Below are 57,452 nucleotides of genomic sequence, written 5' to 3' on the forward strand. Positions count from 1 at the left end.
TCTGAAATAATGCGGAGGAACATGGGGCAAAAACGCTGACAAACAGCAGGTTTGCACAGAGTCCTCCGCATTATGGCCACCTGATGATAAGTCAAATAATGGAGAGGTGGTCATTACTTCACGTAGGGTTTGACGTAGCTGGCTGGCATGAGCTTCACGTCATGGCCAAGCTTGCGCAACTGGCGCCCCCAATGGTGGGATGATCCACAAGTCTCCATGCCGACAACACAAGGTGGAAGCGTCTCAAAGAAGGCAAGCAGCTTCGCGCGTTTTATGGCCCTATTGAAGATGACCCGGCCGTTCTCCGAAATGCCGTGTACTTGAAATACATCCTTGGCCAGATCAAGGCCGACTGTTTTAACTGTCATTGGGTGGCTCCTTTCCTAGCAGTCATTGATAACTGCACTTTGGCACATTCGACGCCTGTGGAGCAGGAGCCACCCACCTCATCCGCTCAGGGCCGTTCGCGTAGACCGACATCAACGGCGGATTTCGGACATTCGCTGCGAGTGCAGTATCGAAAAGCAGCTACGCAATAAGCGGTCATTCAGAAAACGCTGATTCAGCCGAAAACGTCAAATTAACGGTTTGTATCATTGTTCCACCCAACTTGCTGCCAATCCGTCCCGTCCAACCAAACTGCCCCTTCAGATCGACGATAACTGGACACGTCATTCACGCCGCCAGGCCATGTGTTCCGTTCAGCGACCATTATCCATACTGGCTCCACCTCGTGCTCATCTACATACCGCAGTAGCACTGCCTCATCGATCACAACTGCTGTTTGATGCTCACAAGGACGCTGCGATTGAAGCACTGTGTTGCCATTCGCGTCTTCAAAATATTGTGGCCCTCTCCCAGACATGTTCACGCCAAGCTCATCCGCAAACCATTTCTGTGGCATATAATTGGAGAAACCGTCGGGTAGAGTTTTGTCGAGATTGCTTTCCCAGTGATAGTTAGAAATCGGTATGGCAAATTCACAACCCGCTGGGGCTTTCCAAATATGCTTATCAAACTTTTCGCCTTGCCAGGTATCACGCCAATACGCCTCGCCAAGGTAGGGACCATTTGTGAAGCCACGTGGTTGAAAGTCATGTACGTTCAAGTGACCTTCTCGTTCGAGATAAGCGGCAAACTCAGACGCATATCCCTTCTTTAGAAGCACACAGTAGAAGAACCTGAATTCATCATACCGTTTGCCATGACCACGATTGGTTGGTTTGCTATAGTATTCTTCCGCCTGGTGGAACTCGTATAGGACCAGCCAACGCTTTCCGTTTGCATCCACACGTACCAGTTTTTCAGACATAGATTGTGTTGGGTCTTCGGTGAAAGGCCATTGTTTTAGATCGGCTTCCTGCACCTTTGGGAGTGTGATCATAGGTTCAGACATCCAGCCAGCATCCAGACGCATCCCGGGGTGGTACCTAGTCTCCGTCGGCAGGACCGTCGGTTCAATATTTCTACGATATTCATTGTGGCTGTACTTGAATTGGTGAGGCCGCTCCGGCCAACCTTCAATAGTCCAATAATTGTCCGCCAAACGAGCCTGTAGCTCATCCAATGCGATACGTTGGTACTTTTTGCCAATGCGTTCTAGATCGTTTTCATGCCGAGAATAGCCACCACCATGACCATCTCTCGGAAACAACTCCTTGGTCCAGCCAAGTTCGTATGCTCGTTTGGTTATCCATAAGCGACACTGATCGACACTGGTTTTGCTGTAATCACCATGGCCAGCAGCGTCATTGAAATACTCGTCCGTCAGTCTCCGATTTTCATCATCACTCAACAGCGCCCGTAAGCCTGACAGGGCGTCTTCTTTTGTGATCGCGTCTTCGTCCTTCTCAGTATCTAGTTCTATGGCCTCTGTCCCTTCGACCACTCCAGCCGGGTCAATTATCTTGAGGTAAAACTTGATAGGAATGATGGATGCCTGATTGTATGCCTCTAACGCTTGGACCCGGTCTGGATAGGGGCTGATCACTTCGGCTTCAAAACGATCTTTGATTTCGGTTGCCGACAGCGGTGCTGGGTCTGACAGGCGGGTAGTCAGAAAATTGCTGACACGCCCTGGGATGCTGTACTTGCCATAGTCTCCCCATTCACTTGATGCTGATTGGAAAATCGATTTACCGCCCCTTTGATCAGCAATTGCTTCAACCTGCTCCTTGGTGAGATCAAATTCAGGTTCATCCGACCCGAACGGGGGATAGCAATCAGCAATCTGAATGCCTTCGCTCAGTGCGGTCTTGCTTTCGGCGAGTTCGATTAGCCCGAGTGCGTAGTCCCGAGTCAACAATGCGACAGGGGGCTTACCATAGGCAAAAACCTTCGCGAACACCTGTTGGGAGTAGTGCTTCAAACGCTCAGACGTTGGATCAATGCAGCAGGCACCAAAAGCAGCCGCATACAGGCGTTCGATGATATAGGGATCATCGCAATCATGCATCTTGCTAAGTACAAATTCGAAAGTATCTGGTTGCTTCAGAAATACCGTTATGAGCGCCTTGGTCGCCCTGTCACGCAGGGTCATGTGCGATGACGACAGAGACCAGGCCAAGACCAATGAAGCTAACTGCAAGTGGCGTTCGTCAGATTGGCGATCAAGTGACGATAGTGCCCAAGATACGATCCGGTCGATCTGACTAAATTCTTCCCTTGAGGACCAGTTTATCCACTGCGTCCAATAGCTGTCGCGTTCGGCTAACTTGAACCTACCGAGATGGTCATGAAGGCGTTCAGCGTTGAATGGATGTCCAATTGTCATCGAAACTTCAAGCAGTAGGCCAATTGGGTCAACGAAATACTCATCCAACCGGTTTAGAAGTTCTCGCGTGTCCTTAGTGAAAGCATCCAAACGTCTCCACTTGAAGCTTTCTCCAAACCCATCCTGAACTGAGTTTCCTTGCTCCCATTTTTGTTCCCAATTCGGCAGCGACATTGCAAACTCACAGCCAATTTTCTCTGGGTAAATCGTTGATAAAGCACCGACCAGTCCGGCATAATCATATCGAATGTTCCCCTCAGGATCGCCATCATAGAAAATAAAATTAAGCGGTCCAGAATGCAGAAACTCTTCTCCGGGCGAATTGCTTGCGTCCTCGTCGGCAGTTAAAGTCGATGCCTTCATATCAATGATTTTGGCAATCAACGTGTCTGCCATCAGGAAGTCTTGAAAGCGTTGAAAAGAGAACCTTATCAACTCCGACGGTGGGTCTAATGGATCAAAATCCTTCGAATAAGGAGGCGGATCACGTCGCAATAGGCTTGTTTCTGTGAATACATCTAGCCAAGTCTTACCTTCTGGTGGCTGACGGTTTCCAAAGTGTTCCTCAGCAATCTGATGTGCCTTTTCGACAGTAACGTAGTCATTGCCGTCATTCGCCATTTGCACTGCGATACCGCGGACATATTGCGTTAACGCCTTTGACATGTCGCCAGCATTGATTGTTCGCAAGCCGGTTCTGACACTCAGCCCCTCAAGATATAGCAACATCAATTCAGACAAACCGCGTAGACCACGCGGGAATTCGGTTTCACCCTTGCTTAGCAAAGCCTCACTGGTGCTCTTCAAGAACAATGGATTTGAAAACTCCGGTGATAGCCAAGGTGTGTTTGGGCGAGAAATCCCTTTCTTGTCCAAATACTGGATCGCCGCACGTTCACGTTCGTCAGGTGTGATGAACCCTTCGACACGATAAACCGGCAAAGTTTCCAGTAGTGCTTTGGGGATCGCATACTGAGTGTATACGTCACGGCAAGAGAAGACGGCAGCGATGTAAGGATAATTTCGGAGCGCCGCCACGACCTCCGGTAGCCAATGCATCCAATACGAAGCGCCTACGCCTTCATTAATGGCATCGAAAAGAAGAAGTATCCGTTGCCCCTTTCGTTCGCCCGACGCGTTCAAAACGCCCAGTATGTCCTCCGCCGTTTTGCCTGTGAGCCCTAGCACATCACCAAATTGCGGCCAGAACGGTGCTTCAGATAAGTCTTGCCCCAGCACGACCACCGTCGGCAAACCTTCCCTAACACGTTCAGAAGCAGTCTGGCCGAGCAGGTGAGACTTGCCCGAGCCAGCTTCACCAAAGACTAAAGCGCATCGCTTTGCCTCCGCCAGCCAATCTCGATCTCGCAAAACACTGCCTAGAGCACTGGTCGCTGATGAAAGGTCTCTGAACGATCTGGAAACAACCTCAAGCTTGTTCCGATCCTTTTCGTCTACGCTTTCACGATCCATTGAATTGTATGGGTGCTCAAGTTTCCACGTCGCATCGCGGAGTTGCCCGACAGCTTCCTGTGCTTGCGGCCAAACCCAGTCTTGATCAGGAGCAAAGTCGATTGATGGTCGCATCGCAACAAGGTTATCCCAGCCATCCGTCATAGCCTTCAGTGCCGCTTGGTCGGGAGCTAGGGATGTTGTCGTGAACTCGATGGTAGGAACACGATTATTGGCTAAGTCGTTGAACGCTTTATGTAGCCGGTTGACCGCTGCTGGGCCTCGCACAATCGCGTCAAACATCGACGCAGTTGACACCTCTACGTGGTCATCGGGGTTAAACCGATCGTCAAGCTTCAGCGTGGCTGACGCTACCTGCTTTTCAAACCACTGGTCATCTAAGACATCTCCACCAAACCAGAGCTTTACAAGCGGGCCGTTGCCCTCCTGCAAGAGCTTGTCAGTTAATGCGGTCTCGTCCCAAAGCTCAAACTCAATTGTGATTGAGTTCTTTGCAGCAAGGGCCTTCCACTTTGCAACACGCTCATCCCATTTCTCTTGCTGAGACTTGTCGCCGCTACGTCCTTGCTTGCGCTTAGGTGTGAGATCAAATGGCAATGCAAAGATGTAACTAGTCAGTTGTGGGTGGTTTTCTAATGCTGTGGCGACAGACTTGTCCATCTGCGTCCACTGGGCGTTGCCTAGCGTTTCAAAGTACTTGGCTTGATAACCGATCTTTGTACCGTCGCTATTAATCCAAATGGCTTCCACCCCACCATCACCACCACGGCCATCGTTAGGTTGGAATTCTATGCTATGCTCGGGTTGCTCTCGACGCGCCAAAACTTTCACTAGAGCTTCGAACGATCCGCTTTTACCCTTTCCGAATTCGTTAATTTTTGAAAATTCCATCACAACTCAACCTGATTACGTCTGCAGTGCATTTAGACTACCCACGACCAAACCATACTGACGTAGGCTCAAAGTGAAAGGTCGCTTTGCTGCAAACTGTGAACTTACTGATGCGGCGATTGCGGCCCTGCAGCGAATGTCTCCTTCGACGGGCCGCACCGCAGCAACACCAGCGCCGGCTGGATGCCTCCTTTGGGCCGCTCTAGGCCACTTGGGCCTGGTGCCTGCGATCCAGCAGGGACTGACAAGTTTTACGTTACCCCCACAAGCTCCCGCCGTGCCGCCGACGCCAGGAAGGATGACTTGGTCATCTTCCGCGCCTTGCATCTCGGGCGACTGACCTCGGTAAGCTCGCGACAGCCGCCATGCGCGACCTGGTCGACGGGCAGGATCTGACCTGCCGCCTCAATGGTGACCGGACCTACGACCGGGAAGTAGGCCGCTGCGCTCTGGACGATGGCCGCGACATCGGCGCCGTTCTGATCGGGCAAGGGCTCTGCGGTCGCTGCGCGCGGTTCGATTCGCAGGGCGGGTATGTCGAGGTGCAGCGCGCCGCCGGGCCGTTCCGAGGGGAGGTGCCGGGGTACGGTACGTCGCACTGAGCGCAAAGGCTGGCACTCTGATGCGTGGACCTAATCAACGTAGGGCGGCTTGTTGACTTTCTTTGCACCCGCGAACCCGACCGGCAGCCAGGTCGGAAGCCGACATTCAAATTCCTAGGATCCCACGGTCTTCTCTGCATTGCCGCATGCCTGCTGCGAGCCCCAAGCGTACGGCCTCCAATCTGGTAGCTGGCTTCCATAATTTTTATGCGATACTAATTCATCAGTGGGTATGTAGCATACTCGTTCATTGTTTATCGGTTTGAGTTTGGCGGTCCAAGTATGTCTTTCGAAGACGTAAGAAAAACGCGTATCAGCGACCAGAAGCGCTTCTATGATTTGCTTGATAGCCTCGAGAAGCGACTTGGCGGTGCCCGAGTTCTCTCCGATTGTCATGGTAGGATGGATTGGCCTCAGCGAGGAGTCTATTTCTTTCGTGAGCCGGGGGAAAACCGTAACAACACCGACTTGGGACCCCGTATTGTGCGCGTTGGCACACATGCGCTGAAGGCCGGCGCTAGAACCAAACTTTGGAACCGACTATCGCAACATCGAGGAAGCGCCCAATCCGGTGGAGGTAACCATCGGGGATCGATTTTTCGCCTTCTTGTTGGCAATGCTCTAATCGAACGCGATAAGCAGTGTCACTCAAACTGGGGAGAAGGCAGTTTCGCGACGCGCGAAATCCGGCAAAGCGAATTGCCTTTGGAACAAGCTGTCAGCAAAGTCATCGGCGCCATGCCTTTCCTTTGGTTGCCGATCAACGATGAGCCCGGCCCGGATAGTCTCAGAGGTTACATAGAGCGAAATTCGATAGCGCTTCTGAGTAACCACAACCGCATAAATGACCGACTTGATCCGGCTTCTGACAATTGGTTGGGGTGGCTGTGCGATAGGGACCGTGTCAAGGACTCAGGTCTATGGAACCAGAACCATGTAAACGAGAAATACGATGTCGTGTTTCTGGATACTCTGGAAACTCTGATTCATGAACTGTGGGGTACCAAATGATTTGTGTTATTCAATGTGCTGCATCCAAGAAAGAAGCTGCGGGTCATCTTCGGCGACGTGATGGTAGTAAGGTTCTGTTTGTCGCCGATCCAGTAAGTGGACCTGCCGAAGCCTCGTGTGGCTATGCCCGCCCTGACGATATAGCGGAGACAGGAAGAACTTGGCGGGAGGAGTTATGTATTTACAATGAGGCGCCGGGAAATAATCCGCTCGGATTGTTGCCTGCTATCCAGCTGTATCAGAACCAAACATACGCACTGCTCGCCGAACAGTTTGGAATAGATCGGCTCTACATTCTGTCAGCTGGATGGGGCTTGCTCTCTGGGAGTTTCCTGACACCAAAGTACGACATCACCTTCAGTGCTCAGGCGGATAGCTACAAACGGAGGCGAAAAAAAGACACTCACAAAGACCTGCGCATGTTGCCGCTGGACAATGATGAGCCGGTGGTCTTTTTTGTTAGCAAGGGATACGTCCCACTTGCATGCGCCCTAACGGAAGGCGTTAAGGCCCCTCGCTATTTATTCTACAACTCCGCAACGCCACCTGATGCACCAGGGTTCATGCTAAAGGCCTATGAAACGCGAACGCGCACAAATTGGCACTATGAATGTGCAAAATCCTTTTTGGCCGGGGACATTGAAATTTAGAACTTTGGGGACCACGCCCTTGCAAGAATGAGCAACCGACAGCTTTGTCCGCTCCGACGTCCTCCGCCCCACCAAAATCTGCATCTAGCCGGCAAAGTCTGGTTTGGGGAAGCTGCTACTGCGGCGCTATAAGATTCGGCCAACTGCGAAGCAGGGCCATTCGCTACGCTCTGCAATAAGGGCGGAAAGCGGAAGTTCGCTGCGTTTGGCGCGCAACTCCGGGTTGCTCACCAAAGCGGACCTTAGCTTTCTGTAATAGTGCGGCCAGCCGTCAAGTAGGCGTATTGTAAAGCAGATAATCGGAAGAAGCACTTCGCGGCACACATTTGCCTTTTCACCGTCATGCCCCAGTCTTATCAAGCGCTGCTTGGGCTTTGTCCTTTTGGTATCCGGCCGGAATCACGCCAATTCTGCCACGCGCGTAGCTTGCGAGATTTGTCAGCCAGTCGTTGATTAGACTTTTCTGCCCGTCTTCCAATTGGTGACCCAGCGCGTCAAAAGTTCGCGCGATCCCTTCGAGTGTCTCGAACGGGTAATGCTGCGGATCGTCCTGAAGCAGAATCTTGTAAGTGATATCGATTGCGTCCTTGAAATCCCTAAACAAGTTTGCCCCAGTTCGATTGGCCCTTTCGGCCCTCAACATCAGGAACTTAGCGCGCCGGTCGTAAAGTTGACGACGGTCGAATCTCTTTCCAGTGCGGCGTTCGTATTCGGTTGCTTCTGTATACCCCTGTTCGAGAAGCTTCTCGGCGACGGAGATATCTCCCTCAGAGCATTTGGCCATGTGCCACTGCAGCCAAAAAAGCGGCATCCGCCTGATTTGTAGTTTTTGCTTGTTGTGTTCGAAGAAGCGGTCGACTTCTTCACTGTCAGTGACAACGTCAGAAAGGATGGAAAACCGCATCATCTGATTGAACATGCGCTGTTCGAAAGGGTTGCGATGGATCGCAGCCAGGTTATGCAACAAGGGAACGATAGCATCTACGATATCGGAGTCACTGAACAGGTTTTGTAGGATGTTCTGTGCGCCGATTGAGGGGATGGTCTGGATGATCTCACCTGTCCGTCGCACAAGGCGGAAGCTGTCATTGGCGGCCTTTGCATCGAACTTGTCAATGATGGCACCATAATCTGTCTCCATCGCATTGCTGAGGAAGGAAACCGGTGCATTCTCACCAATATGGGCGACAAATAGTGCAGCGATGATCGCCGCGCGCTCGGTCGAACTGAGGGATAGCTTGTTGAATTCTTCGCGATATCGATTTGTAACGTATTCTGACCGGAGCAGTCGCATCAGGAAATGCGGTAGACTTGCCTCGCAGGTATTCTGGATGAAACGCAGCCTCGCATCGGAGCCAAGGTTGTGAAAATCACGCCAACCGGCGATCTGATCGGCGAGGTCGCTCAGGGCGTGCGCTTCGTTGTCATCAAGACGGGCGACGGGGATTCTCCGGAAACTGCTAAAGTCTTCCAGAGATGCAAGGCCAGCGGGGCTCGCATCGACCGCCACGGCCCGGCTGGTGAGGAGCAAGACGCCTTCCTGCCCATCAAACTGACGCGCGATGCTGGCAAGCCGTTCTGCCGGTAAATCAAAGCAGTTTTCGATGATAAGTGCCGCATTCGGCGCATGGTGAAGAATGTCTGCAACCTCGTTCAACACGCTCTCATAAATCTGGCGTATCTCGTAGACTGGTCTTGTACCTGACAGGCGATAGGCGAGATCGGTCGCGAGCAGGGTCTTGCCATCGCAGGGATATCCTTCGAGAAGCACGATCCGCGCATCATCTGCGATGGAAGACAGGATCTCCTCCATGGTGCCTCGAAGTATGTGATACTCGGAAACACCGTTGGACAGATCCCGTGCGAGCTGTGATGGCTCGACCTTGCCGAAGAGGAAAAGGTCTTCGATCTGGCTTTGCGTCGGCACTGTAGTGGCGGGAGGCGTCGGCGTGTATTTCGAAAAACTGGCAAGCCGAGGTTCTTTCGGTGCATCCGTCTCCAGTAGTTCTTTTACGGTGGCAGCAAGTCCAGCCCGGCCGATGAAGAACGGCGTACCAAGCCGCTTTTGGGCGGCAGTGACATCAGGGTCCGCCTTGGCAGTCGGGCGATTGATGAAGAAGGCTTTTTCACGCAATCCTGTAAGGTCGTTGATCGCTTTGTTTAGGTGAAAGTCACCGGCATTGAACCCCACGAAGGCCACGATCTGAGCCTGATCAATGTCGCTCCGAAAGCGGTCGAGCCACTTGTTCACTTGGGTAAGCTTCGAATAGCTTTCGGCGCCAAGTACGCAGCTTTCACCAAAGTTGTGGATGTCCCACTTGTGCACATAGCCGTGCAGATGGATGATCGGGAGATTTGGAGTTTTCGTGCCAGGATCATCGGTGTTGTTAAGGGCCTCTACCTCTTTGTTCGCTGCCCGTGCCGCGATCTCGAGAGAATCGTCATAATTCGTCGTATAGACTGCTTCCCAAGGGTAGCGCAGCAATTCCGTCATGTCTGAAGTTACTTCGGAAACCGAATACCGGCCTTTGAGTAGCGCCATCATGCCGTTGTCGGCAATTTTATCTTGGAGCGCGTCGGCGGCGTTCTGGAGGTCTTTGAATGGCGGCTCCTGACGGAGTTCGGTATTGAAGAGATTGAGCAGCTGTGCGCCGGTACCGAGCGTTTCATCCGGCTTGAAATTCAGACAATCCGCAGAAAACCCAGCGCCGCAGAACAGGATGCCACCGCCGTTTCGGGCCAGGTCCAGGCGCCTTTGGAACTCCTCATGTGCATCTGTGGGCATGGGTTAAGACTCCTAAATTATTGCTCATTTCCGAGGCGACGTAACCATTGCTTGGCTTCGTCCCCAAGGTTTTAGCATCGCCCATACTTTGTAAACTTCTTTGAGCCTCTTTCGACGCATCATTCAACTTTTTCGGTAGTTGAGAATGGCCGCTTCGGTGAAGCTGCAATGCGGCGTCAGTTCTTAATACGAAGGTCCGCTTAGGGCCGTCTCTGCTGGGCAGACCCGCTGACCTGGGCGTCCAGCACGCCGCGCCGCCGCAGGTCTGCTTGGAGCCCCAGACTTGCCTTCGCCGTGCCTCACCTTTTCTGCGCGCGCACGCGGCAGGTGCCAGCCCAAAACACACTTGAAAACCACTCAGCACATGCAGAAACTTCGAACATGAGATTCCTGCGAAAAGGGGATGGTTGTGACCAGGAAAAGCAATTTCGAGGTGGTTTTTACAGACGGTTGGACTGAAGAAGATCATAAAGCGTACTCGGCCGAATTGACCCAGCGCCACCTCGACGAAACCTTCTTTTTGAGAGCTTTCGCACCTTCACCCTTCCATTGGCACTTCCAGCAAGCCACTGATGCCTTGGCAGATGGTCTATTTCTTCCGGGGATGTCGGGCCTATTAAACGGTATAGAAGCAAGCCTTCGAACCGTTTGCTGTCGCGTCAAGGATCGTTCGTTGGCTGGCGACTTGGGTCGCGTGATGAGCAATCCGCTTCTGAAGGAAGCCATAGAAGTTGGTTTGAGAATTGAAAACTTAGCGTTTCCCGGAGAGGAAGGATTCTTGGAACAAATTAACCGACCTAAAGATCCGGTCCGCCTTGTGGATCTCAGGAACAACATTTGCCATGGGAATTTTCAAGCATATGCGCGCAACCTGCCTGAGATTGGTGAGTTCTTTACTCCTGAATGTTTGGGGCCAGTCTCGGCGGAACTTCTTGGTGTGAGTTATAAATGGGCTTTAGAAGTTTCGAGATTTATGGAGGAGCAAGGCTGGAGAACTGCCGAGGCCGGATTACAAATGCCAAAGAACCCTTTGAGCCAATGGTTAAGCTGAATTGAAGAGCATAGCTTGCGGATTTTTTTAGCGCACCTTGGGAGAGGCGGATCTGAGCTATGTCCGGACTGCCGACCTCGGGATCCTGGAACTTGCTGCGCAGTTGCATGAAGGTCCGATATGGGGAAGCTGCGCTGCGGCAACGGTGATCCTGGCCAAGGTCGGCTTTGGTGAAGGTTTTTTGATGCGGGACGCCGCGGAACGGAGCGGTTTTGCGCGACCACGACCCGCGTTGGGAAGCCTCCCAAGGTGGAAGCCGCGGGGGTCTTGGCCCCGTCTATGGGGAAAGTGTGCAGTCGGTTGGGGCGACCGTTGCATCAGTGCTGTGGCTGAAGTTGTGCATGGTGCCCGATGCGCTCGTGCGGTCGGCTGGGGATGCCGAAGAAGCTGTGTGTTTCGGTGTCATGGCCGCCTTTTGTGACGCTGGAGATGAACAACCACACGCCGTTCGGACCAAATCCGCGGAGTGCAGTTGGTCGTTTTCCGTGACGACTTACAAGCGATGTGTCATGCTGCCTGCTCCCTTGGTGGTGCGCGCGACATCGGTTTTTGCCCGCGTCGGAATATCTCGATGATACGCATGGCGCCGCCACAGCAGGGACATGGCTCGCGCAGGGTGGTCCCTGGTGCCGATCGCAGCATCGGCCAGGAACACCATCGCCTTCGGGACGGCGGCTTCCGGGGAAATGGCCCACGAATCTCGCGCCTGCAGCATAGCTGGAGCTGAGCTTCGCATGAACGTCGCGAAAGGGCTGGCTCCGGCCATATGCTGCGGTTGGCATGTAGCGCGGCTACGGGGCGTGCAGGCCGCTGGTAGGATGGTTTTGGTGTCAAAATTGGATCGGAAGTGGTATTAATTGTGGTATTGTTATAAGGATAATAAAAAATAGTAATATAAAACAGTAATTTACATTATAATACATGCGGACACCTCCTCCGCCACTTGCCATTGATATCATTCGCAAAAAGGCGATGCGCAGTCATCTGCCCCACATAATACCCCACAAAGAAAAAACGTTTGAAAATCGTTCAGAAACGCGCCTTCTAACGGCGTAACGTCAAACTCTCTGAAATGTGGATGCGCGCAACAGTCAGCCCACTCCGATCCCGTCGCGGTAGTCGTGAGCTTTGAGTTGCCCCCCCCCCGCAGCGTGGCAGTCCGTATTGCGCGACTAAAAATACGTTGTAGACCAGAAGCCCACATATAATTAACAATGATTAACGGGCGACCTTACAGCGGTGGCCCACATTAGGCTTGTTTTTGTTTTCAACTTTCATTTGAGGTTTGTTTTTCATGCGTTTTTTCATAACTTCTTGTGTAGCGATGCTCTTGACTGCTTCGGCCAGCGCTGCTGCCACGGTTGTAGCCGAATACGATACCTTCGCATCAATCTCCGTGAGTGTTGTCTCAGCCACCTATGAGCACTCAGGTACCGATGCGCCCGGGGCCCTGCGCGGCGATATTATTGATTACGATTTCGCTATTGACCGTTCCGGAACAGGAATAATTGACTTCAAGCGAGATGAATTTCCTTGGGAAGGGACTATCGATCCGCAGGGTTGGCCGCGCTACAGTGTGGCCTTGGCAGCCTCGGGCTATGCCAGTCCGACAGAGATTTCTGGCTCAAGCTATCTCGCCGGAGGGATCAATCCAGGTATCTTTTACAGAGCTAGTTCTATTTGCCACCAGCATCCAGTCGGTGATTGTCCCGCAGTCGAACGGCTCGTTCTAGAACTGTCCTACGACGTTGAGACCCGCGCCTCGCCCGAAGTTCACGACCCACTGACGGGTAGCGCCTCGGCGGCGGCGAGTGCGGATCTGAGGGTAGGCGGTGACGCATTGCAAATCGGCGCGCGCGGCAATTCGAATGTCAGCGGAACTCATAGGTTCGTTATGGAGCCGGACACATGGTTGCACCTTAGCCTATTCATTCCGGGCGTCGGCGGGAGCGCCACCTACCAGCCACCGCAAGTGGTCCCTCTACCTCCGGCGATTCCGCTCATGGGGTCGGGATTGCTGATGCTTGGTTTGGTGTCGCGCCGCCGCAGTCGACTGTCAGTGGCAACTGAAGATTAACACGCTCAGAAGTTGGCGTTATTCGGTCAAGGCAACAGTGGGCTTTTTGTCCGCCCATCGGATTGGGTTTCTGGCGTAATTCGGTGACAGCTGAGACTAGCAGAAAGGGCGCTACAATTTCAAAAGCGATTATACTGGACCAAATGAGCCGCTATTTATCAACATAGATCCTCATGTCATCATCGCTAAGAAGGTGGCGATACTTCCAAATGAATTCGCGGTCGGCCTCGCACTCGCACCATTCGATTTCAAAGCAGTGCTGGGCATAGGTCCGGTTCCACATGCCTTTGGGCTTGAAGGCTATAAGGTTTGCCGTGCCGGGCGCGCCGCCCAGCGCAACGCGCAGTTTGTTTGCGCGCCTCAACATGCGGTCGTAACGGGCCTCTGACTGGCTGGTATAGGCAACATCGTAGCAGTGGCGGCAAAGGAAGTAGCGACCCCCTGCAAACAGCTTCCCAACGCGACAGTTGCAGGATCGGCCAGAGACAACACCGGGGCAGAGAAAGTAGGGGCGTTGCCCGCCAAAGTGGCAATCTGCGCGGATGATGCGGATGGATTCGGTTATCGGTTCCCATGCGCCGCCGTGCTGGCTGATCCGGTAATCTAGGACCAACTGGCTTTGCTCTGCGCGATAGGCAATGCGGGCAACTTCTTCGCCGTCCTGTGACCAGATCCAATTGCCTCGCCTGCCGGGTTGCAAGCAGCCGTCGCGGTGCATCCTGTTCACATCCAGTGACCGGCAGGCCTCTGCCCTTCGCCGTCTGGCGGGGCGGCCTGATCCATATCCGCCCATCAGACAGCCACCTGATATTTTCCGAAATCATTAGCCAAGTTCAACTTTATCGGTGCCAGTCTGCGGCGCGCAGCCGGTTTTCTAACCGTGATCATGTCCGGCTTTCGCCATCTGTGATTTTGCGATGAAATAGCCCAGCGCTCCGAAAGACAGGTCGGCGATGCTATCAGCCATCACCGGCCAAGTGCCGCCGCCGTTCGGAATATCGCCCAGCAGTTCTTTGACGATCCAACAGCTAAACAGGAAGGCCACCAGCCGCGTGGGCGCATGGAACAGAGCAAGGCTCGCCCCTATCAGCATATGCGCCATCTGCACCGACAGCATTGCGTGCCAGTCGGGCGCAGGATCGGGGCCAAGGTCAGAGCGGGCAAACTCTGCCAAGGCTTCCCGCACGGCGTTTTTGAAATCTGCCATCATGTTTCGCCGTCCGATTTGTAGGTCTGAAATCGCGCGTCATAAGTAATCTTAGACCCTTCCCCCGCCTTCTTCCGCACCACTCTAGAGCGAAGTAGTGGGATATCAGCGTCGGCTAAGTTCGGGCGCATCCGGGTCAAGACGAAGGTTTGTGGCCGTGATCCTGCCCGATGCTTGCCCGCCAGCCGCAATAGTCCCGCGTCCTCCAAGCTGCGCCGTGCTGCCCGCAGGCGGGGCTTTGACAGGTTCAACAGGCCAGCCGCCCGCATGGCATCGAAATCCAGCGGAAAGTGTTTGCCGGGGCTATGGCCGTGCTGATCCACCAGCAGCGCCAGCAGGGCGATAGCATCCGCACCATTCGGCAGACCGCGCAAAGCATCCAAGGCCAGTCGCTGCATGGGAAAGGCGCTGTCACGGCCCCGATAGACGCGGTTCTCTAATCGGCATTTCCAAGCCCATCCGGCAATGTCGTGCAACTCGCTATCGGGCATTGTCGCAGGATCTTCGCACCAGTCGTCACGAATGCCCGTAAGGTTAGCTTGCAGTTCGTTGGCATCGTTCACAAATTCCACCATGCGCACGGCCTCCTTCACCATTTCAACATGCCTGTGCCCGGTCGGAATAGGGGCTGTCTTTGCAGTGACAGCGCCACGGATCAACGGCAGTGCATCTTTCCCCAGCAAACCCTTGACCGCGCCATACACCCCGCCATCAGGGCGTTGTGACAACGGCCCCACCACATAGCTGCACGCCCCTGTCTTGATATCGACGGGCAAGCCCTCTCCGCGCAGGTTCGGCATAGTCCCGGCGGCGCGGTAATAGAGATGCCGACCGCGCGGGGTCGTGACATGGACCGGGCTGCGGCCAAAGCGTGCTTCCATCTGCGCGACAAGGTCCGCGTCGTCATCGTCGCAGTCGATCACCGCCAGACCGTCCAGCCGCACACCGTAGACCTGCGAACCTGTCCGGTGCATCGGGGCCAGGATCTGCGACAGAGTCAGGCCGGGGCCAGCCCACGCCCGTAACAGTGGCACTTTGCCATCCGCGCCACCCAAGGGCAGCAAGGGGAAGCCCGCCCCTTTCAGGCGAGCAACCTCGTTGCGGATCACATCGGGCAAACTGCTTACCCGAAGGGCTGTCATTGCTTACCCTCCCCATAGGCGAGATTGGCAATGCACTGCGCCACGGCCCTAGATACCCCTAATTTACGGCGAATATGAGCGATGCGCAGGGCCATCATGTTCGGCCCTCCATCTGTTCAACGCATTCAACACGACCATTGAGAAAATAGACGCCAAATCTTGCACGGTCCGTCGCGGCGTCGTTTTCATACATTTCCTTGATGATCGGCACGCGGTATTCATGGCGCAGGATGCAGACACGGTCTGAAATCCGCACCGGGCTTGCACAAAATACGGGTTGCGCGATCAATGCATCAAGAATGATCCTGTTGCCTTTTGACAGCGTGATCAGGCGCGTGTCACCAACTTCGTCGGTGATCCTGTAATGCGCTGGCGTAGCGTCCCGCGGCAAGTCGCGCCACGCTTCAACCCGCAGGGCGTTAGCAGGGGGGGTAGCGCCAAAATTCGTGGTCTTATTCATCTTCTGATTTCCTTTGTTGAAATCAGAACGGGCCGGGGATATTCTTGCACTTGCTAAAGCTACACGAATAGAGCCGCTGCCCGTTCATAGGGTGGCGGTTTTTCGTTATTCGGCTTCGGCTTTGGCAGCTTCCCAAGCCTCGATATCTGACAGCCTCCAGCGTGAGCAGCCGGGTGTTAGGCGGATGGGCTTTGGAAAGGTCGGGTCGGTATTCGGCCAACGGCGCGGGGTCAGATAATGGACTCCATAACGTTCGCCAAGCTGGCGGTCTGATAGATAGGTTGCAGGCATATGCATCTCCATAGGGTTACTATGGAATGCATTGTCAGGTATCGGGTCACGATTGGCTTGACGGAGATGAGAGGTTTCACTCCGTCACAGAATTCCAAGGTGCCTGCGATTGCCAATAGGTGTGCATCTCGGGGTTTGCAGACCCCACCCGATTCATTATCTCCTGAAAACTGTGGGCCATCTGACGCATCGGCGCTGCTGACTTATGATAGCAAAGGTCTTTTATAGACCGATATGATTTGGCATGACCAAGTCTCTCCAAGGCCGCTGAAACTGCATCACACGCGGAACCGCTGGCAGTGTTGTCGCCTCTGGTAAGGTCTAGGCCAAAATCCTGCACGATGCGCTTGGCAGACCAGTAAAGCATAACATTATGAGTGAAGGTCGCTGCCTTCTTGGTTTTCTTGGGCGCATTGATAATGCCCGCCAAAAAAAGGCCTGCAAAAAGACGCCCGTCCTCAGGCATCGCTTCATTTCTGATAAGTCGTGACGCGATGATGCGCCGAGCCAAATCGAATGCACCACGTTCAATCTCTACGTGTTGAAGGAGCCAGATCAATGCGCCATCGGCGCAACGGTAATAGCCGCCTTTATCATCTGTTCCGTTAATGACAGGTAGACTCAATGTGAACAGAATCTCCATTGGCTCAATATCAGTTTCTTTCAACTGTTTGTTGGAGACTATCCCCCGCAATACCATTTCAGCAAAATCTATTGCTTTGGAATATTGATCCGTCATCCAATCTTCACCACATTGTCAGGACGCTCTCCTCCGTCCAAGTAGTAGGCCCAGTCGTCCATCATCCTTCGGCGCTTTTCGATCATATCGCCGCGCCGATATGACGCCTCGACCGCGTTGCTGATCCGGTGCGCCAGCGCGACTTCGGCCATGTCACCGGGATAGGTGGTGCGCTCTGCCACCCAATCGCGGAACGTGCTTCGCAGTCCATGCGGTACGGCAGGGCGTTTGCTTTGGCGGTCAACAAAGCCTGCGCCCCCTGCTTCGATATCCGCCTTGTGCATCCGCTTCATCGCTGCGGAAAGCGTCATGTCCGAAAGTTGACCACCTCGTGCCGCCGGGAAAACCAGCGGGTTGCCGTCCATCCGTGGCAGAGTTTGAAGCATTGCCACGGCCTCGACAGACAGCGGAACGCGGTGTTCGCGGTCCATCTTCATTCGCGCCGCCGGAATGATCCACAGCGCCTTTTCGAAGTCGATTTCATCCCAAAGCGCGCCCCTTACCTCTTGTGACCGGGTTGCCGTCAGCGCAAGAAACTCCAACGCCCGCGCGCCGAAGCCCTCACGTGCCCGCAAGGCAGAAAACCAGCGCGGCGCATCGTCGATCATCAGCGCAGGCTGATTGCTCTCCTTTGCGACCTTGGACGGCGCGGGCAATAGATCTTTCAGATTGCCCGCCCATCGCGCCGGATTGTCGCCCGTGCGATGCCCCGCCACCGTCGCCCATGACAGCACAGCCTCAATCCGGCCCCGAAGGCGTGACGCGGTTTCGGTCTTGTCCCGCCATATCGGTTCCAGCACCCGCAGCACGTCTTGGACGGCGATATCCTGTACCAGCATCTTGCCCAGTTCCGGTTTCGCATAGGTCGCCAAGGTATTCTGCCATTGCTGCCGATGCTTGGCGTTCTTGAAGGCGTCCAGCTTCGCGGCAAGGTATTTGTCGGTCGCATCCGCGAAGGTCAGGCCACGGCTTTGAGCTGCTGCCAACGCGGCCTTGGCGGCTTTGCGTTCTTCGATAGGGTCAATGCCTTGGCTGATCTTGTCGCGCGCCTCGCGGGCCTTTTCGCGGGCCTGTGCCAGCGTGACAGCCGGATAGCCGCCAAGACCAATGTCACGCCGGGCTTCGCCAACCTTGGCGCGTAGCACCCAAGAGCGGCCCCGCTTCGGTGTCAATTGCAGGTGAAGGCCGGGAACGCCACCGACAGACCGCAGCACGTTTCGATTCCCGCCGGGGTGGACAAGGCGCTTAACATCCAGCGCCGTTAACTCATCTGTGACCTTCGGCATATTTCTATCCCACATCCTACCCAACATAAATAATGTAACTGGATGCATGGGATTGCGCAAGATAGCATAGCGCGGCAGGGCGGGTGACTATGAATAGTGTTTATTTTCATAATGGTAAATGGTTCATTGCGTGCGATTGCAAAGCCGTCATGGCGGGCACCTCCTCCGCCACTTGCCCTTGCGAAAGCATTCTCCCGATCCGGTTCCGGCCGGATTTTTCCGTTGTATTCGAGGGTTATGTGGGAAGGGCTGAACACCTGCCCATGCGCCAGTAAGCGCGGAAGTGGTCTCTCAGGGCCGATATTCTCTGGACCTCATGACTGTGCGGATTTGGTGTTCAGGTTGTAAGTTTCTGATATCGATACTTTTTCACCAAGGTGATGCTAAGCACTTCGACGTCAGTGGCGTTCCCTAAAAAGGACTGAAATCGAACTTTCAACCTGCATGGCTCGGGTCCGTCAATCCGACGCTGGTAGTGGTGATAGCCCAAGTTCCTTCAGAAACGCGTTGTGTTTCGTTGTTGACTTCCGAATTCGCTTCTCGATTTCGACCAACTCCTCGTGCGTGGCCGACAGATCGATGGCCACCTCATCTTTGGCCGTGCTGACGTAGCGCGAGATGTTCAGGTTGAAGTCGTTGGCCTCAATTTCGTCCATTCCTACGCGTCTGGCGTACCGTTCGATGCTCTCCGGACGCTGTTGGTAGGTGTCGATGATCTTTTCGATATGCCCATCGGACAAATAGTTCTGTCGCTTGCCCCTTTCAAAGTGCTCTGACGCATTGATGAACAGGACGTCATCGGGTTTTTTGCACTTCTTCAGGACGAGGATGCAGACCGGAATGCCAGTTGAATAGAACAGGTTCGCCGGAAGGCCGATGACGGTGTCGATGTGCCCGTCTACGAGGAGCTTGCGGCGGATCTTCGCCTCCGCCCCACCTCGGAACAACACACCGTGCGGTAGGATGCCGCAGGTGAAATTGCCGAAGCGGCTGAACCTCGACCGGGATGCAGAGCGGGGGTTGGATAGCTTGCCGGGGCTGATCGTGGCGAAATGGGTCGAAGGACGGTGATATTTCGAACCACACAGTCTAGCTGGGGAGCGAACCGAAGCCACCTGGAGTTCCTTCAAGCAAGACTTGCATCATATGGTTAAGGCCGACGGCAATCTCGTGCCCGAGAGGATGGGGTTCGGCCACGCCCGCGAGCTTCAGCGTCTCGGGCAACAGCGTCAGTTGGACCGGATCGCCCGGCGACTGGGGTTTGCGCCGCATGGTGCTGCACTACGCCCATCTCTGCGCGGCGGCGGGCGGCGTCGACGCCTTCCTGATCGGCACGGAGATGCGCGGGCTGACCACGATCCGCTCGAGCGCCAGCAGCTATCCGGCGGTGCAGGCCTATCGGGACCTGCTCGCGGACGTGCGCTCGACCCTCGGGTCCGGGACGAAGATCGGCTATGCGGCCGACTGGTCGGAGTACTTTGGCCACCAGCCGGGTGACGGCTCGGGCGATGTGTTCTTCCATCTCGATCCGCTCTGGGCCGATCCGGAGATCGATTTCGTCGGGATCGACAACTACATGCCGCTCTCGGACTGGCGTGACGGGTTCGAGCACGCCGACGCGCAGGAGGGCTGGCCCGCGATCTACGACCGCGCCTATCTCCAGGCCAACATCGCGGGCGGCGAAGGTTTCGACTGGTTCTATGCCAGCGCAGCCGACCGCTTCGCGCAGGTCCGTACCCCGATCACCGATGGCGCCGCCAGCAAGCCGTGGGTGTTCCGCTACAAGGATCTGCGCGCCTGGTGGTCGAACGCGCATTACGACCGCCCGGGCGGGGTGGAGAGCGGCACGCCGACGGCATGGGTGCCGCAATCCAAGCCGATCTGGTTCACCGAGCTTGGGTGTCCGGGCGACGGCATTTGCAGCCGAGATGCCGCCTGCGCGCGAGGTTCTGGCCGACAGCCGCACCATGAAGGGCGGTGGCGCGGCCGGAGTGGCGACACTGGGTGCTGCCGGGGTGGAGGTTGCGCAGAGCGTCCTGGCCGAGACCCAGAACGCGATCCTGCCGCTCGTGCCGTACCTCGACACGCTTCGCTGGGTGTTCATTGCCGTGGCGCTTGGCGGCATCGCGGTCACGATCTACGCCCGGCTCGATGACTGGCACCGGGGGCAGAGATGATCGCCGGCATTTTCGGCGGGATCGCCGCCACCCCATGGATGCGGGCGGCGCTGCGGTTCGGAGCCATCGCCCTCACCATCGTCCTGTTCCTGCTGTCGATCCGCCGTTCCGGCGAACGCGTCGGGCGGATCGCTGAACGTCTCGAAATCACGGAGAAAGCCAATGAAATCCAACGCCGGATGCTGGAGGCGGCGGCTCGCCGTCTTCGTGATCGTGACGAGCTGGTTGACCGGCTGCGCGACGGAGGGTTTTGAGACCGGCGGCCTGGGAGCATGCCCGCCGATCGTGGAGTATAGTAACGCGTTTCAGGCGCGGGCGGCAGAGGAATTGGCGCTACTGCCGGATGGGTCGGCTGTCCTGGATATGCTGCGCGACTATGCAGTCATGCGGAATCAAGCCCGGGTTGCGTCCACGCGATAGGGCTATTCGGCCGCGATTGGCTGCTTCGACACCTCCTCGCCAAGCAAGTTGGCAAACATCCCCGGAGTCGCGGCCAGTTCCTCGTAGTGGCCGCTCTGGACGATCCGCCCCCTGTCAAGAACGACTATTCGATCGGCCCAAACTAGAGTGTCTAGCCGATGGGCGACCATGACCATGGCGCGGCCTTGTGCGTGACAACGTAGTTCATCCATGAGTTCGGCTTGGGTTTTTCCGTCGAGACCGGACGTCGCTTCGTCCAGAACTACAAGGCGGGCTGTCTTTTTTGCGAAAACACGCGCTAGAGACAGCCGCTGGACTTGACCTGGTGAGATGTTATCTCCGCGCTCCGTCAGTTCCTTTCCGAGCGGCAGGTCAAGGCGCGCAGTGGTCAGTGCCTGCTCAAGTACAGCGTTTTCGACATCGCCTTCGCGCACGACACATTCGACGATGTTGGCGCGCACAGTGGCCTTGCGGACGTATGGTTTCTGCGGGCCGTAGCTTACCAAGTCAGCGAGCGTCCCCTTGGCGACGTCACGCACCTCAGCGCCGAAGACCTCGAGCTTGCCATCATAGTCCGGCAGGAGGCCGAGGATCGCCTTCAGGAGCGTGGTTTTTCCACCGCCGGATGGACCTGCGATTCCAATCACTTCCCCGGCATGAATATCGAGGTCGATCTCGTCCAGGGTGATTTCCTTGGTGCCGTCGAGCGCGGTGCGTCTCAGTGACAAACCACGTGTGTGCACCACCGGGGTCCCAGCCACGAACGCTGGTGCGACAGCTCCACTAAGCCCTGGGTCGTCGGCCGCATCGATCACCTTGTTAGCCGCGTCGATGTGGAGGGCTGCTTCATGCATCTCATCGGCCACGCGGTGGAGCTGCTGCAGCGGAATCGCGGCGGATTTATAGAGCATCGCCAACGTAAGGATTGTGCCGGGCGTCATGTTGTCGCCCACCACGAAGAAGATCCCGATTCCTACCACAAGCGCCTGGCCGAGGTCTTCAATCAGGCCCTTGATAGCGTCGAAAGCCATCATCCACTTGTGGTGTAGGAACTCCGTCTCCTTAATGACACGGGTCTCGCCATCGAACCGGCTGCGCACGTTCTTGGCCATGTCCGAGGCACGGACGAAATCGAGGTGCGAGAGGAGTTCGGTGATTTGCCCTGCTAAACTGGCAGCCTTCTGGATCAACGTGATCCTGATACCCTTCTGGCTCCGGATCTGCAGCACGGTGACGATCGCGCTGAGCGCCAGTACGATGAGGATCACGCCACCCGCGTAGAAGTTTTCGCGAAAGGCGAAGATCACCGCGGGGATCGCGATTGCAAGCAGCGGGATCGCATCAAGGAAGATAAGCTTAAGCCAGCGGACCATTCCGTGGACACGTTTGTCAAGCAGGACGGCGACTTCACCCGAGCGCAGGCTCTGGATCGCGTCGACTCGCAGAGACAAGATTTTGCGAAGGTTGCCCATGGTGACATTGCGTTGCAGCCCAACGGCAGTGCGCTCGACGAGGAATTTCTGCATGACCACGAGGAGGATGCGTACGAGCAGGACGGCCACGATCATGAGAAAGATCGGCCAAACTTCGGACGCGGCGCCGTTTTCAACGATCATGTCGACGATGTCGCCGAGGTAGACGGCTGGCAAGTTGGCCAAGAAGCCCGCTGCGATGACGGCACCGGTCGCTGTTGCCATTGCGATTGTCCCGCCCCGGCCGAGGCGCTCAAACAGACTCTTAACAGGTTTGGGGCGGTGGTGTTCGGGTTGCTGTTTCATATCGTCGTCCTTTCCGGGTAGATATGTCGTCGGGAGGGGCTGAGGCGGGTGCCGCGGGCGAGGTAGCCCACGGCATAAGGCCAGATCATGCCGCCGAGCCGACCGACGTAATCGAGCGTTGACTCTTCTGGCGGTGCTGGCTCCAGATCATCACGCCGAGGACTATGAGCAGAGCCAGCGGCAAAAGGTTCAGCAGCCAGGCCTGCTCAAGGGTGGAAGCGAGGAGTATCCAGGTGATCGAAAGGCCGAGCTGAGCCATCGCAGTCACCAAGCCGAAGCCAAAGTAGCTCATCGCTCCCCAGGCAGCGCGACCCTCGTCATCGACGAAACCCGCCTTGACGACCTCACCCCGCAGCGTGGGACCGGCTGTTGCCGAGTGCATGAACATGCTGGAGCCCGCACAAATTGAAGCCGCGAAAGCCACTCCGATCAAATCACCGAGCGGCGACAGCGGACCCTCGCTTAGGCTGATGAAGATCGGCAGCACCGCAGCCGTCGCAGGCCCGGCGGAGAACATGCCTGCGGCGATGGTAACGAGGATCATAAGGGCGATCAGCAGCATCGCGCTGTCGGGAATCGCCGCGACCAGCGCATTGGCGATAAACCCAACCACCCCAAGGACCGATACCAGCGCGGCGACGGCAAGGATCGTCATCATAATAACTAGGGTCTTGAGGTCATACTGGCTGATCACCTCGGCAGATCGCTTAGGGCCTGTCAAAACAGCTGCCGTCGCGACGCCAACCACTGCCGTCATGAAGAAAGGCCAGTCCTCGGGTGAAACCAGCGCCCAGGCGAGCACCATAGTCACAAACACGCCGCTGAGCACAATCGCGCGTGGTAGATCGGGCCTGACGTGCCGGGTACGGGCATCCATCAGCGAAAGATTAATACGAGTGCGGGCCTCTTCCTGTGGGTTCGAGGTCTTTGCCTGCAGACGCTGAAGGGCAAAGGCGTATGCAATGATCGCCATCAGCGCGATGCTGAGCGCGAGCGGGAACGCTCCGAGGAGGTAGGGCGTGAACCCGACGAGGCCGCTTGACATCAGCAAAATGGCTGGGAAGTCGCCCATCGGTGTGGCCATGCCCCCAAGGTTGCACAGCACAAGCATCAACGCGAGGAACATGGAGGTCACGCTGGCCGGCGCCCGCATCGCGCGAAGCAAAGTGAGAAAGATCGGCGCTAGCACAAAAATGGCCGCGAGATTGTTTAGCATCGCTGAAGATCCGAACATGAGCAGGCCCATCAGCATTGCGGCGAGCGCAGAGCGCCCCTTGGTGGCTCGGGCGAGTTTGAACCCGATCGCGTCCAGCGCTCCGGTCTGTGCGACGAAACGGCTGAAAACGTCTAGCGCGACAAGGATGGCCAGCACATCGACAGGGAAGGCGGTGGCCAATTCACCGAACCGGACCTGACCGGTTGCGAAGAGCGTCACAAAGCCCACAATTGCTGCGAAGGCGAGCATGCTTAGCAGCGTCGCCCGCCCCACGAAGTGGTGGGTCTCGGGAACTTCTTCAGGTGGCACATGCCGGGGGTTGTCCACCTCAGACCCTGCGATCAGTCGCAGCGCCCGGTGTTCCTGCAGAAGCGGGTTGGTGTTTGCTTGTTCGCTCATGGGGTGTCCTTTCGATCAGACGTTGTTGACGACAGCTTCGAGCCCGTCGGGGTGGCAGCAGTCAGTGAACTGGTCGCGGCGAACCATCTGCCAGTTATCAAGGCGGCGGTCGTGGATAGTGGTTTCGCTGAGCGGCAGTATCGCGATCACGTCGCCGGTGAAGCGCTGTCCCCGTACGCTGCCCAAGGCGCGGGCAGCGGCGGCATCAACCATGACGTAGCCACTGCCAGCATCGAAGCCGATTGCGACGACGGTCGTTCGGGCTTCAAGTACTGGCACAAGCCCTTGCGCGAGGACCTGTACATCAAGACCCGCCGGAACGTTCTGGGCAACATTCCGGCATTCCCGTAGGGTGACCCGTGGCGGCAGGAGCAGATCTGTCCTGCCGCCGAAGTTGGTCGCGTGAAGTGCCTCGAGCAGACCCAAGTCATTGCCAAGCATAAGAACGCGGGTAACTTCGCGCGCCTGGATTAACGAGAGCACGCAGCTCTGCAGAGCCAGCCGCCAGTACTGCTCAGGCAACTTGACGACGGTTTCAGGGGCGACGAGCGATGCATCGCTCGTCGCCAGTTCGCGGTCCTCTTCTTCGCATTGCGCGAGCCCCCAGAGGAGGCCGCCAATGCCAACCGCGTCAAGCGTGGCTTGAAACTCAGACATCGTCGTCCACCTTGTCGATCATCGGCGTGGTCGAAGAGAGATCTGCCAAGCGCAGAGAAATCAGCGACACGAAGGCGACAGCCTGAACCTCGATTGGGCCCAACATTGCATCGTCAAGAACATGCCGCTGATGCGTTCCGGAAAGAGCTGACCCGATCGCTTCGATACTGGCTTGACCGGTGGCGAGGTCATAAGGATCAAACTGTGGTGTCGACACGCCGATCTGCGTTAGCGTGACCAATTGATGCTCGATTGTCGCAACATGCATCCGGAAAATCGCAAGCATCTCAGGAGGCGACATTGCCATTGCCCGGGTCAGCCAGGTGACAAAGTCATTCGGCAGAAGCTTCGCGAGTGTGACTTGAGCGCCCGACGACATCGCGTCGACGGCCAATCGTTCGGCATTATGCCCATGGGTGTCTGACCACCGCTCATCAACCCGGCTCGAACCGGCGCGATTGTGGCGAGGGAAATGATCGGGAGGATATTGGCCATGATGGCGCGGAGGGTGATGGTGGTGCTTTGGCATTGTCCTTGTGCTCCTTGGTCTGGTGTGGCACGGGTGTGTTGGCGGTCTCCAACTCACCTGCTGTCTTTATTAAGAAGCATGGGCAGAGCCTCCGATATCCCCTTGCTATTTTAGTGGTTTCCAGCCCTGAGGGCTGAAACGCGGCCCGTTTCCTCGATGGTTTTAGGAAACGCCGCAATGATCCATGGCGCTGACAGGAAACTTCTTGACACCCTGCAGGAAACTTACCAGTTTCCACTGGGAAGTCGGGCAAGCGCACGAAGTTTCATGATGCTTGAAGGTGGAGACCCTAGGCGATTGTCGCTGGTCACGCTGGCGAGGCGTGCACGGGGAGCGCAACTTGGATTACCTAGAAATACTGTCTTACGTTTGCGCCAATCACCGGGAATATCGCATCGCGCGGCGTCAATACTCTAATCAGGACATTTTCAATGATCTCGGGTACACTTTAAATAAGGCAGACGATGCTGAACTGCTCCCAATTTCGAAGGGATATGCTTCCAAAATCCTCAATGGAACAAGGCGCCACGACGGGGTGCTGGAAAAGCTTGCGGATGCCAGCGTCCGACAAGCGATCGAAGGCAGTTTAAATCTCGAAGGTTTGTTTGACTGTAAGAGTGGAGAGGAAATTGATCGGCTTGTAGCGCAGTTTGAAGCTCAAAATGAAGACAGCGATGGAGAGAATGAACCGCCAAGAGCACGATTGGGTATGCAACGCGTACCTAATGATTTCCAGTTGTTCAGCCTCGACGAGCTTTATGTCACCGAACCGCTCGCATCAGAGGGTGAGCGCGGATGTCAGCGGCTTTTGACGCAACTATTGCTTCGAAGTGGTCAGAAGCTTGTGCATTGGGGTGCACCACCTTGGGCGGGAGCTTCCTTCGTTGCGAGCAGCTTGATGGGAAAAGGTGATATTCGCAGCACCTACCGTTATTGCTGCATTCTCCGACCAACGAATTTCGATGACCCGTATCTCGAGCAGCTCGAGCGTCTCGTAAGCCATTTCGGTAAGAATCCAGATAGAAGCAACTTTGCTTCCTCAATTCTATCATTGCTAGAAGATGAGAAGGTACTCCTAATCCTTCTTGATGCATGCTACATTCCTGATCAAGGCTCGTTTGCAAGTGGTCGGGCGGTTCGGCGAATACTCGACCAATCCGTATCTCGGCAGTATTCCAACAGTCATGCAAGCATTCTAACGGTGGGAAGATCACAGTTTGTTCAAAACTTGGTCGGCGATACCGGCGCAAGCCGCCTGAATGATATTTTGCGTGTTCAGCCAAAGCTTAGATTTCCATTGTTTCATGATCTTTTTGAATTCTTTCGCGGCCTTCGTGGCAATACGCGGCCAGAAGAAGGTGGTTCGCGGATCAAGCGTGGGCGCTGGCACTACGAAGCCATAGCTGACGCTGAGGGGCGTGAATCATGGCCCGGAATGATACGGTTGCGCGCTTACTTTGCTTCGAATTTTCGAAATTTTGCTTATTTTGACCCCATGCGCGGTTTCGAAAAACTCTGTGATGCCGATGTTGAAATCCCGTTGAGTATTGAAATGGCTCAAGATGATGTCATCGCGTATCTTCGAAGAGCATCATCCAAAGCTCAATTGAGCGAGGTAAGGTCACTTCGGCTGTGCAGCACAGCGAAGCATTGGCTTACCGCTGATGCGCTCAATGTACTTCGGCAGCCATTTTTTCCGAAAGGCGAGGCAGGGGTTCGATTGCCCGAACTCACGCTTGAAGCGTTTCAGCGAATTGTTGACCAGAAGCATTGCCCCATTGGCGTAGTTAACCGCTTACGGGAAGGCACCTCCCAGTTTTCTGAGCAAGACGAAGTCTTCACACTAAGCCTTGGGGTCAAGGCAGTAGTACAAGCGGAATGGCTTGAGTCCGACCCATTCGATAGAGCTGTAGCGCACTGGCGGATTGCTGAAAGACTTTGGAAGTTACAAGACGATAAAGAGTTATTGCCTCGAGAATTTCCGTACATACCTCATTGGGGTCGCTCGAGAATATTTATACTTGGCGAGTGCATCAGGCACCTGATGGCTACAATCGACGCTGTATCAAGTGACCCAGGTCAAGTCTCAGCAATTTTTGATCAGAACTTTTTTCCTGCACCACCAACTTCTGTTCTTGGAGGCTGCGATCCGAATGAAGTTATTAATTTCTGTTATGCAAGGATATTCCAGCGAGAAATTAACGCAAATCGTGGATTCGCTCCCGGGCGTACAGCTTACCAAACTGGACGGGCACTGGCAAAACGCCATGGTGCGTTCGAGTACGCTGCAGAGTTGTTGCAACTAGTTGGAGATGGGAGGAACTTCGGCAAACCTAACAGGTATCTTCAGTCGGAATTCGTCGGTTCTTACCGCCGGGAGTGTGCTTTCGCTTGTTTGGATATTGGTGAGTTGCAGAGGGCTAACGACATTTTTGGCGAACTATGCGACCTGAATGAAAAGGATGGAACCCTTGGAATTAGATCAGTGGAAGACCAATTAAACCTCGCCCTCGTCGCGACAGAACTGGATGATATCGAAAGAGCGATAGAACTTGTGGATTTGGCAAAGAGCCGTTTCGACAGGCTTCGAAAAGAGAATAAATACAGTTCAAGTGACTTTAGTTCGCTTCGGCGTCGTATTGCCGCTCGACAAGCTCACATCGCCACGGTCACGCGGAAATCGCCAGACGCAATATCACTAAGCCGTGAAGCGCTATCTAATGATACTGATCCCAGCCGCTGGGATGCTGAGTTGGTACAAAACTATATTAGGGCCCTGGGGAATGTTGAGGAACATCGCCCCGAGGCTCTCAAAGAGTGTCTCGCTGCCGCTTTTCGGTCTAGTGGGGCTGGGTTTCAACACGAGGCATTGGGCTATCGTGTTCTTCTAGGTCGCATTTTTCGTCTGCGAAATGAGATTAGTATCGCTGAACAAGTCCTTGACGATGCGCAGCACAACATACTCGCCTACGGTTGTTCGGAACGGGCATACTTGGAGCTACTTTATGAAGCAGGGCGTACCCTTTGTTCGATGAGTGATGACTTCAAACTCGTTCGCGCTTATTCAAGCTACCTGAGGCCATGTTTGGTTAGGGCGAGGAGCCGTAGATATGGAAGGTTTGTCTATTTGGCAGAACGGTATTCTTCCTTTGCCTTGAAGGAGATGAAGGAGAAGATTGAGAACAGTACTCCGGAGGCTTGGTCAAAAGTTATTGAGATGGCACTTTCAGATGAGATTAAGCATGCGAGTAAAGAAAAATTGGGAGACGAGGGTTTTTTCGAGGTCGACCCACTCTTTGGATATTATGTTTCCGGATCGCAGAATATCATTAGGAAACTCTTATCAGTTGATGGGGTTGAGGACGAGTTGCGTTTTGTCGATGAACGAAGGGCGACGTAGTCGTCGTCTAAAATTGTTGGAGAAGGTTCGACTCCGGTCCTGTTCCCTCCGCCACTTGCCCTTGAGAAGCGTTTCTCCCGATCCGGCTGCGGCCGGATTTTTCCGTTATATTCAAAGGTTATGCGGGAGGGGCTGTTCACCGGCCCCGGTGCCAAGTTGCTCGAAAGCGTTCTCTCTGGGGCAGTATTCTCCCGACCTGTTAGCCGACTGTGAATAAAATGCTCATGCCTGTATCCTTTTCTTGAACCCTAGCATGCCCGAATCTTCTCGTGAATCCCCTGAATCGCTCTGTCTTGACCAACGCGCCCTCGATCCTAGCCAGTGTTGCAAGTGGTTGGTATGGATGGCCCATTCTGCAGGCAAAGGTTTCCGAAGTATCTCCAAGGTGAACTCGACCGGCTGACGACCATCGAGAATCGCCTCGACGATGTCTGGCGAGAGCTGTGTAAGCCGCATCGTTCTCGTAAGATATGATGCGGCGATTCTCTCATGCGAAGCCAGTTCAGCAATCGTCGTAAATTCACCCGCCTCGAGCATCCTTTGCCAGCGAAACGCAGGTGCCAGCGCCTTGACCAAAGTGTTGTCCATCTTGCGTTGGCTGGATGCCCCGTCCGGCAGCTGCATCTCCTTGCGCCCGCCTCGCTTCACGAGGCGAAACGGGACGTGCACTGTCACCGTTTCCGGCACTGGCTTCGCGCGGGTCATGCCGCCGTTCCGATATCAGCCATCATTTCGCGCGCCAGCCCGGTCAGACCGTCAATGCGTAGCCGAACATTGAGGCCATCAGTGCCGATGTCGATCCGCTCGACCAGCAGCGCCGCTATGCGTGCCTGCTCGGCAGGGAAGAGTTGGTCCCAGAGCGGATCGAGTCGGGTCAGTGCGGCTAGGGCATCGGCCTCGGTGATCTCCCCATCCTGCGCGAGTGCCGCCTTCCATGTGCCCGCCACAATTTCTGGCTGGCGGAACACGGCGCGAAGTTGGTCGATGACAGCAGCCTCGATTTCGCCCGCTGGAACCCGGCCAACCGGGCATGACCCGGCCCCGTGCTTCAGCACCGTCTGGCTGACATAGTATCGATATAGTTTGCCTTTCTTCCGGGTGTGGGTTGGCGAGAAGGCCGCCCCGTCGGGGCCGTAGAGCAGCCCTTTCAGCAGCGCAGGCGTGTCGGTTCGGGTGCGTGCGGCACGCTTACGGGGGCTTTCGGTAAGTATGGCATGGACTTTGTCCCAAATCGCGCGGTCGATGATGCCGTCGTGCTCACCGGGATAGCTGTCGCCCTTGTGGACCGCCTCGCCGATGTAGGCGCGGTTGTTCAGCAGGCGATACAGGTACTTCTTGTCGATCCGGTTGCCACGGCTGGTCTGAATGCCCCGTGCCGCCAGTTCACGAGCCAGTTCCGTGCCCGAGCCGATTTCGATGAACCGGGCGAAAATCCAGCGGATGTTGGCGGCATCGGCCTCCTTGATGATCAGCTTTCGGTCCTTCACCTCGTAGCCCAGTGGCGGCACGCCGCCCATCCACATTCCCTTCATCCGGCTGGCGCGGACCTTGTCGCGGATGCGCTCAGCCGTCACCTCACGCTCGAATTGGGCGAATGACAGCAGGATGTTCAGCGTCAACCGCCCCATGGACGTGGTGGTGTTGAATGACTGAGTGACAGAAACGAAGGTCACGCCGTTTCGGTCAAACACCTCGACCAGTTTGGAAAAATCCATTAGCGACCGCGACAAGCGGTCTATCTTGTACACGACGACCACGTCGACCAAGCCATCCTCGACGTCCGCGAGCAGCCTTTTCAGGCCGGGTCGTTCCAGCGTGCCGCCGGAAATCCCGCCATCATCATACTGATCGCGAACCAGCACCCAGCCTTCTGACCGCTGGCTGGCAATATAGGCTTCGCAGGCCTCCCGCTGGGCGTGCAGGCTGTTGAACTCCTGCTCCAGCCCTTCCTCGGAGGATTTCCGGGTGTAGACGGCACAGCGCAGCTTCCTGACGATGGGTTTGGTCATGCGCCCCTCCGATGGTTTTTCAGGCCGAAGAACACCCAACCGTTCCAGCGCGTGCCGGTGATCGCGCGGGCAATGGCCGACAGCGATTTGTAAGGGCGGCCCTGCCAGTCGAAACCGTCAGACGTGACGGTGACGAGATGTTCGACGCCCTGCCATTCACGGATCAGCCGTGTGCCGACGATGGGCTTCAGATCAGCGCGGATGCGGCTCTTCTTGCGGTCGCCACCGTCCAGCTGTTCGCCGAGGGTTTCCAGTCGCCGGATCGTGTCCGGCTTCAGGCCGCCATAAGCCAGTTCCTGGATGCGGTAGGCCAGTCGGCTCTCGAGGTAGCGACGATTGAACGGCGGCGGCTCGCTGTCAAACAGCTCGCGCCATTGTTGCTTCAGGTCTGGCGTCGACGTGGTCCTGAGCGCGGCCAGGCGGGCGGGAATGGGATCTTGTTTGGTCATGCGTCTCTCCGGTGAGTTGGAGTTGCATGACGCCATTCGTCGGCCGGGTAGTGTAGGCAACTTTCTCTGCTATCGTCAGATACTTCCGCCGGATCGCGCATCCGCAGGCGAACCAGCCCGAGAGCCAGCAGGCCACACAAATCGGCACGGCGTTCCGCCGGGGTCATCTGGTCTGCTGGGAGTGGATTGGGTCGTTTCATGTCTCGGGCAGCCGTGATTGGTGGTGTCGTTACCAATCAAAAGCCACCCCGAAGCCCCTTGTGGGACATGCCGCACCCTTTGCCGCAGCTGACCGATGACCAATCGGCCCATCGCCCGATGGTCGCAGCGCATGCGGTTCCCTGGCCGGGGGAGATGGCGGTGTTTCGTAGTCCATCCTTCGACGGGTTTGAGCTGCTGACTACGTTTGGCAGCCGTGCCCGGATCGGGGAGTTGGTTTCGGACTTTTATTCCGGGCCCACATCACGGTTTGATCTCGGCAATGACTTGGTCGTCGATCTGCTGACCGGCACGCTGGAAAGTGTCACCGACCTGACCCTGTTCGGTGGGGCCAATGCAATCGCTATCGAGAGCGCCCCTGGCACCTGGGAGGTCGTGCAGGCAGGCACGGCAGACCTGATCGCGCCGGGCCGCTATCGTCTGACGCGGCTGCTGCGCGGCCAGCGCGGCACGGAAGCGGCCATGGCCAATCCGGCATCTGCGGGCGCGCGGGTCGTGGTGCTGGACGCAAGCCTTGCCTCGCTGCCCATCGCCGAGGCCGATCTCGGGCTTCCCTGGAACTGGCGCATCGGCCCCGCAAGCCGCCCGGTCAGCGGCGAGACCTATGTCGCCATTCCCTTCACCCCCGAGGGCGCTGGGCTCCGGCCATTCTCCGTCGTTCATGTCGAGCAGACGTGGCGACGACCGCGCACACCGGGCGATCTGACCATTCGCTGGACGCGGCGGTCCCGCGCGCTCTCGGCCGACAGCTGGGGTGCCATGGAGGTGCCCCTCGTGGAGGAAGCCGAAGCGTACGAGGTTGAGATCCTCGATGGGGCGACCATCAAACGCACGCTGACCACCTCGACACCCAGCGTCATCTATACCGGCGCCGACCAAACGGCTGATTGGGGCGCGCTTCTGGGCCCGGGCGACACCTTGACCATCCGCATCTTTCAGCTCTCCGCCCTGATCGGGCGGGGCGCGGCCAAGACCGTCACACTGACATTCTGAAAGGACCACCATGTCCGACGCTACGACCAACCTGGCTCTGCCTTACATCCTGGCGGCGCAGGCCCAGAAGCACGTTACCCACAACGAGGCCTTGCGGCTGCTCGACGGGCTCGTCCAGCTTTCCGTTCTCGACCGGGATCTGACCGCGCCGCCCGGTTCTCCGGCCGATGGCGCCCGCTACATCATCGGTTCGGGTGCCACCGGCGACTGGGCGGGTTGGGATCAGAACGTCGCGCTGTTCACGGATGGGGCCTGGCTGCGCCTGCCGCCACGCGCTGGTTGGCGGGCGTGGGTCGAAGACGAAGTTATGCTGCTGGTCTACGATGGCGCGGGCTGGATCAGCACCACGCCTGCGTCCCTGCAAAATCTCGCGCAGCTCAGCGTCGGCACCACCGCTGACGCCGCCAACCCGTTCTCGGCAAAGCTGAACGCCGCGCTCTGGACCGCGAAGACCGTGGCCGAAGGCGGCACCGGTGATCTGTTCTACACCATGAACAAGGAGGCGGCGGGAGACGATCTCGGGCTGACCCTGCAGAGCGGCTTCGTGACAAAGGCGCTGCTGGGGCTGTTCGGCTCGAACAAGTTCCGCCTCGCGGTTTCACCCGATGGGAGCACGTTCTTCGACGGGCTTATCGTCGACAATACGAGTGGCATCGCTGACCAGCCGCGATTGCCGCGTTTCAAGGCCTATACCGACTACGACAACTATGTCGGCGTCGGGACTTGGACGAAGATTGCCCTCAACAATACCGATTATAACGATCAGGCCTGTTTTGATGCCGGGACCAACCGGTTCACGGCTCCCGTCGACGGCACTTATCTTTTGGGCGCAACGCTGCTCTTCAAGGTCAATTCCAGCACCTCGGCCCGGATGCGCGGGCGGCTGGTGCTGAACGGCAGCACGGAGATCCGGGGCGCCTTCGGCGAAAGCTCGGCCACCCATGTTTCGCTGGCGACCGCCATCTGGCTGCAGACCATCGTGCCGTTGAGCGCGGGCGATACCGTGGAGTTGCAGGGGTATTTCCGCGCGCAGGACGGTTACTTCGCGGCCGATCACACGTCCTTCTGGGGCGCGAAGATCGGCTGAACGGCAAGAGGATGATCCGATGACACCACCCCGATCCGATCAGGGTTTCGTGCGCATGCCCGACGCCGAGTTCGAGGCGATGCTGGCGCGCGCCGCTGAGAAAGGCGCGAAACGCGCGCTGTCCGATGTCGGCCTCGATGGCAATGAGGCGGCACTCGATATTCGCGACCTGCGATCCTTGCTCGATTGTATTCGGCTGGTGCGCCGCACGGCCATGCAGACGGCCGTTCGTATGATCACCACCGCCGTGATGCTCGCGCTGCTGGCAGGCATCGCGATCAAGCTCAAAATCTTCGGCGGCGGTCCTTAGCAGCGCTCCGCCTCAGTTAAACTGCCCAATCGAACCCGCCCAGTGGCGGGTTTCTTCGTTTCTGGAGGATAATACCATGACCACGACCTTCTGTGATCATTGGCGCGACGTGCCCGAGGGCATCTGGCGCTGGCCCAACTTCTCGCCCGCCGAGATTGCCTGCCGCGGCACCGGCAAGCTGCTGGTCAACACCCCCGCGCTCGACAAGCTCCAGTCGCTGCGCGACCGGCTCGGCAAACCACTGATCGTTCGCTCTGCCTATCGTAGTCCTGAGCACAATCGTGCCGTTGGCGGCGCGACGCGCTCAAAACACATGCTTGGGGCGGCCTTCGACATCGCCATGTAGAACCACGACCCGGTCGCGTTCGAGGCAGCGGCACGGGCCGTCGGCTTCCTCGGCTTCGGCTTTTACCCGCGCTCCGGCTTCATGCATATCGATCTCGGCCCCGCCCGCCAGTGGGGCGAACGGTTCCCCGTCCGGACGTCGGCCTTCGCGGCGGAAATCCCGCCAGCGCGTGAGGTTCTGGCCGACAGCCGCACCATGAAGGGTGGCGGGGCGGCTGGAGTCGCGACGCTGGGCGCGGCCGGGGTCGAAGTCGCCCAGAACATCTTGACCGAGACCCAGTCCGCGGTCCTGCCGCTGGCGCCATACCTCGACACGCTCCGTTGGGTTTTCATCGCCGTGGCGCTTGGGGGCATCGCCGTTACGATCTATGCGCGCCTCGATGATTGGAAACGGGGGCAGCGATGATCGCAACCTTGATGGGTGGTATCGCCGCCAGCCCGATTGGGCGCGCCGCCCTGCGCTACGGCACCATTGCCCTCACCATCGTCCTGTTCCTGCTGGCGATCCGCCACGCCGGGGAGCGCGCAGGGCGGCTTGCAGAACGCTTTGAGACCACGGAGAAGACCAATGCAATCCAACGCCAGATGCTGGAGGCGGCGGCTCGCCGTCCTCGTGATCGCGACCAGCTGGTTGACCGGCTGCGCGACGGCGGGTTTTGATGCGTACGGCGTGGTGGCCTGTCCGCCCGTCGTCGAGTACAGCCGCGAGGTCCAAGCACGCGCGGCCGTGGAACTCAACTCGTTGCCTTATGGCTCGACCATTGCCGGGATGCTGAGCGACTACGCCGTGATACGCGAACAATCTCGAAGATGCGCTTCCATCTAAGGCATTTCTTGCTTTGGTCTCATCTTTAGCCACGTCACGCAGTTTCGCTCCTTTTCTCGTAATCGCTGAATGCTTTCTTCACCCATCCCAGCACCTCGGCGGCGGCTTCGAACATCGCCTTCAGGTGGGGCGCGTCCACTTTTTCAATCAGCTTAAGCAGGTGAACCATCCTCTATTGCAGGCGGTGCCGCGGATCGCGGTCTGTTTCGCCGCCTATTCAATCTGCTGTTGCTCCGCTGGACTTGAACTCATCACTCGTCCGGGGCGAGTTGCATCACGAATGTTCCATGATAGTATCAAATAACGAAAGCGAGATTCGATAACGAGAGACGATAGTGGAAGATTTGAGAGATGGAGCATCAGGAGCTGCTGTCGGGGTTCATACGCCTCCACGTGCTGCATCACGCCGCGGAGGGCGACCTCTACGGCCAATGGATGATCGAGGAGCTTGCGCGGCACGGCTACAAGGTCAGCCCCGGCACGCTCTATCCGATGCTTCACGCGATGGAACGGAAAGGCTACCTTGTATCCCGCACCGAGCGCGCCGGCCGCTCGCACCGCCGCATCTACCAGGCCACGCCCTATGGCGTCGAAGCGCTCAGAATGGCGCACGAAAAAATCCGGGAGCTGTTTCGTGAGGTCGTCGCCGGAGACGATGCAGGCGGATAGGCCCGGGCCGCAGGGTTCGGCGGGCGAGGTATTTCGCGCCTTCCTGAAGCTCGGGCTCACCTCTTTCGGAGGACCGATCGCCCATCTCGGCTATTTCCGCGACGAGTTGGTCGTGCGCCGCAAGTGGATCGATGAGGCCGGCTATGCCGATCTCGTCGCGCTCTGCCAGTTCCTGCCCGGCCCGGCGTCGAGCCAGGTCGGCTTCGCGCTCGGCCTGCTGCGCGGCGGTCCGCTCGGCGCGGCCGCGGCCTGGGCCGCCTTCACGCTGCCCTCGGCGCTCCTGCTCGTCTTGTTCGCGTTTAGCGCCACAGCATTCGACGGACACCTGGGCACGGGGCTGATTCACGGGCTGAAGGTGGTCGCCGTCGCCGTCGTGGCACAGGCGGTCTGGGGCATGGCGAAAAGTCTGACCCCGGACCGGGAGCGGGCGAGCATCGCGCTCGTCGCCGTGCTGATTGTCGTCTTCGCGGCCGGCTCTTTTGGGCAGATCGCCGCCATCGTCATCGGCGGGCTCGCTGGCCTGATCCTCTGCCGGGACGCTGCCGCGCCCGTCGCCGGCCATCTGGCCTTCGCCGTTCCGAAGCGGATCGGCGTCATTTCGCTCGCGCTTTTTTTCCTTCTGCTTGTCCTGCTGCCCCTCGCCGCGGGCACAGCACAGGGCGTCGCCCTGTTCGACGCTTTCTACCGAGCCGGATCGCTCGTGTTCGGCGGCGGCCATGTCGTGCTGCCACTCTTGCAGGCGGAGGTCGTGCCGCCGGGCTGGGTGAGCGACGACTCGTTCCTGGCTGGATATGGTGCCACGCAGGCCGTGCCGGGTCCGCTCTTCACCTTCTCCGCCTATCTCGGCGCAGTGATGGGGCCGGAGCCAAACGGCCTCGCCGGTGCGGCGATCGCGCTCGTTGCGATCTTCCTGCCGGGCTTCCTGCTGCTGATTGGCGCACTTCCGTTCTGGGACGCCTTCCGGTCGCGGCCGGTCACACAGGCCGCCATGCGCGGCGCGAATGCAGCCGTGGTCGGCATCCTCGGCGCGGCGCTCTACAATCCGGTCTGGACCAGCGCGGTCCTCGATCCCTACGATTTCGCACTCGCCCTGTCTGGCTTCATCCTGCTCACCGTCTGGAAGATGCCGCCGTGGGTGGTGGTTCTTTTGCTCGCGGCCGGGGGCGTAGGGCTCGCGCTCTGACCGCCGCTCGCTCGGATTCTGCGGCCAAAGCTAGGAACGCATCCGCAGCGACCGGATTTCAGATCTGCGCTCAAGAAGGATACGGGAGCGCCGCGCGTTCCGCTTGCGGCTGGACTTCAAGTTCCACGGCACAGGTGGATATCTTGTCCGGATAGGAGGCGCGCAATCTGCGATCTCATCTCATTTCCAATCCTTGACCACGCCGCAACGTCTTGGGTCGTTTTCACCGATCCGCAGGTGGCGAGTGTCGCACTAACCGAGGCGCAAGCCCGCGCCGCTGGGGATGAGGTGAAAACTTGGGTTCTGCCGATCGACAGCGTGCCCCGAGCCATTGCGGGGTGCGACACGCGAGGGCCGATTGAGCTGATGATTGATGCGGATGCCGATCGCCTGCTCGGCGGCGCAATCACCGCGCGCGAACGGTCCGACAGTGTGCAGACGTTTGCAATGGCGCGGAAACTCGGCATGACAACAAAGGCACTGGGCCAGACGATCTGCCCCTGCCTGACCTTGGTCGAGGCCTGAGACTGGACGGCTCGCCGGAATCGGCGTCGATGATCACTCCGCCGCGAAAACGGACGAACTACGGTATAATACCAGCCCGGATCCCGCGCGTTCACTTCACTAATCAAATCCCCTTTTGCCGACGTCAGGCAGCGGAGTAGCTGGTGAAGACTTCGGTCGAACCGTCGCGCCGGATGAGGAAGACCTCATAGGCTTCACGCTCGCTTTCACGCCCCATCCCGGGTGAGCCGTAGGGCATGCCGGGCACCGCAAGACCGACCGCGTCAGGGCGTTCATCGAGCAACCGGCGAATGTCGGCAACCGGTACATGGCCTTCGATCATGTAACCCTCGATCCTCGCCGTATGGCAGGAACTCATCTTCGGCGGGATGCCGTTGTCGAGCTTATACCGCATCAAGAGCGTCCCGAAGCTGCGCTCGGTCGTAACTGCGAAGCCGTTATTTTCGAGGATCTCTATCCAAGCTGTGCAGCAGCCACAGTTCGGGTCTTTCAGCACATGAATTGCCGGTCCGACGTCTTGTGCCAGCGCTTGTAGGGGCGATGTCGCTAACAGGGCTGTTCCGCCGATCAGGATCGCGCGGCGTGAGAGAGTATCTTGGATCATCTGGTTTTCCTTTCCAGGTGGGGTGTTGAAATGGTCTGGCGCAACAGTTCGGGCCAAAGGCCGGAGGTCAGAGATCAATCCGCCTGAGCCGCAGGGCGTTGGTGATCACCGAAACGGAAGACAGGCTCATTGCCGCTGCCGCGATCATCGGCGACAGCAACAGTCCGGTGACTGGATAAAGCAGCCCTGCCGCGATCGGGACACCGACAGCGTTGTAAGCGAAGGCGAAGAACAGGTTCTGTTTGATATTGCGCAGCGTGGCGCGGGCCAGCTTTCGTGCTCGGACGATGCCCATGAGATCGCCTCCGAGCAAAGTGATGCCCGCGCTTTCCATCGCAACATCGGCGCCGGTGCCCATTGCGATGCCGACGTCGGCGGCGGCGAGAGCTGGGGCATCATTCACCCCGTCGCCTGCCATCGCGATCTTGTGGCCGTCTCGGCGCAACTCATCGATCAGGTTCTTCTTGTCCTCGGGCAAGACGCCGGCCCGGACCTCATCGATACCGAGCTTGCCTGCCACCGCCTGTGCGGTGCGTTCGTTATCGCCAGTTGCCATGATGACGCGCAGGCCTTGGCTGTGAAGTTCCTTGATCGCCTGCGCGGTGCTGTCCTTGATCGGGTCGGCCACCGCCACGATACCCGCAAGGGCCCCATCAACTGCGACGAACATCGCGGTCTTGCCCTCCGCGCGCAGGGAGTCTGCTTTTTCTTCGGCCCGTGCAGTGTCCAGCGCCAGGTCCTGCATCATCGCCGTATTGCCGAGAGCGACAGCATGCTCGCCGACCTTGCCGCGAACACCCTTGCCGGTGACGGCCTCAAAATCCGCAGCCTCCTGCCGGGTGGCACCTTGCGCCTCGGCACCTTCGACGATGGCCTCAGCAAGCGGGTGTTCAGAACCGCGCTCCAATGCTGCGGCCAGTGACAGGAGGTCGGCTTCACTGACCTCGCCAAGGGCTACCGTATCGGTCAGCTTTGGCTTGCCCATCGTGAGCGTACCGGTCTTGTCGACAATCAGTGTATCGACGCCCGCCATGCGCTCCAGCGCTTCGGCATCCTTGATCAGCACCCCCACTTGCGCGCCGCGTCCCGCCGCTGTGGTGATCGAAATCGGCGTGGCAAGACCCAGTGCACAGGGGCAGGCAATGATCAGCACTGAGACGGCGGAGGCGATCGCGAAGACCAGTGCCGGTTCAGGCCCGAAGATCATCCAGACGATAAAGGCGAGAATTGCCACCCCGACTACGGTCGGCACAAAAATCGCCGAGACCCGGTCTGCCATCCCCTGGATGGGAGCGCGTGACCGGCGTGCGTTCGATACCATCGTCACGATCTGCGCCAGCACCGTATCGGCACCGACCTTGCCTGCCTCGATCACGAGGCTGCCATTCTTGTTGATCGTGGCCCCGGTCACTGCATCGCCTGGACTCTTTTCCACCGGCATGGATTCACCGGTCAGCATGCTTTCGTCCAGATTGGAACGCCCTTCGATCACGGTACCATCCACTGGCACGGCATCGCCCGGACGCACGCGCAGCCGGTCTCCCTCCATGATGTTTTCCAACGGAGCATCATATTCGGTGCCGTCCGGCAGGATACGTCGCGCGGTCTTCGGCGCGAGATCGAGTAGCGCGCGTATTGCGTCGCCGGTGCGCTCGCGGGCCCGCAGTTCAAGCACCTGACCCACGAAGACCAATGTGATGATCACCACCGCCGCCTCGAAATAGGTGCCGACGCCTTGGCCCATGCGATAGGCATCCGGAAACACACCCGGCAGGAATGTCGCGACCAGCGAGTAGAGATAAGCGGCCCCCACGCCCAGACTGATCAGCGTCCACATGTTCGGGGACCGGTTCACCACCGAATCCCAGCCACGCTTGAAGAACGGCAAGGCCGCCCAGAACACTATGGGTGTTGCCAGAACAAACTCCAGATAGCTGGCAGTCTGATGGCCGATCCAGTCGCGGACCGGCAGACCGACCAACTCGCCCATCGTCAGAACGATGAGTGGGACCGCCGCCGCCGCCGAAATCCACGTTCTGCGCGTGAAGTCGGTGAGTTCTTCGCTGGGCTCGTCTGAGGGCACCATCGGTTCGAGCGCCATGCCGCAGATCGGACAGGGCCCGGGCTCATCGCGGACAATCTCGGGGTGCATCGGGCAGGTGTACTGTACGTCGGCCGATGCAGGTTTCGTTCGCCCGGCAGCGCGCCCTGAGGCATAGAACCACGGGTCGCCCTTGAACTTCGTCTGGCACTTCTCAGAGCAAAAATGGAAGGTCTTGTTCTCGAACTCTGCGTGGCGCGTGTCGGCACCAACCGCCACAGTCATTCCGCAGACCGGATCCTTTGCCGTCTCGGCCCCCTCCGGAATGGTGGAATTCGCGTGTGAATGATCGTGTTCCATATTCTGCCAACTTTCATCTGATTTGTTTCAGCCTCGGGTGTCCTGCGGCTGGAAGCTCAAGCTATTTCTCAATGGTGATCATGATTTCCCGCTCTGATCGGATTGCGCGCCAGGAAAACCCGGACGAACAGGAACACCAATGCCATGCCGACGATGCCGATCACGACAATCAGCGGATCGGACTGCCATTTCATCGCGGCGAATGCGGCCAGCACCACGGCATCGAGAGTGATGGCGGTCAACAACACCCAGCCACGCGCGCCGATCTCCTCGCGCAGATGCCGGAACACGCCGAAGTGGATGATCATGTCCATCACCAGGTAGAAGAAGGCGCCAAGCGAGGCGATCCGGCTGAGGTCGAAGAAGACCGTCAGAAAGCCAGCGATGACGACTGTGTAGACTAGCGTGTGATCCTTGATCGTGCCCGGCATTCCGAAATGGCTGTGCGGGATCATCTTCATGTCGGTCAGCATGGCCAGCATCCGCGTAACGGCGAAAACGCTCGCAATCAGACCCGAGGCCGTTGCAACAAGCGCCAACGCCACGGTCAGGTAGAAGCCGGTTTGACCGAGCGAGGGCTGGGCTGCCTCGGCCAGCGCATAGTCCTTCGCCGCCACGATGCGGTCGAGCGGAAGGCTGGAACCGACAGCAAAGGCGACCAGCAGATAGACGACAACGCAGATCGCGATGGATAGAACAATGGCACGGCCGACGTTGCGATGGGGGTCGGTGACCTCGGCACCGCTGTTGGTGATCGTGGTGAAGCCCTTGAAAGCGAGGATCGACAGCGCAACCGATGCCACGAAGCCGGTGGTGCCCGCGTCCCCGCCCGTCGCCTCGAACGACAGACCGCTGGCCCAAAGCGCGGAAACGCCGAATAGCGCGATACCGCCCACCTTCAGCACGGCCATGACGATGGAAAAAAGCCCGACCGAACGGCTGCCCGAGACGTTCACCAGATATGCGAAGACGATCAGCCCGACGCCGAGAACCGGCACGAGAACGCTTTCTGGATCGCCGCCAAACGCCTTCAGCGTGTAGGTTCCGAAGGTGCGCGCGACCAGGCTTTCGTTGATGACCATCGACAGCGCCATCAGCAGCGAGGCGCCCGCCGCGACAGTCGTCGGCCCATAGGCCTTCTTCAGGATCATCCCGATGCCGCCCGCAGACGGAAAAGCGTTCGACATCTTGATGTAGGTGTAGGCGCTGAAAGCGGTCACGATCGCGCCCACGACGAACGAGAGCGGGAAAAGCGGTCCGGCCAGTTCGGCGATCTGGCCGGTCAATGCGAAGATACCAGCGCCGATCATCACACCGGTACCCATGGCCACTGCGCCCGCAAGGGTAATGCTGTTCTTCTTGTAATCGTTTGTCATTGCTTTCCCTTCCCAGGCAATTTTCGTATCGCCAGCCAGAGCAGCGGTCCCCCGGTCACAAGCCCAAGGCCAAGCACCGCCCATGTCGCCCGGCCAAGGTCTCCGCTGATCGCCTCACCGCCAAAATGGGCGAGCAGGAAGCTCGCCGGCACGATTCCCGCCAGCGTCGCCAGTGCGAAACGCCAGGCGTGCAGTCGGCTTAATCCGGCCGCGTAGCTGATCATGTCGAAGGATACGAAGGGCATCAGGCGACTTGCAAAGACTGTCGCCGTCAATGCGGTTTGCGATCCAAGCAGCCCTGCATCGACCCGAGCGCCGAACACCCGCCGCAAGACATCATGCCCCAGAACCCGCGCCAGGCCAAACGCGATCAGCGCCCCAAGCTCGGCACCGATCACGACCTGTACCGTTCCCCAGAGATGCCCGTAGGCCGCCCCCGCTGCCAGCGCGATCGGCGCACTCGGGATTGGGCTGGCCACGACGGCAATGGTCATGAGCGTGACGATCAGAACCGGCCCCCATAAACCAGCGCGCGCGACCAGCATCTCCAAGCGCTCGCCGTCCATCAGTTCGCGCATCTCGGTGAACACCGAAGGTACGAACAGCCAGATGCCGAGCAGGACGATCCCGAGGATCAAGAGCGTCGCGAAGATGCCGGTTCGCGGGCTCATATCAGGTCGCCTCTACGGCCTTCGCCTGAAGGTCGCGGACCTGGCCTGCGACGGCAGTCAACGCGCCGATGTCGCCCGCCTGCATCGTTGCCACGGGGTAAATCTCTGTCATCACGCCGGAGCCGTGGTTTGCCAGCAATTTACATGTGCGGGCCTGCAATTCGTCGATACCCGCGCCATCGGTCATTCTATATATTATATAGGTCATTGTTATTTTCTCCCTTTCAATTGCGAAGATATTTGATCAGCGCGGCTATGGCCAAAACGACGAGCACAAGAACCAGAAGGCAAGCAATCAAGCCAAAACCCATTCCGAAACCCATCCCATAGCCCATTTCGTTTCCGTTCATCATGACGTCTCTCCAATAGCGACTGTTACAGTAGGTGCCTCTTGTTCGACCCCTGCGGATTTGAAGGAACAAAAACGCAGGGTTGATCGAGGGCGCGTTGTAATGGGCGCTCGTTCCGAGCGCCCATTCTCAGGTCAGACCGAAGCCGTAACTGCGAACTCGGTCATCATTCCCGAAGCGAGGTGTGGCATGTGATGGCAATGCAGCATCCAGCGCGCGGCTTCGCCAGCATCGAGTGCGACATCGACCATCGACATCGGCGGCACGTGAACCGTGTCCCGCAGCGCGCCCGACACCGCGCGGCCGTTCAATCCGACGACCTGGAATACATGGCCGTGCAGGTGCATCGGGTGGGCCATCATCGACATGTTGTGGAACGACAGCACGACACGTTCGCCGCTGCGCGCGACAACCGGGCGATGCTGGCCCCAGACGCCACCGTTGATCGTCCAGACATAGGGCTGCATCGAACCGCCCAGCATAAGCATCTGGCTGCGGTCCACCGGCCGATCCGGCAGGGCGTCCCGCGCGACCAACTGTGACTCCTGCGCAAGATCAATGTCGAAGGCGGGCGCGTCGATCTCCGCCAGCGCCGGGATGCGGCGGACTTCGGCGCCTTGCGTGGCAAGGATCAGGCCGGTGCGCTCGCGCGCGCCTTCCCGCAATGCAAGGATCGGCCAGGCGCCACCTTCGTTCGGCAGGTCGATCTCGAGATCAAGGCGTTGACCCATCGCCAGCCCGAACCGGTTGCCCAAAAGAGGCTGAACGGCATGTCCGTCGACCGCGACGAGGCGTGCTTGCGCTTGCCCGGTCTCAATCCAGAACACCGTGGCTGCGGCGGCGTTGATGACCCGCAGCCGAATACGACCGCCGCGCTCGACCTGCACCACCTCGGGGTCCGACAGGGTCCGGTCATTCGCGAGATAGGCGTCCCAGTCGTAGTCATTCAGGTCCATGGCCATGCCATCCATGCCCATCATGCCGTCCATCGGCATGTTTCCCATCGGCATGCCACCCATGGTGCCGTCGTTCATCCCCGGCATCGCATCCATGCCCTGCATAGGCATGCCTTGTTTGGGCGGCTCGTCAGAACCGGCGCCGTGTCCACCGTCATGCCCCTCGTTGATTTCGGCCAAAACCTCCTCTGGGGACTTGAACGAAAAGTCGTGCAGGAACAGCGTGACCTCCTGCCGGTCAGCGGTCAGGTCTTCTGGTGCCCGAACGATCAGGGGCGCCGCAAGCAGTTGCATCTCCTGAATCGGCACATGGCTGTGCATCCAATGCGTGCCTGGCCGGGCCTCGAAATCATACGATCGAGTCTCTCCAGGCGCGAGAAGGGGCATCGGCATGTCGGGCACGCCATCCTGGGCGTTGGGCGGGATCTGGCCATGCCAGTGAATGATGGTCCCGACGTCGAGTTCGTTGGACAGATCAACCCGGAACCTTTGGCCGGGATCGAGAACCAGGCCCTGCCCACCGGGACCGGCCAGACCAAAGACAGTGGCTGCGCGACCGTCGATGTCGAGGGTGCGGGTTGCGGCGGACAGAGCGAGGGGCGCTCTGGCCTGCGCCATGGCGGCGCGCGGAAGATGAGCGGAGGCAAGTGCCGCTGCACTTGCGGCAAGAAAGCCGCGTCGCGAAAAGGTGTTCATGTCGTCTCCTCGGGACAAGCTGTCCCGTTAAAAATACCGATGGAGCAGCGCGAGCCTCAGCTCGGGCGCGATCAGAGGAGACGGAGTTTGGGAGGACGTTCGTCCAAACCGGGTGCCCGGCTGGCATGGATCACCCCGGAAGGGATGTCATGAGTGACTGGCCCGTATTCGTGCGCAGCTTGCTCGCCTGGCGACGTCAGGAAAGCCGAAAGACTCGTGCAAACAACGTCACACATACCGGCATCAGCAGATCCACAGTGCTGTTCGCCATCACAGGAGAGTTCGTTGTTGCCTGACGTATACGTCATTTCGCCGACGTGCATTGCTTGATCCGGCACGACACTCATGCGCGCAGCATGCGCGGAGGCGACCGTTGCAATCACGGTCAGCGCAAAAATGGCAAGCATGGTGATGAAGCGTGCGAACATACGGCACAAATAGACATTGCTTACAAGAATGTCCATTGCCGCTCAGGCGCAGCTCTGGCAGATTTCACGTCACTGTGAAACCAACGAGAGTTTCTTAAGCACCGGAGAGCCATGTATTGTCAAAGAGCCTTCGCAATACTGTCTGGACCGGATTAATCGTTGGAGCCTTGGCCTTCGCGATCTACGTGGGTTGGCGTTATGCCGATAATGCATCCACTGCTACGGCGTCGGCGGAAATTATCGCTCAGGGTCGGCAGGTCTATGCCGATCAGTGCGCCGCCTGCCACGGTGCGGACCTTGAGGGACAGCCTGACTGGCGTTCGCTTCTCCCCTCCGGACGGTTGCCCGCGCCGCCACATGACGAAAGTGGCCACACATGGCACCATGCTGATGATGTCCTGTTCCGCATCATCAAGGAAGGCACGGCTACCATCGTCGGCGGCGACTACGAAAGCGACATGCCTGGCTTCGCAGACGTGCTAAGTGACGCGGAAATCCGGGCCGTTCTTGCCTATATCAAGAGCACTTGGCCTGAGCGCGAGCGGAACTATCAAGAAGGCGTGTCGCAGATAAACTAGGATATTTGGATGGAGCGGTCGCGTTGGCAGAGCGAGTGAGTTTGTTTGAAGCGCGCAATTTATAAAATTGTTTAAAAACAATTTATTGCGAGACAGAGAAGGTTCGACGGGGGTCCCGTTCCCTCCGCCATCACCACATTTTGATTGATTTACATAGGTCACCTAGGGTGGCGTTTTTGCTTTGCATGGTTGGGATGGCGCGGTTTCTTCTTTTCGTTGGCTTTCTTTCGATACCGCGCGTGTGCTTTCCTTTGACGGTATGGAACGTGGTATTTTTGAAATGGCCCTGTCTGGCAAGTTGACCAAGAAGCGGGTGGAGAATCTCGGGCCGGGACGGCATGGCGACGGTTCTGACCTGTATCTGGTGGTGGATCCGTCCGGCGCGTGGCGCTGGACCGTGCGCGTTGTGGTCAAAGGGCAGAAGAACAAGTAACGCGGACCGCTTCTGACAGACTGCGGTTTGGTCGGTGCAGACACCAGCCTTGCCCGAAATGCGGCGGTGCCATGATCGTAATTGAGATCTCTACCCGTGGCCAAACCCCGACATCCCGTGCTCCACCATGGGAGGACGCAGCATGATACAACGCAAAAGCCCGACCCTGTCTTGTGCAGGCATCGGCACCCTCTGTGCGGCCATCTCACGGAAATCTGCGCTGCATCAGGCCAATGGCGGGAAGATCGAAAGCCAGTCAGCCATGTCGGGCCAGAAATACCACCTCATGTGCACTGCCGTTCATCACGCAGACGCTCGGTTTGCTCATCAAAAAATGCAGCCGTAAACCAAAATCCCCATAGCACAAAGAACTGCCCGCGCTTTCCTCCTTGTCAGGCTTGTCGCCGCTGCAACTCTCGCTGACAGCAGCCGCAAACCTTAGACAAACCGGACTTGCGCAGTTGCGGCTTTTGCTGACGCAGCATTGCCTCGCATACGCAGCGGGTCTTTCGCGGCGACGCCGCCCATGTCGTCAGAGCGGTTGTTGAACCCCCTCGACGGGGGTCATCTCGAACAGACCTTTCGCCGCGAGCCGCTGGAACTAACAAGGAACCGGACTTGGTGTCCGTTCGCCGAGTGGAAGGCGAGGTCCGCTTTACCACGATATGTGCAAGTCCGCCTTTCCGGTCGAGGCTAAAGTACAGTATCGATGGTTACGCCTATTGAAACGCGCCCTCACTGAACCAGCGCACAAAGGCGTCTACAGAGTGAGAGGGTCGGCCCCGTTCGGGCACGAGGGCATAGTGGCGTTCTTCCGGTCTAAGACGGGCCAGGTCCAGTTCAACCAATCGGCCATCCGCAAGGGGGCGGTCCAAAAGGCCGGTCCAACCGAGCAGTACACCCTGACCCGCCATGGCCGCATAGGCCGCGTCCGAATAGCTGGTGAAATTCAACCCCGCCTGGACAGAGGGTTTGCTCACCCCGATTTGCGACAACCATTGCGACCAGTTTAGCCAGCTGGGTTCCGGAGCGTCGCTTTCTATCAATGCCACATCTGTCTGATGCATCAGATCGTCAATAGAGATACCGTTAAGCCGTGATGCGATCTCGGGGGCGCAGACGGGCACGATCGCTTCTTTCAGCGATCCGACAATCGACATGCCGTCAAACGGGGGCCTTCCATAGCGGATGGCCATGTCGATCGTACGATCACGCGGCGCGCGCCAGTCATCCTCCGAGATGACCCGCACACCGATCTGCGGCGCAGTTGCACGAAAAGAGGACAAAATCGGCAGCAGCCGGAAATGCGCAAAGGCGACGGACACGCTGACGGTCAGATCGATGTGGGTTGTGCGCAGTGCGGCGATGGTATCGGCGATCCCGTCGAACCCGCATTTCACCGCATCATGAAGCGACTTGCCGCCGACGGTCAGGCGGACGCGGCGGTTGGCGCGCTCGAACAGCGCGAGGCCAAGATCCGCCTCGAGCGCGGCAATCTGGCGGCTGACGGCGGCCTGACTCACCCCAAGCTCGGCCGCCGCCCGAGTGAAGCTTTCGCGTCGGCCAGCCGCTTCGAACGCCACAAGCGCGGTCAGGGAAGGCACACTGCGACGGATAGGATGGGGCATTGTACTCTCCGGTGAACGACATCCGATCCATAACCTGAAGGTATGGATTGGCGTTCATTTGTGCGGTTGTCGTGTGCCCCTGTCAAGCGCACCATAATCGACAGGATACCCCATAACGACAGCGCGCACGACGCTGAGGAGGCATAATGCTGGATCATGGCACCCCCCGCACCGAAGACATCGCCACGCTGATCGCATCACGCCGTCCGGGCCATAGTCTTCCCGCTGCGCTTTATACGTCAGCGGCGGTTTGGCACGCGGATTGCGACACGATATTCGGGCGGCACTGGATTGCCGTGGGCGTGACATGCGACGTGCCCGAAGCGGGGGATGTCATGGCCATTGATATCGGGCCAGTCTCTATCGTGATCCTGCGCGATGACGACGACAAGCTGCGCGCTTTTCATAACGTGTGCGCGCATCGGGGTGCCCGTTTGGTACCACCGGGCCGGTCGGTCGTTGGAAAGCTCGTCTGCCCTTATCACCAATGGACCTATGATCTTGACGGGGCGCTGGCGCGGGCACCGCATATGGGCATCGATTTCGACCGGTCCCTGCATCACCTCAAGCCCGTCGCTCTGCGCGATATAGGGGGGCTGTTGTATGCCTGTCTTTCGGATGATCCCCCGGCAGATATCGAGGAACTGGCGGCGGTGGTTGAACCGCGTCTGGCAGCCTATGACCTACGCAACGCCAAGGTCGCCTTTGAACAAGACCTGATCGAGGAAGGAAACTGGAAGCTGACGATGGAAAACAATCGCGAGTGTTATCATTGCGCGTCGAACCATCCCCAGCTCAGCCTGTCCTTCCACGCCGCGGATTTCGGCTATGATCCCGAGGGGCTGACCGAAACCGAAAAAGCCGAGACAAATGCGCTTCTGGACGCCTATGCCAGCTACGAACAATACTGGCGCGACGAGGATATGCCCTTTGAGGCGGTGGAGCATACCGTCGGCTGGCCCACCAATTTCCGTACGCAACGGTTGATTATCGCGGGGCTTGGCGAAAGCCAGACACCGGACACCCGTGCCGCCGTGCAGATCCCCCTGGGTCAGGCGCGCAAGCCGTGGATGGGCGATGTACATCTGTGGGGGATCAATTCGTGGAACCACGTCATGTCTGATCATGCCGTAGTCTTTACTGCCTTCCCGCTGGGGCCGGACAGGACGTTGGTGCGCACAAAGTGGCTTGTCCATGCAGAGGCTGAAGAGGGCGAGGATTATGATCTTGAAACGCTGACTGCGGTCTGGAAAACCACGAATGCCGAGGATGCGCATCTGGTGGGGTTGGCCCACCGGGGGATCTGTTCGCCCGGTTACCGGCCCGGACCCTACTCCCGCTATACCGAACGTGCGCTGGATGAATTCGCATCGTGGTACGTCTCCCGCATGCAGGCAAACGGATACTAGATATGACCGAGGTAGACCTTGCAGATTGGGGCGCACGGCGGCGGCGGCGGTTCGCGCCAGACCGCTGGGGCACGCTTGTATGCCGCGCGGTCTGGGATGAAACAGCCGACATGCGCAGCTTTTTCCTGACGCCGCAGGACGGCAGCAGGATCGAACACGCCCCCGGCCAGTTCATGACGATTCGAATTGATACGCCAGAAGGCCGAATAGAGCGGTGCTATACCATCGCCTCGTCTGCCGCGCGCGACGGTGGGATCGAGATCACGGTCAAGCGGCAGGCAGGCCCCGGCGCGCGCAGGCTTCACGACGTGCTGGTGCCGGGGGAAAAGATCGAAGCCTTGGGTCCGTCCGGCCGTTTTGGACCGGCCACATGGCACGGGACAGCCTATGCGTTGATCGCGGCAGGCAGCGGCATCACCCCGATGTTGTCAATCCTGCGCACTGCCGCCGACCGGGGTATGGATCTGGATGTCGTGCTGATGCAGGTCGTGTCCACGCCGCAGGACCTTGTGGCCATGGTCGAGCTTGACGGGCTCGCGCGCCGACTGCCCCGGTTGGTGCATCTACCCACGATCACGCGTGGCCCCGGCGGCATGCGCCCTGATCCCGATTTTTTGAACCGTGTCATTCCGGACTTCGCAACGCGCACAGTGCTGTGTTGCGGGCCCCGGCCTTTCATGGAAATGGTGCGCGTCGCTGCGCACGCCGCGGGCGTCCCCGATGACCGCTACGGCGAGGAAAGTTTCGATTTCTCCGCGCCCCCACCCGAAGCTCTTGCTGGGGGCGATGCGCGGAACCGGACGGTGACCTTAGCGCGGACGGGCCGCTCGTTCGAATGCCCTGAAACCGCCACGATCCTTGCCGCACTAAAGCAGGCAGGTCTGCCGCTGCCGTCCTCTTGCGCAAGGGGTATGTGTGGCACCTGCAAGACCTTCAAACACGCGGGCGAGGTCATCATGGCCCACGAGGGCGGCATCCGCCAGCGCGAGATCGACCGTGGTTTCATCCTTCCCTGTGTCAGCCGACCGCTGACCGACATCATCCTCGATTGCTGAAGAAAGTTTGCGCTATGAAAGACCACATCACCACCGACCCGCTGCTTCAGCCCTATACGCTCAAGCATCTGAAACTAAAAAACCGGGTGATGACCACAAGCCACGAACCGGCCTATCCTGAGGACGGAATGCCCAAAGCCCGCTACCGTGCCTATCACGAAGAACGGGCGAAGGGTGGTGTGGCGCTGGCAATGACCGCAGGCTCCGCTGCTGTCAGCCGCGACAGCCCGCCGGTCTTTAACAATATCCTGGCCTATCGCGACGAGGTCGTGCCCTGGATCCGCGAGCTGACGGATGCCCTGCACGAACATGGCTGCGCGGCGATGATCCAGCTGACACATCTTGGACGCCGTACCAACTGGAACAAGGGGGATTGGCTGCCTTCGATTTCGGCAGGCCCAGACCGTGAACCCGCTCACCGCGCCTTTCCCAAGATGGTAGAGGATTGGGATATCGAGCGGGTGATCGAGGACTATGCAACAGCCGCCGAACGGATGCAGGCCGGCGGCATGGACGGGATAGAGATTCAGGCCTACGGCCACCTGATGGACCAGTTCTGGTCACCGCTGTCAAACAAGCTAAGCGGCCCCTACGGCGCGGATACGCTGGAAAATCGGCTCCGATTTACGACAGATGTACTGAACGCAGTGCGCAAACGTGTCGGGCCGGAATTTATTGTTGGCATCCGCTATACTGCCGACGAGGTTCAGGCCGGCGGCATCACGGCCGAAGAAGGGATCGAAATTTCAAAGCTGCTGCGCGATACCGGGCAGGTCGACTTTCTGAATGTCATCCGGGGCCGAATCCATACCGATCCGGCGATGACGGATGTCATCCCGATTCAAGGAATGCCCTCGGCCCCGCATCTGGATTTCGCCGGAGAGGTTCGGCGCGCAACTGGCATGCCCACTTTCCACGCCGCCAAGATCCAGGATGTCGCCACCGCGCGTCACGCCATCGCCTCGGGCCTGCTGGACATGGTGGGCATGACCCGCGCGCATATGGCCGACCCCCACGTCGTGCGCAAGATCGAGGAGGGTCGCGAACATGATATCCGTCCCTGCGTCGGGGCGAATTACTGCCTTGACCGGATCTATCAGGGGGGCGAGGCCCTGTGCATCCACAATCCCGCGACAGGGCGGGAGCTTTCGATGCCCCACGTCATCAAGCCCGCTGCCGACCGCCGCAAGATCGTTATCGTCGGTGCCGGCCCCGCAGGGTTGGAAGCCGCGCGCGTCGCAAGCGCGCGCGGGCATGAGGTCGTTGTGCTCGAGGCGGCCAACCGCGCCGGCGGGCAGGTCCTTCTGACCGCGCGCACAAAGCGGCGGGCCGAGATGATGCAGATCATCGACTGGCGCGTGGCGCAATGCGAAGCCGTCGGCGTTGACCTGCGCTATAATCTATATGCCGAAGCAGGGGACGTACTGGCCGAAAATCCAGACGTCGTGATCATCGCCACTGGCGGCATGGCCAACACTACCCTCTATGAAAGCGACACGCCGGATCACGTCGTATCGGCCTGGGATATATTATCGGGTGACGTGAAACCTGCTGGATCCCTGTTGATCTACGACGAAGCGGGCGACCACAGCGGACTTCAGGCTGCCGAGATCGCCGTCGCTGCCGGTTGCACGGTTGAAATCATGACCCCCGACCGCACCTTTGCGCCCGAAGTCATGGCGATGAACCTTGTGCCCTACATGCGCACTCTGCAGCGCGAAGAGGTGATATTCACCGTCACCAAACGTTTGCGCGGGGTACAGAAGGTCGGCAACCGGCTGCGCGCGGTCATCGGGACCGATTACTCCGACACAGTAGGGCAGGCGGACTACGACCAGATTGTCGTGAACTACGGTACGATGCCGCTTGACGGGCTTTACCACGATTTGCGGCCAGCATCGTCGAACGGCGGCGCGCTGGACCAAACGGCGTTTCTGGATGTCCGGCCACAAACAACGGTTCGCAACACGCAGGGCACATTCCAACTCTTCCGTATCGGGGACGCAGTCTCAGCCCGGAACACCCACGCGGCGATCTATGACGCGCTACGCTTGATGGTTGCCGTTTAGCAGCGAGGGCCGATTGCCGACACTCAATGCAGGGCGCAGCGTTAGTTTAAGAGGGCTCGCGCCTCGCTTTCGGCACCGTATCGCCGAAGATCCCTTTCAAATTGGCGAACGGCAAACGCCGCTCGCCAACCAGGATCAGCGTATCAATACGCTCAGCGATACTCGGGGCATCTTCCAACTCGACGCCGAGATAACGCACTGTGCTATCGACCTTTGTATAGCCCAGCAGAAGTTGTACGGCGCGAAGGTTTGCACTTCCTTTGACCGCTTGGCATACGCTGCCGGTGTCACGCCAGCGAGGCTGGCATAGGGCGGTGGTGGTTGATATCGCGCTGAGCATCGCCGAGAAGATCGCCGTTTGAGTACCAGACGAACGGCGTATGCCATTCGTCTATTGAGACCGATCATAGGTTGAATTTGGGGCAGTAGCACTGCGAGCCCTTGTTGAGCCGTCGAATTTGTACCGTTTATGCGCATCGGATGGCAAATGCCGCAGGATGAGATGTTTCGATGTCACACGGCGAAGAGAAAGCCGGCAGTTGATGCAATGTACCGCACCATTTGTCCGACATTGCCGGAAGAGTGACATCGTTGCCAAACGAACTGCGCTTCATATGCACCCACTTCAGCCTCCTTTTGCTTGATCCCGTTCTCAGGCCGCATATTTTTTGTGCGCGAATCCGCTGCAATGCTAACACGCAAAGCATTGCGACTGGTTTTTCATCGATTTGTCTGTTGCGCATGGCCTCTTTGTCGCGAATGCCGTTACCCATTCGGAGTGCAGACAGACCTGACCATACTCGTGGTAGAGCGTGACAAGACAAAGGCGCATGAGATCATCGATGCGCTGATGGATGGTGGCTGGAACGATGTGACTGTCATCTCTTCCCCTTCAGCGCTCGAGCGCGCCGTGAAACAGCAAAACCCCGACATTATCCTGATCGACCTTGCGAACCCCGACCGGGACACGCTCGAACATTTGAGCCTTGTGTCCAATGCGCGCGGGCGGCCTGTTGCAATGTTTGTGGATCAGACAGATGCAGTGAAAACTCAGGCTGCCATTTCGGCGGGGTTAAGCGCCTATGTGGTGAACGGCTTGCAAAAGGACCGTATCAAGCCGGTACTTGAAACAGCGATTGCCCGGTTCAGGATGGTCACCAAGATGCAATCGGAACTGGACGCCGCTAAACAGGCATTATCGGACCGCAAGACCATTGATCGTGCCAAGGGGTTGCTGATGCTGGCCCGCAAGATTTCCGAGGACGAGGCCTATAATCTGTTGCGAAAAACCGCGATGGATCAGGGGCGCAAGGTCATTGACGTGGCAACCGCTCTGGTTACAGCGGCGGAATTGTTGCAATGAAAATGGCACCGGTGCATTGCGGCTACCTTCCCCTTGTCGATTGCGCGCCGTTGATCATTGCCAAGGAATTGAAGTTTGCAGCGCAGGAGGGGGTCGACCTGACATTGGCGAAACAGCCGTCATGGTCCGCGCTGCGTGACAGGCTGGCATTCGGGGAAATCGACTTTGCGCATATGCTTTCGCCGATGCCGGTTGCGATGACGTTGGGTCTGGGCGGCGTCCCGTCGGATATTGATGCGCTGATGGTCCTTTCAGTGAATGGTACCGTGATCGGCGTGTCGGATACTTTGAGCACCAGGATGCGGTCAACGGGTTGGACTAACGGTTTCAACGATCCCGGGACGACATCCAACGCGCTACTTGCCACGATCGAGAATCCGTTGCGCATCGGTGTGCCATTTCCGTTTTCGATGCACCGGATGTTGCTGGAAACATGGCTGTCGCACGCGCCGGATTTCACCGCGAACAAGATAGAAATCGTGACCGTCCCCCCGCCAAAGATGGCGGAGGCAATGCACAACGGCGCGCTTGATATGTTTTGCGTGGGTGAACCGTGGGGGTCAGTTGCCGTGCAGCAAAGCGGCGCAGAGCTGGTCTTGCCGGGTGCCAGCATTTGGGAATTCGCACCCGAGAAAGTTCTGGGCGTGCGGCACAGGTGGGCTGAGGATAACCGAAAACTGTGTCGCGCGATGATCCGTTCCATCTATAAGGCGGCCCTATGGCTGGACCAGCCCGAAAACATGTCACTGGCCGTCGAGATCCTTGCACGGACCCAACATCTGGATCTGCCGGATCACGCGATTGAACCCGCCCTCACGCGCCGGATTGTCACGACAAATGGCGGTACGCCCAAACAGGTCGAGAGGTTTCTGGAATTCCATGGGGGAGCAGCAAATTTTCCCTGGCGCAGTCAGGCGGCCTGGATCGCCGACATTCTGGCGGGTTGGCACGGGCTCGACCGCGACAATGCGCGCGCTGCGGCCCGCAATTGTTTTCGCAGCGATATCTACCGCGAGGCATTGTCGCCGATTGGCATTGATCTGCCCGGTGCCTCGGAGAAGGTCGAAGGGTCAATGGGCGTTCCAACTGTGGTTGCTTCAACGAGGGGCGAGATGATTCTTGGTCCCGACCGGTTCTTTAGTGGCTCGGTTTTCGACTTTGCAGCAAAAAAAGTGCCTAATTAGGAAGCATTTTCTGCAACGCGGCAGAAAAATGCTGCAAGTGCACATAATGGCTCTGGCCAGGCGCGATGGTAGGCGCGAGGATCGCTAACAAGGCAAAGATGCCTGTGCCGGCTGACAATGCTGCCAGCCAGAGAATTAAAGAGCAAAGCCGCTCGATTACTGCATGCACCTCCTACCGCATGTGGCAGTCGTGCGGCTTTTTTGCGTTTGCACCAGGACCTAACAAGCAGGGATCTCACCAATGAATGTTTTCAAATGGCTTCTAGCTTCCACCGCCTTGTACGCCAGCCCTGCCATGGCCGATTTGCTTGATCTTGAAAAAGATGAACTGACCTTCGGATTCATCAAATTGACCGACATGGCCCCTTTGGCCGTCGCCTACGAGAATGGCTATTTCGAGGATGAAGGCCTGTTTGTCACACTGGAGGCGCAGGCAAACTGGAAAGTGTTGCTGGACGGTGTGATCGACGGCCAGTTGGATGGCGCGCATATGCTGGCAGGTCAACCTCTTGCCGCGACGATCGGATACGGCACGCAGGCGCATATCATCACCCCGTTCTCAATGGACCTGAACGGCAATGCGATTACCGTTTCCAACGATATCTGGGAGCAGATGAAACCAAACGTGCCGCTGAGGGAAGACGGGACCCCGCGGCATCCGATCAGCGCCGCTGCGATGGCTCCGGTTGTCGAGAAATACAAAGACGAGGGCATCCCGTTCAACATGGGCATGGTGTTCCCTGTTTCGACCCACAACTACGAAATCCGTTATTGGTTGGCGGCAGGGGGGCTTGAACCGGGCTACTATTCGCCGCGGGACGTGAGCGGCCAGATCGGCGCTGATGTCTATTTGTCAGTGACCCCTCCGCCGCAGATGCCTTCGACCATGGAGGCGGGCACAATCAACGGTTATTCCGTGGGAGAACCATGGAACCAGCAGGCTGTGTTCAAAGGCATCGGCGTTCCGGTCGTAACAGATTACGACATGTGGAAGAACAATCCCGAAAAGGTCTTTGGCATCACCAAAGAGTTTGCGGACGAAAACCCGAACACGGCCATCGCGCTGACTAAGGCTTTGATCCGCGCTGCAATCTGGCTGGACGAAAACGACAACGCCAATCGTCAAGAGGCGGTCGAGATCCTGTCGCGCCCGGAATACGTCGGTGCGGACGCTGAAGTGATCGCCAACTCGATGACGGGGTTCTTTGAATTTGAAAAAGGCGACCGTCGTTCGGCCCCCGATTTCAACGTGTTCTTCCGGTACAACGCGACTTACCCCTTTTATTCGGACGCGATCTGGTACCTCAGCCAGATGCGCCGTTGGGGACAGATTGCCGAACCGCAAACTGATGAATGGTTCATCGAAACGGCCAAGTCGGTCTACCGTCCAGACATCTACCTTGAAGCGGCCCGTTCGCTGGTGGACGACGGCATGGCAGTCGAGGCTGATTTCCCGTGGGACAGCGATGGGTTCAAAGCCCCGACACCCGCCGCAGATGTGATCGACGGCATTCCCTATGACGGTCGCACGCCGAATGCCTACCTCGAAAGTCTGCCGATCGGCCTTAAGGGCGATCAGGTCATCAAAGGCTCTGAAATCGTCAACTAGAGCACCAGCCGGCCGCGCGTGTTGCGGCGGGCAAACCGTCATGAATTGCACAAATCAAAGGTTCCGACATGACCGCCACCGACCCCGTTTCCCACGACATCGAAGCGCGCCGCGCCCGCCGTTTCACGCGAATAAACAAAGCCGACGCATGGTTTCAGGTATTGGGGCTGGCTTGGCTGACGCCGGTTTTGAAAGCCGCCGCAGGTGACAACCCGCGCGCGCAGGTGTCGGAAATCTGGCAGTTGCTGGGTGTTCCGCTTTTGGCAATCGCGATCTTTATCGGCGCATGGGCGGCGCTGGCCCCTACGGTGCAAACCTCTTTAGGGGCGATCCCCGGTCCGGTACAGGTCTGGGATCAGGCGTTGAACCTGAATGCGGACGCAGTACGTCAACGCCAGAAAGAGGCCGCCTTTTACGAACGACAGGACGTGCGCAATGCCGAGCTGATTGCTGATGGCAAAGAGGACAAGGTGCGCGAGCGGAGCTACACCGGCAAACCCACGTTCTACGCGCAAATCTGGACATCGATCAAAACAGTCTTCTTCGGATTTCTGATCGGATCGGTGATCGCCATTCCATTGGGTATAATGGCGGGCCTGTCTGCCACTGCAAATGCGGCTATCAACCCGATCATCCAAATATTCAAACCAGTCAGCCCGCTGGCTTGGTTGCCGATTGTCACAATGGTTGTGTCGGCGGTCTATGCCACCAACGACGGCATGTTCACCAAGTCATTCCTTGTGTCCGCAATCACCGTTACGCTTTGTTCGCTTTGGCCCACGTTGATCAACACCGCCCTCGGTGTTTCGTCCATCGACAAGGATCTGGTCAGCGTTTCCAGAGTTTTGAAAATGAATACCTATACAAAGATCACTAAGCTGGTTCTGCCGTCTGCGTTGCCGTTGATTTTCACCGGGCTGCGATTGTCGTTGGGGGTGGGCTGGATGGTCTTGATCGCGGCTGAAATGCTGGCGCAGAACCCCGGCCTGGGCAAGTTCGTGTGGGACGAATTC

50 protein-coding genes and 7 pseudogenes (1 of these 57 running past the window's edge) are annotated in these 57,452 nt (G+C 58.0%); 27 read left to right on the forward strand and 30 right to left on the reverse strand.

Translation table 11 applies throughout. The features are described from left to right. Window positions 1–116: 116 nt before the first annotated feature. A pseudogene (locus tag B8991_RS16240) lies at window positions 117–368 on the reverse strand (IS110 family transposase); the annotation flags it as partial. 212 nt (window positions 369–580) lie between these two features. Continuing rightward, complete coding sequence (locus B8991_RS16245; RefSeq protein WP_084353999.1) at window positions 581–5,137, reverse strand: NACHT domain-containing protein; 4,557 nt, start codon at window positions 5,135–5,137, stop codon at window positions 581–583. Window positions 5,138–5,502: 365 nt separating this feature from the next. Here B8991_RS16245 and B8991_RS16250 point away from each other — a divergent pair, with 365 nt between their 5' ends. The 3 genes from B8991_RS16250 (at window position 5,503) to B8991_RS16260 (ending at window position 7,400) form a co-directional block, all read left to right on the forward strand. Then, on the forward strand, window positions 5,503–5,739 hold the full coding sequence (locus tag B8991_RS16250) for a hypothetical protein (RefSeq protein ID WP_084354000.1): 237 nt from the start codon (window positions 5,503–5,505) through the stop codon (window positions 5,737–5,739). 282 nt (window positions 5,740–6,021) lie between these two features. Further along, a complete protein-coding gene (locus B8991_RS16255) occupies window positions 6,022–6,750 on the forward strand; it encodes a GIY-YIG domain-containing protein (protein ID WP_084354001.1) in 729 nt (242 codons plus the stop codon). Then, window positions 6,747–7,400, forward strand: coding sequence for a hypothetical protein (locus B8991_RS16260; protein WP_084354002.1), 654 nt, complete (start codon window positions 6,747–6,749; stop codon window positions 7,398–7,400). Before B8991_RS16255 ends, B8991_RS16260 begins: the two co-directional genes overlap by 4 nt. Before the next feature lie 340 nt (window positions 7,401–7,740). Here the strand turns inward: B8991_RS16260 and B8991_RS16265 are convergent, their stop codons facing one another. Further along, on the reverse strand, window positions 7,741–10,185 hold the full coding sequence (locus tag B8991_RS16265) for an SIR2 family protein (protein WP_084354003.1): 2,445 nt from the start codon (window positions 10,183–10,185) through the stop codon (window positions 7,741–7,743). Window positions 10,186–10,594: 409 nt separating this feature from the next. Here B8991_RS16265 and B8991_RS16270 point away from each other — a divergent pair, with 409 nt between their 5' ends. Further along, window positions 10,595–11,236 carry a hypothetical protein gene (locus B8991_RS16270; RefSeq protein ID WP_143514631.1) on the forward strand — a complete coding sequence of 214 codons (642 nt, stop codon included), beginning with the start codon at window positions 10,595–10,597 and terminating at the stop codon, window positions 11,234–11,236. Window positions 11,237–11,729: 493 nt separating this feature from the next. Here B8991_RS16270 and B8991_RS21550 read toward each other — a convergent pair whose 3' ends face one another. Further along, window positions 11,730–12,002 carry a hypothetical protein gene (locus B8991_RS21550; RefSeq protein ID WP_179141520.1) on the reverse strand — a complete coding sequence of 91 codons (273 nt, stop codon included), beginning with the start codon at window positions 12,000–12,002 and terminating at the stop codon, window positions 11,730–11,732. A 528-nt stretch (window positions 12,003–12,530) separates the two neighbouring features. Here B8991_RS21550 and B8991_RS16275 point away from each other — a divergent pair. After that, window positions 12,531–13,313: a hypothetical protein gene (locus tag B8991_RS16275; protein ID WP_143514632.1), complete on the forward strand. Its 783-nt coding sequence runs from the start codon at window positions 12,531–12,533 to the stop codon at window positions 13,311–13,313. Between the two features lie 151 nt (window positions 13,314–13,464). On the opposite strand, the gene B8991_RS16280 is transcribed toward B8991_RS16275, so the two are convergent. The 7 genes from B8991_RS16280 to B8991_RS16315 form a co-directional block, all read right to left on the reverse strand. After that, a complete protein-coding gene (locus tag B8991_RS16280; protein WP_084354006.1) occupies window positions 13,465–14,106 on the reverse strand; it encodes a hypothetical protein in 642 nt (213 codons plus the stop codon). A gap of 81 nt (window positions 14,107–14,187) precedes the next feature. Continuing rightward, on the reverse strand, window positions 14,188–14,520 hold the full coding sequence (locus B8991_RS16285) for a hypothetical protein (protein WP_084354007.1): 333 nt from the start codon (window positions 14,518–14,520) through the stop codon (window positions 14,188–14,190). Beyond that, window positions 14,520–15,662, reverse strand: coding sequence for a bifunctional DNA primase/polymerase (locus B8991_RS16290; protein ID WP_084354008.1), 1,143 nt, complete (start codon window positions 15,660–15,662; stop codon window positions 14,520–14,522). The genes B8991_RS16285 and B8991_RS16290 overlap by 1 nt, the downstream gene beginning before the upstream one ends. A 94-nt stretch (window positions 15,663–15,756) precedes the next feature. Then, entirely contained in the window at window positions 15,757–16,122 is a 366-nt protein-coding gene (locus tag B8991_RS16295; RefSeq protein ID WP_084354009.1) for a hypothetical protein, read from the reverse strand. Between the two features lie 367 nt (window positions 16,123–16,489). Next, entirely contained in the window at window positions 16,490–17,152 is a 663-nt protein-coding gene (locus B8991_RS16305; RefSeq protein WP_084354010.1) for a hypothetical protein, read from the reverse strand. Next, entirely contained in the window at window positions 17,149–18,438 is a 1,290-nt protein-coding gene (locus B8991_RS16310) for a tyrosine-type recombinase/integrase (protein WP_084354011.1), read from the reverse strand. The genes B8991_RS16305 and B8991_RS16310 overlap by 4 nt, the downstream gene beginning before the upstream one ends. Window positions 18,439–18,896: 458 nt before the next feature. Next, window positions 18,897–19,388 (reverse strand): N-6 DNA methylase, encoded by a 492-nt coding sequence (locus B8991_RS16315; protein WP_235866661.1) that lies wholly within the window; start codon window positions 19,386–19,388, stop codon window positions 18,897–18,899. Between the two features lie 13 nt (window positions 19,389–19,401). Here B8991_RS16315 and B8991_RS22400 point away from each other — a divergent pair. The 4 genes and pseudogenes from B8991_RS22400 to B8991_RS16325 form a co-directional block, all read left to right on the forward strand. Next, window positions 19,402–19,509: pseudogene (locus B8991_RS22400) on the forward strand (DUF6441 family protein); the annotation flags it as partial. A gap of 112 nt (window positions 19,510–19,621) precedes the next feature. Beyond that, window positions 19,622–20,344: pseudogene (locus B8991_RS16320) on the forward strand (baseplate megatron protein TIM-barrel domain-containing protein); the annotation flags it as partial. Continuing rightward, window positions 20,337–20,615, forward strand: a pseudogene (locus B8991_RS22245) (YcbK family protein); the annotation flags it as partial. The pseudogenes B8991_RS16320 and B8991_RS22245, both read left to right, overlap by 8 nt. Beyond that, window positions 20,612–20,869 carry a hypothetical protein gene (locus B8991_RS16325; protein WP_084354012.1) on the forward strand — a complete coding sequence of 86 codons (258 nt, stop codon included), beginning with the start codon at window positions 20,612–20,614 and terminating at the stop codon, window positions 20,867–20,869. The pseudogene B8991_RS22245 and the gene B8991_RS16325, both read left to right, overlap by 4 nt. A gap of 168 nt (window positions 20,870–21,037) precedes the next feature. Here the strand turns inward: B8991_RS16325 and B8991_RS16335 are convergent, their stop codons facing one another. From B8991_RS16335 to B8991_RS16350, 4 genes are all read right to left on the reverse strand, one after another. Then, entirely contained in the window at window positions 21,038–22,813 is a 1,776-nt protein-coding gene (locus B8991_RS16335) for an ATP-binding cassette domain-containing protein (protein ID WP_084354014.1), read from the reverse strand. A gap of 85 nt (window positions 22,814–22,898) precedes the next feature. Next, on the reverse strand, window positions 22,899–24,428 hold the full coding sequence (locus tag B8991_RS16340; protein ID WP_084354015.1) for an SLC13 family permease: 1,530 nt from the start codon (window positions 24,426–24,428) through the stop codon (window positions 22,899–22,901). A 15-nt stretch (window positions 24,429–24,443) separates the two neighbouring features. Continuing rightward, window positions 24,444–25,085 (reverse strand): hypothetical protein, encoded by a 642-nt coding sequence (locus B8991_RS16345; RefSeq protein ID WP_084354016.1) that lies wholly within the window; start codon window positions 25,083–25,085, stop codon window positions 24,444–24,446. Further along, window positions 25,078–25,614 (reverse strand): hypothetical protein, encoded by a 537-nt coding sequence (locus tag B8991_RS16350; protein WP_143514634.1) that lies wholly within the window; start codon window positions 25,612–25,614, stop codon window positions 25,078–25,080. The genes B8991_RS16345 and B8991_RS16350 overlap by 8 nt, the downstream gene beginning before the upstream one ends. Window positions 25,615–25,954: 340 nt before the next feature. Between B8991_RS16350 and B8991_RS21190 the strand changes: the two genes are divergently transcribed. Further along, window positions 25,955–29,014, forward strand: coding sequence for a hypothetical protein (locus tag B8991_RS21190; RefSeq protein WP_143514635.1), 3,060 nt, complete (start codon window positions 25,955–25,957; stop codon window positions 29,012–29,014). A 222-nt stretch (window positions 29,015–29,236) separates the two neighbouring features. Here the strand turns inward: B8991_RS21190 and B8991_RS16365 are convergent, their stop codons facing one another. From B8991_RS16365 to B8991_RS16375, 3 genes are read right to left on the reverse strand one after another with little or no spacing between them, the layout of a single operon-like run. After that, window positions 29,237–29,719, reverse strand: coding sequence for a hypothetical protein (locus tag B8991_RS16365; RefSeq protein WP_328588524.1), 483 nt, complete (start codon window positions 29,717–29,719; stop codon window positions 29,237–29,239). Further along, window positions 29,716–31,023 (reverse strand): recombinase family protein, encoded by a 1,308-nt coding sequence (locus B8991_RS16370; RefSeq protein ID WP_084354020.1) that lies wholly within the window; start codon window positions 31,021–31,023, stop codon window positions 29,716–29,718. Before B8991_RS16370 ends, B8991_RS16365 begins: the two co-directional genes overlap by 4 nt. Beyond that, entirely contained in the window at window positions 31,020–31,472 is a 453-nt protein-coding gene (locus tag B8991_RS16375) for a DUF2924 domain-containing protein (protein ID WP_084354021.1), read from the reverse strand. The genes B8991_RS16370 and B8991_RS16375 overlap by 4 nt, the downstream gene beginning before the upstream one ends. 279 nt (window positions 31,473–31,751) lie before the next feature. On the opposite strand from B8991_RS16375, the pseudogene B8991_RS16385 reads away from it, so the two are divergent. The 5 genes and pseudogenes from B8991_RS16385 to B8991_RS16405 all read left to right on the forward strand — a co-directional run. After that, window positions 31,752–32,684, forward strand: a pseudogene (locus B8991_RS16385) (GTA baseplate fiber-binding domain-containing protein); the annotation flags it as partial. A 10-nt stretch (window positions 32,685–32,694) separates the two neighbouring features. After that, window positions 32,695–33,771, forward strand: a complete 1,077-nt coding sequence (locus B8991_RS16390; protein WP_084354023.1) for a DUF2793 domain-containing protein — start codon at window positions 32,695–32,697, stop codon at window positions 33,769–33,771. Window positions 33,772–33,826: 55 nt separating this feature from the next. After that, on the forward strand, window positions 33,827–34,081 hold the full coding sequence (locus B8991_RS16395) for a DUF6127 family protein (protein WP_218673236.1): 255 nt from the start codon (window positions 33,827–33,829) through the stop codon (window positions 34,079–34,081). A gap of 76 nt (window positions 34,082–34,157) precedes the next feature. Next, window positions 34,158–34,832 (forward strand): annotated as a pseudogene (locus tag B8991_RS22250) (YcbK family protein). Then, complete coding sequence (locus tag B8991_RS16405) at window positions 34,829–35,086, forward strand: hypothetical protein (protein WP_084354025.1); 258 nt, start codon at window positions 34,829–34,831, stop codon at window positions 35,084–35,086. Before B8991_RS22250 ends, B8991_RS16405 begins: the two are co-directional and overlap by 4 nt. A gap of 200 nt (window positions 35,087–35,286) precedes the next feature. On the opposite strand, the gene B8991_RS22195 is transcribed toward B8991_RS16405, so the two are convergent. Next, entirely contained in the window at window positions 35,287–35,421 is a 135-nt protein-coding gene (locus B8991_RS22195) for a hypothetical protein (RefSeq protein ID WP_268876748.1), read from the reverse strand. Between the two features lie 182 nt (window positions 35,422–35,603). Here B8991_RS22195 and B8991_RS16415 point away from each other — a divergent pair, with 182 nt between their 5' ends. The 3 genes from B8991_RS16415 to B8991_RS22000 all read left to right on the forward strand — a co-directional run bounded on the left by B8991_RS16415 (window position 35,604) and on the right by B8991_RS22000 (window position 37,629). Continuing rightward, entirely contained in the window at window positions 35,604–35,921 is a 318-nt protein-coding gene (locus B8991_RS16415) for a PadR family transcriptional regulator (RefSeq protein WP_084354027.1), read from the forward strand. Further along, window positions 35,908–37,104 carry a chromate efflux transporter gene (chrA, locus tag B8991_RS16420; protein ID WP_143514640.1) on the forward strand — a complete coding sequence of 399 codons (1,197 nt, stop codon included), beginning with the start codon at window positions 35,908–35,910 and terminating at the stop codon, window positions 37,102–37,104. Before B8991_RS16415 ends, chrA begins: the two co-directional genes overlap by 14 nt. A gap of 189 nt (window positions 37,105–37,293) precedes the next feature. Beyond that, window positions 37,294–37,629, forward strand: a complete 336-nt coding sequence (locus tag B8991_RS22000; protein ID WP_328588525.1) for a hypothetical protein — start codon at window positions 37,294–37,296, stop codon at window positions 37,627–37,629. A gap of 124 nt (window positions 37,630–37,753) precedes the next feature. Here B8991_RS22000 and B8991_RS16430 read toward each other — a convergent pair whose 3' ends face one another. From B8991_RS16430 to B8991_RS16460, 8 genes are all read right to left on the reverse strand, one after another. Next, the gene (locus B8991_RS16430) at window positions 37,754–38,233 is read right to left on the reverse strand and encodes a DUF411 domain-containing protein (RefSeq protein ID WP_084354030.1); all 480 of its coding nucleotides are present in this window, start codon (window positions 38,231–38,233) and stop codon (window positions 37,754–37,756) included. A gap of 67 nt (window positions 38,234–38,300) precedes the next feature. Further along, window positions 38,301–40,634 carry a heavy metal translocating P-type ATPase gene (locus B8991_RS16435; RefSeq protein ID WP_084354031.1) on the reverse strand — a complete coding sequence of 778 codons (2,334 nt, stop codon included), beginning with the start codon at window positions 40,632–40,634 and terminating at the stop codon, window positions 38,301–38,303. 68 nt (window positions 40,635–40,702) lie between these two features. Then, on the reverse strand, window positions 40,703–42,010 hold the full coding sequence (locus tag B8991_RS16440; protein ID WP_084354032.1) for an APC family permease: 1,308 nt from the start codon (window positions 42,008–42,010) through the stop codon (window positions 40,703–40,705). Beyond that, window positions 42,007–42,681 (reverse strand): TVP38/TMEM64 family protein, encoded by a 675-nt coding sequence (locus B8991_RS16445; RefSeq protein ID WP_084354033.1) that lies wholly within the window; start codon window positions 42,679–42,681, stop codon window positions 42,007–42,009. Before B8991_RS16445 ends, B8991_RS16440 begins: the two co-directional genes overlap by 4 nt. A 1-nt stretch (window position 42,682) precedes the next feature. Further along, window positions 42,683–42,889 (reverse strand): hypothetical protein, encoded by a 207-nt coding sequence (locus tag B8991_RS16450; protein WP_143514636.1) that lies wholly within the window; start codon window positions 42,887–42,889, stop codon window positions 42,683–42,685. Window positions 42,890–42,905: 16 nt separating this feature from the next. Further along, the gene (locus B8991_RS22200) at window positions 42,906–43,034 is read right to left on the reverse strand and encodes a hypothetical protein (protein WP_268876749.1); all 129 of its coding nucleotides are present in this window, start codon (window positions 43,032–43,034) and stop codon (window positions 42,906–42,908) included. A gap of 131 nt (window positions 43,035–43,165) precedes the next feature. Continuing rightward, the gene (locus tag B8991_RS16455; protein ID WP_084354035.1) at window positions 43,166–44,683 is read right to left on the reverse strand and encodes a multicopper oxidase family protein; all 1,518 of its coding nucleotides are present in this window, start codon (window positions 44,681–44,683) and stop codon (window positions 43,166–43,168) included. A gap of 71 nt (window positions 44,684–44,754) precedes the next feature. Then, the gene (locus B8991_RS16460) at window positions 44,755–45,147 is read right to left on the reverse strand and encodes a hypothetical protein (RefSeq protein WP_084354036.1); all 393 of its coding nucleotides are present in this window, start codon (window positions 45,145–45,147) and stop codon (window positions 44,755–44,757) included. Window positions 45,148–45,227: 80 nt separating this feature from the next. Here B8991_RS16460 and B8991_RS16465 point away from each other — a divergent pair, with 80 nt between their 5' ends. Further along, window positions 45,228–45,689: a c-type cytochrome gene (locus B8991_RS16465; RefSeq protein WP_084354037.1), complete on the forward strand. Its 462-nt coding sequence runs from the start codon at window positions 45,228–45,230 to the stop codon at window positions 45,687–45,689. 280 nt (window positions 45,690–45,969) lie between these two features. Continuing rightward, window positions 45,970–46,122, forward strand: coding sequence for an Arm DNA-binding domain-containing protein (locus tag B8991_RS21200; RefSeq protein ID WP_235866665.1), 153 nt, complete (start codon window positions 45,970–45,972; stop codon window positions 46,120–46,122). Between the two features lie 719 nt (window positions 46,123–46,841). Here B8991_RS21200 and B8991_RS16480 read toward each other — a convergent pair. Then, the gene (locus tag B8991_RS16480) at window positions 46,842–47,750 is read right to left on the reverse strand and encodes a LysR substrate-binding domain-containing protein (protein WP_084354040.1); all 909 of its coding nucleotides are present in this window, start codon (window positions 47,748–47,750) and stop codon (window positions 46,842–46,844) included. A 146-nt stretch (window positions 47,751–47,896) separates the two neighbouring features. Between B8991_RS16480 and B8991_RS16485 the strand changes: the two genes are divergently transcribed. Genes B8991_RS16485 through B8991_RS16495 form a run of 3 tightly spaced genes read left to right on the forward strand, consistent with a single transcriptional unit; the run spans window position 47,897 to window position 52,283 of the window. Then, on the forward strand, window positions 47,897–49,159 hold the full coding sequence (locus B8991_RS16485; protein ID WP_084354041.1) for an aromatic ring-hydroxylating oxygenase subunit alpha: 1,263 nt from the start codon (window positions 47,897–47,899) through the stop codon (window positions 49,157–49,159). 2 nt (window positions 49,160–49,161) lie between these two features. Then, window positions 49,162–50,214 (forward strand): flavin reductase family protein, encoded by a 1,053-nt coding sequence (locus tag B8991_RS16490; protein ID WP_084354042.1) that lies wholly within the window; start codon window positions 49,162–49,164, stop codon window positions 50,212–50,214. A 26-nt stretch (window positions 50,215–50,240) separates the two neighbouring features. After that, complete coding sequence (locus B8991_RS16495) at window positions 50,241–52,283, forward strand: NADH:flavin oxidoreductase (RefSeq protein ID WP_084354061.1); 2,043 nt, start codon at window positions 50,241–50,243, stop codon at window positions 52,281–52,283. 142 nt (window positions 52,284–52,425) lie between these two features. Here B8991_RS16495 and B8991_RS16500 read toward each other — a convergent pair. Both B8991_RS16500 and B8991_RS21205 read right to left on the reverse strand, forming a co-directional pair. After that, window positions 52,426–52,539: pseudogene (locus B8991_RS16500) on the reverse strand (integrase); the annotation flags it as partial. Window positions 52,540–52,750: 211 nt separating this feature from the next. Next, on the reverse strand, window positions 52,751–53,056 hold the full coding sequence (locus tag B8991_RS21205) for a hypothetical protein (protein WP_143514637.1): 306 nt from the start codon (window positions 53,054–53,056) through the stop codon (window positions 52,751–52,753). A gap of 5 nt (window positions 53,057–53,061) precedes the next feature. Between B8991_RS21205 and B8991_RS16505 the strand changes: the two genes are divergently transcribed. The 4 genes from B8991_RS16505 to B8991_RS16520 form a co-directional block, all read left to right on the forward strand. Then, entirely contained in the window at window positions 53,062–53,646 is a 585-nt protein-coding gene (locus B8991_RS16505; protein WP_143514638.1) for an ANTAR domain-containing response regulator, read from the forward strand. Continuing rightward, the gene (locus tag B8991_RS16510; protein WP_084354044.1) at window positions 53,643–54,830 is read left to right on the forward strand and encodes a CmpA/NrtA family ABC transporter substrate-binding protein; all 1,188 of its coding nucleotides are present in this window, start codon (window positions 53,643–53,645) and stop codon (window positions 54,828–54,830) included. Before B8991_RS16505 ends, B8991_RS16510 begins: the two co-directional genes overlap by 4 nt. A 241-nt stretch (window positions 54,831–55,071) precedes the next feature. After that, window positions 55,072–56,439 carry a CmpA/NrtA family ABC transporter substrate-binding protein gene (locus B8991_RS16515; RefSeq protein ID WP_084354045.1) on the forward strand — a complete coding sequence of 456 codons (1,368 nt, stop codon included), beginning with the start codon at window positions 55,072–55,074 and terminating at the stop codon, window positions 56,437–56,439. A gap of 68 nt (window positions 56,440–56,507) precedes the next feature. After that, window positions 56,508–57,452, forward strand: the 5' portion of a protein-coding gene (locus B8991_RS16520; protein ID WP_084354046.1) for an ABC transporter permease. It continues 129 nt past the right edge of the window; the window shows 945 of its 1,074 coding nt (coding positions 1–945); its start codon is at window positions 56,508–56,510; its stop codon lies off the right edge, out of view.

Origin of the sequence: Primorskyibacter flagellatus (assembly GCF_900176485.1) — a bacterium.
Taxonomy (GTDB): domain Bacteria; phylum Pseudomonadota; class Alphaproteobacteria; order Rhodobacterales; family Rhodobacteraceae; genus Primorskyibacter; species Primorskyibacter flagellatus.

Excerpts from the sequence above, each read along its gene's own strand:
- B8991_RS16245 (WP_084353999.1), bottom strand. The coding sequence starts at position 5,137 with ATGGAATTTTCAAAAATTAACGAATTCGGAAAGGGTAAAAGCGGATCG.
- B8991_RS16250 (WP_084354000.1), top strand. The coding sequence starts at position 5,503 with ATGCGCGACCTGGTCGACGGGCAGGATCTGACCTGCCGCCTCAATGGT.
- B8991_RS16255 (WP_084354001.1), top strand. The coding sequence starts at position 6,022 with ATGTCTTTCGAAGACGTAAGAAAAACGCGTATCAGCGACCAGAAGCGC.
- B8991_RS16260 (WP_084354002.1), top strand. The coding sequence starts at position 6,747 with ATGATTTGTGTTATTCAATGTGCTGCATCCAAGAAAGAAGCTGCGGGT.
- B8991_RS16265 (WP_084354003.1), bottom strand. The coding sequence starts at position 10,185 with ATGCCCACAGATGCACATGAGGAGTTCCAAAGGCGCCTGGACCTGGCC.
- B8991_RS21550 (WP_179141520.1), bottom strand. The coding sequence starts at position 12,002 with ATGGCCGGAGCCAGCCCTTTCGCGACGTTCATGCGAAGCTCAGCTCCA.
- B8991_RS16275 (WP_143514632.1), top strand. The coding sequence starts at position 12,531 with ATGCGTTTTTTCATAACTTCTTGTGTAGCGATGCTCTTGACTGCTTCG.
- B8991_RS16280 (WP_084354006.1), bottom strand. The coding sequence starts at position 14,106 with ATGGGCGGATATGGATCAGGCCGCCCCGCCAGACGGCGAAGGGCAGAG.
- B8991_RS16285 (WP_084354007.1), bottom strand. The coding sequence starts at position 14,520 with ATGGCAGATTTCAAAAACGCCGTGCGGGAAGCCTTGGCAGAGTTTGCC.
- B8991_RS16290 (WP_084354008.1), bottom strand. The coding sequence starts at position 15,662 with ATGACAGCCCTTCGGGTAAGCAGTTTGCCCGATGTGATCCGCAACGAG.
- B8991_RS16295 (WP_084354009.1), bottom strand. The coding sequence starts at position 16,122 with ATGAATAAGACCACGAATTTTGGCGCTACCCCCCCTGCTAACGCCCTG.
- B8991_RS16305 (WP_084354010.1), bottom strand. The coding sequence starts at position 17,152 with ATGACGGATCAATATTCCAAAGCAATAGATTTTGCTGAAATGGTATTG.
- B8991_RS16310 (WP_084354011.1), bottom strand. The coding sequence starts at position 18,438 with ATGCCGAAGGTCACAGATGAGTTAACGGCGCTGGATGTTAAGCGCCTT.
- B8991_RS16325 (WP_084354012.1), top strand. The coding sequence starts at position 20,612 with ATGATCGCCGGCATTTTCGGCGGGATCGCCGCCACCCCATGGATGCGG.
- B8991_RS16335 (WP_084354014.1), bottom strand. The coding sequence starts at position 22,813 with ATGAAACAGCAACCCGAACACCACCGCCCCAAACCTGTTAAGAGTCTG.
- B8991_RS16340 (WP_084354015.1), bottom strand. The coding sequence starts at position 24,428 with ATGAGCGAACAAGCAAACACCAACCCGCTTCTGCAGGAACACCGGGCG.
- B8991_RS16345 (WP_084354016.1), bottom strand. The coding sequence starts at position 25,085 with ATGTCTGAGTTTCAAGCCACGCTTGACGCGGTTGGCATTGGCGGCCTC.
- B8991_RS16350 (WP_143514634.1), bottom strand. The coding sequence starts at position 25,614 with ATGCCAAAGCACCACCATCACCCTCCGCGCCATCATGGCCAATATCCT.
- B8991_RS16365 (WP_328588524.1), bottom strand. The coding sequence starts at position 29,719 with ATGACCCGCGCGAAGCCAGTGCCGGAAACGGTGACAGTGCACGTCCCG.
- B8991_RS16370 (WP_084354020.1), bottom strand. The coding sequence starts at position 31,023 with ATGACCAAACCCATCGTCAGGAAGCTGCGCTGTGCCGTCTACACCCGG.
- B8991_RS16375 (WP_084354021.1), bottom strand. The coding sequence starts at position 31,472 with ATGACCAAACAAGATCCCATTCCCGCCCGCCTGGCCGCGCTCAGGACC.
- B8991_RS16390 (WP_084354023.1), top strand. The coding sequence starts at position 32,695 with ATGTCCGACGCTACGACCAACCTGGCTCTGCCTTACATCCTGGCGGCG.
- B8991_RS16395 (WP_218673236.1), top strand. The coding sequence starts at position 33,827 with ATGCCCGACGCCGAGTTCGAGGCGATGCTGGCGCGCGCCGCTGAGAAA.
- B8991_RS16405 (WP_084354025.1), top strand. The coding sequence starts at position 34,829 with ATGATCGCAACCTTGATGGGTGGTATCGCCGCCAGCCCGATTGGGCGC.
- B8991_RS22195 (WP_268876748.1), bottom strand. The coding sequence starts at position 35,421 with ATGGTTCACCTGCTTAAGCTGATTGAAAAAGTGGACGCGCCCCACCTG.
- B8991_RS16415 (WP_084354027.1), top strand. The coding sequence starts at position 35,604 with ATGGAGCATCAGGAGCTGCTGTCGGGGTTCATACGCCTCCACGTGCTG.
- chrA (WP_143514640.1), top strand. The coding sequence starts at position 35,908 with ATGCAGGCGGATAGGCCCGGGCCGCAGGGTTCGGCGGGCGAGGTATTT.
- B8991_RS16430 (WP_084354030.1), bottom strand. The coding sequence starts at position 38,233 with ATGATCCAAGATACTCTCTCACGCCGCGCGATCCTGATCGGCGGAACA.
- B8991_RS16435 (WP_084354031.1), bottom strand. The coding sequence starts at position 40,634 with ATGGAACACGATCATTCACACGCGAATTCCACCATTCCGGAGGGGGCC.
- B8991_RS16440 (WP_084354032.1), bottom strand. The coding sequence starts at position 42,010 with ATGACAAACGATTACAAGAAGAACAGCATTACCCTTGCGGGCGCAGTG.
- B8991_RS16445 (WP_084354033.1), bottom strand. The coding sequence starts at position 42,681 with ATGAGCCCGCGAACCGGCATCTTCGCGACGCTCTTGATCCTCGGGATC.
- B8991_RS16450 (WP_143514636.1), bottom strand. The coding sequence starts at position 42,889 with ATGACCTATATAATATATAGAATGACCGATGGCGCGGGTATCGACGAA.
- B8991_RS22200 (WP_268876749.1), bottom strand. The coding sequence starts at position 43,034 with ATGATGAACGGAAACGAAATGGGCTATGGGATGGGTTTCGGAATGGGT.
- B8991_RS16455 (WP_084354035.1), bottom strand. The coding sequence starts at position 44,683 with ATGAACACCTTTTCGCGACGCGGCTTTCTTGCCGCAAGTGCAGCGGCA.
- B8991_RS16460 (WP_084354036.1), bottom strand. The coding sequence starts at position 45,147 with ATGGACATTCTTGTAAGCAATGTCTATTTGTGCCGTATGTTCGCACGC.
- B8991_RS21200 (WP_235866665.1), top strand. The coding sequence starts at position 45,970 with ATGGCCCTGTCTGGCAAGTTGACCAAGAAGCGGGTGGAGAATCTCGGG.
- B8991_RS16480 (WP_084354040.1), bottom strand. The coding sequence starts at position 47,750 with ATGCCCCATCCTATCCGTCGCAGTGTGCCTTCCCTGACCGCGCTTGTG.
- B8991_RS16485 (WP_084354041.1), top strand. The coding sequence starts at position 47,897 with ATGCTGGATCATGGCACCCCCCGCACCGAAGACATCGCCACGCTGATC.
- B8991_RS16490 (WP_084354042.1), top strand. The coding sequence starts at position 49,162 with ATGACCGAGGTAGACCTTGCAGATTGGGGCGCACGGCGGCGGCGGCGG.
- B8991_RS21205 (WP_143514637.1), bottom strand. The coding sequence starts at position 53,056 with ATGGGTAACGGCATTCGCGACAAAGAGGCCATGCGCAACAGACAAATC.
- B8991_RS16510 (WP_084354044.1), top strand. The coding sequence starts at position 53,643 with ATGAAAATGGCACCGGTGCATTGCGGCTACCTTCCCCTTGTCGATTGC.
- B8991_RS16515 (WP_084354045.1), top strand. The coding sequence starts at position 55,072 with ATGAATGTTTTCAAATGGCTTCTAGCTTCCACCGCCTTGTACGCCAGC.